Source organism: Streptomyces sp. Ag109_O5-10 (genome assembly GCF_900105755.1).
GTDB lineage: Bacteria > Actinomycetota > Actinomycetes > Streptomycetales > Streptomycetaceae > Streptomyces.
The window spans coordinates 506752-563831 of record NZ_FNTQ01000001.1 but is presented as its reverse complement, the minus strand read 5'-3'; the positions used below and the strand labels follow the sequence as shown (position 1 = coordinate 563831).

Below are 57080 nucleotides of genomic sequence, written 5' to 3'. Positions count from 1 at the left end.
GAACGCGGACGACGGGCCGCCCCGCGTGGGTCCCGGCCCGTCTCCCCGCCCGCGGTGCCCCGGCCGCCGCCTCCGGCACGTCGGCCGGGGAGCGGACGGATCCCCTCGCCGTCGAGCGGCACCGGCCCGGCCCGCGTCCCGGTGCGCCGGAACCCGGGCCCGGGACGATTCCCCGGCCGGCGACGGAACCTCTCCCGGACGGGGCCTCGCACCACGGGTTCACGGGCGCGGCCGCCCCCCGGCTGACTACACTGCCGTAGACGGTCTGCTGGCCGCGGACGAAGTGAGGGGTGAGGAACCTTCCATGGCCGACGGGAAGGACGAACGCCGGCCCGCCGGCGAACTGGAGGCGAGCGTCATGGCGGCTCTCTGGGCCGCGGGTGCGCCCCAGACCCCCGGACAGGTGCAGCGGAGCCTCGGCACCGACCTGGCCCGCACGACGGTGACCACGATCCTGACCCGGCTGCACGACAAGGGCGTGGTCGGGCGGCACCGCCAGGGCCGCGGCTACGCCTACGTCCCCGTCCAGGACGCGCAGGGCCTCACCGCGAAGCGGATGCACACCGAACTCGACCGGGACAGCGACCGGGAGACCGTGCTCGCCCGGTTCGTAGCCCAGCTCAGCCCCGACGACGAGCGCGTACTGCGGACCCTGCTCGAATCCGGCGAACAACCCGCGGCGTCATGATCGCGCTGCTGCTCCTGCCCCTGCTGGTGCCGTTCGCGCTGCCGGCCCTGTCCCGGCGGGCCCTCGACCGGCTGGCGCCGGGCACCGCGCTCTGGGTGATCACCGCCTCGGCCGTCGCCCTGGCGGGCTGTTCCCTGGTCGCGCTCGGCGCGTTCTTCCTCGCCGGGCTCCTCAGGCTGCCGTTCTTCGCCGCGCTGGGCGAGCTGGTCCGTCCCCTGCACACCGCCTCCGACCGGTTCGTGCTGCCGCTGGCGGCCCTCTCGGTCGGCGGCCTCGCCGTGGGCGCCTGGACCCTCGCGCGGTCGGTGCTCCGGCAGACCCGCGCCTTCCACGCCGCGCGCACGGAGGCGGGGCGCCGGCCTGCGGCGGGCGACCTGTGCGTGGTCGACTCGCCGTGCCCGGACGCGTACGCACTGCCCGGACGTCCGCACCGGATCGTCGTCACCACCGCAATGCTGCGCAGCCTCGACGGAGCCGAGCGGGAGGCCCTGTTCGCGCACGAGCGGGCGCACAACACGGGCGGCCACCACTTCTTCCTCGCCGCGGCGGAGCTCGCCGCGCACTGCCACCCGGCACTGCGGCGGGTCCGGGACGTCGTCCGGCTGGCCGTGGAGCGGGCCGCCGACGAGGCCGCGGCGCGCACGGTGGGGGACCGCCGGCTGACGGCCCGCGCGATCGCCCGGGCCGCGCTGGCGGGGCAGGGGGGCGCCGTCGAGCGGCCGGCGTTCGTGTCGGGCGCCGCGTCCGGGCCGGTGCCGCAGCGGGTCGAGGCGCTGCTGGCGCCGCGGGGGCGGCGGCGGGCCGGGGCGTGGGTCGTCGTGCTGCTGGTGGCCTGTGCCGGGTTGTCCTGTGCCGCCTCCGCGACCGGGATGGTCGACTTCCACCGCCGGGTGGAGGTCGCTCAGGGGGAAGCGGAGCGGTAGGGCGGCCGTTCGTCGGACGCGGTGCGTCGCGGCTGGTCGCGCGGCTCCCCGCGTCCCTGTCGGGGCGTTCCGGTCGGCGCGGCCCGAAAGGCCGCCGGTGGGAAAGGGTGGCTGGCGTCCCGGGAGTTTTACGTATAACCTCTTCCGCTAACCGCTCCACCGAAAGGCCCCCATGCGACGCGTCGCCCTGGTCACCCTTGTCGTCGGCGACTACGACGAGGCCATCCGCTTCTACACCGAGGCCCTCGGGTTCCGGCTCGTCGAGGACACGCCCCGCCCGGACGGTTCCCGCTGGGTCGTCGTGGCGCCCGGCGCGGAGGGGGACGGCACCGGACTGCTGCTCGCCCGCGCCAAGGACGAGGACCAGCGTGCCCGCGTCGGCGACCAGACGGGCGGCCGGGTCGGGTTCTTCCTGCACACCGAGGACTTCGCCCGCGACCACGCCCGGATGACCGCCGCCGGCGTGACCTTCCTGGAGGAGCCGCGGCACGAGGCGTACGGCAGCGTCGCCGTCTTCCAGGACCTCTACGGAAACCGCTGGGACCTGCTCCAGCCCGCCGCCTGACCGACCACTTCGAACCACCTGCCGAGGACAGCTCCACCATGACTGCTACGCGCGTAGACGCAGACGTGATCCGTCGCCTCCCCAAGGCCGTCCTGCACGACCACCTCGACGGCGGCCTGCGCCCCGCCACCCTGGTCGAGCTCGCGGCCGAGGTCGGTCACACCCTGCCCACCACCGACCCCGACGAGCTGGCCGCCTGGTACGTCGAGGCCGCCAACTCCGGCGACCTGGTGCGTTACATAGCCACCTTCGAGCACACCCTCGCCGTCGTGCAGTCCAAGGAGGGGCTGCGGCGGGTCGCCGAGGAGTACGTCCTCGACCTGGCCGCCGACGGGGTCGTCTACGGCGAGGTGCGCTACGCACCGGAGCTGAACGTGAAGGGCGGCCTCACGCTGCACGAGGTCGTGGAGAGCGTGCAGGAAGGGCTCGCCGCCGGCATGGCGAAGGCCGCCGCCGCGGGCACGCCCGTCCGTGTCGGCACCCTGCTCTGCGGGATGCGGATGTTCGACCGGGTCCGCGAGGCCGCCGAAGCGGCCGTCGCCTACCGGGACGCCGGCGTCGTCGGCTTCGACATCGCCGGTGCCGAGGCCGGCTTCCCGGCCGCCGACCACCTGGACGCCTTCCGGTACCTGCGCGAGGAGAGCGTGCCCTTCACGATCCACGCCGGCGAGGCGTTCGGCCTGCCCAGCATCCACCAGGCGGTCCAGGCGTGCGGTGCCCAGCGCATCGGGCACGGCGTGCGCATCACCGAGGACATCGTGGACGGCAAGCTCGGCCGCCTCGCCGGCTGGGTGCGCGACCGCCGTATCGCCCTGGAGATGTGCCCCACCTCCAACCTGCAGACCGGCTGTGCCACCTCGATCGCCGAGCACCCGATCACCGCGCTGAAGGAACTGGGCTTCCGGGTCACCCTCAACACCGACAACCGGCTGGTCTCGGGGACGACGATGACCCGGGAGATGTCCCTGCTGGTCGAGGAGGCGGGCTGGACCGTCGAGGACCTGCGCACGGTCACGGTGAACGCCCTGAAGAGCGCGTTCATCCCGTTCGACGAGCGCAGGGCCCTCATCGAGGACGTGGTCCTGCCGGGTTACGCCTCCGTGCTCTGAAGCAGCCCCCGCAGGTAGGCGGCCTGTCCGACGTGCTGAAGGTCGTCGGACAGGACGCTCACCAGCCGCACGCCCAGCGTGACCGGCGGATCGAAGCGGGTGTCCACGATCCGTTCCAGGTCCTTGGCCGGGAGCTCGCGCAGCACCCCCAGGGTCTGCTCGTGCACCGCGTCGTGGTAGCCGGTCAGCAGGTCGCCGGAGTCCACCCTGACCTTCGCGACCTCGGCGGGCGTATGCCCGTACCCGTGGTCACGGGGTGGCAGGCCGAGGCCGAAACGCTTCTCCCAGCCCTGGGTCAGCCACACCTGGTCGAGGTCGAAGGCGTCGGCGATGTGGTCGTCCTGGATCCGGGTGAGGTGCCAGACCAGCCAGGTGATGGAGTTGGCGTCAGGGGCGGGGAGCCTGTTGAGCAGGTCGGGGTCGGCGCCGTCGAGGGCGGCATGGACTTCTTCCTGGATGCGGCCGAAGCCGTCGATGAGGATGTCCCTTGCATGCATACGACCACGATCGCGCATCGCCGGTCGTCATGCGTCCGGAATCCAGCTTCCGTGGAAACCGAGCGGCACCCGGCCCGGCAGGTGGACCCGGGCCAGCGGCTCCCCGGTGAAGTCCTGCGCGGCGAGGATCAGCAGGTCGGCGGCGCCGCGGTCCGGGTTGTGGACGTAGGCGATCGCGTACCCGTCGTCCTCGCGGCGCCCGTGCTCGCCCGGCACGAACACCGCCTCGCCCGCCGCCGCGCCCCTCGGCAGCCGGTGCACCTCGGCGGTGCCGCGCGCGAGGTCGTGCTTGAGGAGGGCGTTGGAGAAGGCGCGGTCCGGCGGATTGCCGTCGCCGGCCAGATAGGCGACGGACATCTCGGCGGCGGCCGCCGAGTAGCCGTAACGGTGCCGGCGGGACACCAGCTCCTCGTTGACGCGCGGGAATTCCTGCGGGCGGTCGTCGAGGGTGCGCCTGCGGACCCGCCCGCGGCGCAGGTCGACCGTCCAGCGCTCCAGCCTGGCGGTGCCCACCGCGTGCGGGCCGTCGGTGGTGGCGCCCGCGACGTCGAAGGGGGCCGGATAGGTCGTCAGGTCGATCACCACGGGCCCGCCCTCGTCGTACGCGTTGAGCGTGTGCGAGTAGAAGACCGGGTCGACGCCGAACCAGCGGACGGCGCCCCCGGACCGGGGCATCACGCCCACCCGGGCCGGGTGTTCCCGGTTCCAGACGTACGGCACCAGTGCGCCCGCCTCGGCCGCCGCCGCGTCGAAGGTGACCGGGATGTCGAAGACGACCACGTAGTTCTCGGTGAGCGCGAAGTCGTGCATCATCGGCGCGTCCGCGACCGGGATCCGGGTGGTGCGGGCGACCCGGCCGGCCGGGCCCACGACCAGGTGCCGGACGTGGTCCCAGGTCGGGTAGTAGGCGATCGCGTGCAGCTCGTCCGCGTGCGCGTCGTACTTGGTGTGCGCGGTGAACGCGCCCTCCAGGGAGCCGCCGAAGTCGTAGCTGCCCACCGTGCCGAGTTCGCCGTCGAGTTCGTACGGCAGCGGGCCGCTCTCCTGGAGTGCGAGGATCCGCCCCCGGTAGGGAATGACATGGGTGTTGCAGGCGAAGTCGTCCGGCGGGACCGGACCGGGGTAGGTCTCGCCGAGCTCCGCGGTCACCTGGGAGGACCGCACCCAGCGGTTGCGGTACCACTCGGCGCGGCCGTCGCGCAGGCGTACCCCGTGCACCATGCCCGCGCCCAGCATCCAGTGGTGGGCGCGCGGATCCTCCAGGCCGAGCACGTTCGGGCCGTTGCGCAGGTAACGGCCGTTCAGGTCGCTCGGGATGCGGCCGGTGACCGGCAGGTCGAAGGCCGTGAGCTCCTCGGTGACCGGGGCGAACGCGCCCTCGAGAAAGGGATACCGCCGATCCGCCGGGTCCGGTGCCGCTGCCGCTGCCGCCGGACGGACCGTCGCTCCCGTCAGCGCGCCCGCCACCGCCAGGCCCGCCGCCCCGCGCAGCACCGTACGCCGTGTGTGTTCCGCCATCTCCGTACTCCCCGTCGCGTCGTCGTCGTGGACATCCACGAGTCTGCGGCGACGGGCTGGCCGGGTCAGGAGGGGCAGGGCCCGTCCAGGGGTGTTGCCAGCCCCCCTGTTTCGAGGAGGGTGATCAGCGCCCGGGCCGCCGGGCTGGTGGCCGACTCCGGCGGCAGCAGGGCGACCGTCTCGTACGCGGTCTCGTCGGTGTCCTTGAGCGCGAGCGCGGTCAGCGTGGGGCGCTTGTGGCGGAAGTGCCGGGGTACGACGGCGATGCCGAGGTTCTCGTCGACCAGGTCGAGGAGACTGTGCACGTCGTTCACCTCGAGGGCGACCGTACGCCGCACGCCCGCCTCGGCGAAGGCCACGTCGGTCGAGCGGCGCGGGCCCCAGTCCGGGTGGAAGTCGACGAACACCTCCCCGCCCAGGTCCTCCGGGGTCACGGCCGGGCCCGCCGTCGCCAGCCGGTGGCTGGGATGGCAGAGCACGGTCATCGGCTCGGCGGTCAGGGACACCGAACGCAGCTGATCGGTGTCGTCCTGGGTGCGGTAGGCGAAGGCCAGGTCGAGCCGGCCCGCCCCCACCTCCTCGGCGAGCGCGCCCGAACCGGCCTGTCGCAACCGGATCTCCACGTCCGGGTGGCGGCGCCGGAAAGCGGCGAGCAGCCCCGCCACGTGCACCCCGGCGATGCACTGCTCGGTGCCCAGCGCCAGCGTCCCGCGCAGCACGCCCTGCACCGCGGCCACCGCCTCGTGCGCGGAGCGCACCTGGGCGAGGATCCGCTCCGCCTCGCCGAGCAGCGCCCGGCCCGCCTCGGTCAGCGTCACGCGGCGGGTCGTGCGCACGAACAGCGGCGCCCGCAGCTCCCGCTCCAGGGCCCGGATGGAGGCCGACAGACCGGACTGGGACACCATGAGCCGCTCGGCGGCCCGGGTGAAGTGCTGGTCCTCGGCGACGGCGACGAAGTGCTGGAGGTGGCGCAGTTCCATGATTGAGCAGCCTAGCCGCACAATTCCATCGGATTCTCCTGTTGGACCACTGCCCGCGGCTCGGGAAAGAGTGGGATCGGTAGATCCTGTGCCAACCCCTCTGGAGTCGCGTTGTACACCGCACACCCCGACCGCTACGCCGACATGCCGTACCGCCGCAGCGGCCGCAGCGGCCTGAAGCTCCCCGCGCTGTCGCTCGGCCTGTGGCACAACTTCGGGCCCGACCGGCCCGTGACGACCCAGCGCGCCATCCTGCGCCGTGCCTTCGACCTCGGCGTCACCCACTTCGACCTCGCCAACAACTACGGCCCGCCGCCCGGCGCCGCCGAGTCCGCGTTCGGCGAGGCCCTCCGCGCGGACTTCGCGGCCTACCGCGACGAGCTGGTCATCTCCACCAAGGCCGGCTACCTGATGTGGCCCGGGCCGTACGGCGAGTGGGGTTCGCGGAAGTACGTGCTGTCCTCGCTCGACCAGTCCCTGACCCGGATGGGCCTGGACTACGTGGACATCTTCTACTCGCACCGCCCGGACCCGGAGACTCCCCTGGAGGAGACGATGGGCGCCCTGCACTCCGCGGTCCAGCAGGGCAAGGCGCTCTACGTCGGCATCTCCAACTACTCGGCGGAGCAGACCCGCGAGGCCGCCCGGATCCTCGGGGAGCTCGGCACGCCGCTCCTCATCCACCAGCCGCGCTACTCGATGCTCGACCGCCGCCCGGAGACGGAGGGCCTGCTGGACGCCCTCGACGAGCTGCAGGTCGGCTCGATCGTCTTCTCCCCGCTGGAGCAGGGCCTGCTCACCGGCCGCTACCTCGACGGCATCCCGGAGGGGTCGCGGGCCGCGAGCGGCAGCCCGTTCCTGAACTCGGACGCGGTCACCGCGGACCTGGTCGCCCAGCTGCGCGACCTCGACGAGGTGGCCAAGGGCCGCGGCCAGACCCTGGCCCAGCTGGCCCTGGCCTGGGTGCTGCGCGGCGGCCGGGTGACCTCCGCGCTGATCGGCGCGAGCAGCCCACAGCAGGTCGAGGACTGCGTCGGCGCCATCCGGAACCTCGACTTCGACGCGGAGGAGCTGGTGCGGATCGACGCGATCATCAACCGGTGAGCCGGCCGGTGGCCGCCGGATGAGCGACCCGAATCGTCATCCGGCGGCCGAGCCGATGCGTTGCCGGGCGGTCGACCCGAATCGTCGCCCGGCGACCGGCGCGACCAGCGCGCCCGGCAACCGGCGCGCCCGTCGGCCGGCGCGCCCGTCGGCCGTTCAGCCCGGGCGCCGGCTCACGCTCCGGCCGGAACCCGGTCCAGGAAGCCCAGGACCCGGAGGATCCGGCCGTCCTCACTGAGTGTGATCACGTCAAAACCGGCCACCGGAGCCGAGCCCTCCGCCTCGTTCACCAGCTCCCAGCCGAAGCGGGCCGTGTCGTGGTGGCCGTCGACGACCCCGAGCGGACGGAAGACGAAACCCGGGAACTGCTCGTGCACCGCCGCGATCACGGCCGTGATCTGCGCATGTCCGGAGACATCCGCGAGCGGGTCGGTGTAACCGCCCTCCGGCGCCCAGGCCGCCGCGACCGCCTTGCCCCGCGCCTCCGGCTCGGTGGCGTTCCAGGCCTCGAAGTAGCGGGCGGCGGCGGTCTGGTAACGGTCGGTGTTCACGGACATGGTGAATCAGCCTCCATCGAGGTCGTCAGCGCTGGTCAGGGACCGGATCGCGGTGTGCGGCGATCCGTTGGCACCACCATGCCCCGGTCCGTGCGGCGGGTCGATTACCCCTCGGGTAATGAAGGCCGGCCGCCGCAGCTCGCGCATTTCGGCCAATTCGCAGGGGGAATATGCCAAGAGACTGGCCGGAAAGGTGTGGTGACAGTGTTTCGAAAGTGAACATACTCGAATGTCAGGAGCACTTCACCGCACAGGAGCCGCACGGAAACCCGGCCGCGACGGCACACCGGCGAGCTACGGGGGAGTGATCGTGCACGACGAATTCCTGTGCCATGTCACGGCATACGGCACGTGCGGCGGGCAACGCATCGGCGTTCCGCTCGGCACCTACCGTGCGCCGACGCTGGCACTGGCGCTGTGGTGGTTACGGGACCGGGCCTCCTGGATCGCCGAACGCCTCGACCCCTTACCCGAGAATCCCAGATTCCCGCACGGATCACTGGTCCCGGTCGCCGAGACCGTCTCCGACGTACCCGGCCTGCTGCGCGCCTGGTGCGCCGACGCGGCCCGGCAGGAACTGGTCGCCGACGAGCTGGCCGGCGGACGGCTGGTGCGGATCGCGCTCCAGGACGACACCACGGAGTACGAACTGCTCGCCGAGTCCGTCGACGCCCTGCGGATGCAGCGCACCATCCCGGCCCTCGTCGTCCCCGTCGGCTGACCGGGACGGCCGCCGGCGCGGCCATGACCAGGCACAGAACAGGCCGGATCGGTAGAATTCTGCCCATGGCGGAGCGGCCGGTCGCCTCGACGGCGCCCGAACTCGTCCTGGAGACGGACACGGGATCCACGGTGATGAGCCCGGGCCGCGACTACCACGTCGGGCGGGACCCGTTGAGCGACATCGTCATCGACGATGCCCGGGTCTCGTGGCACCACGCGGTGCTGCGGCCCGACGACGGGCACTGGACGCTGGAGGACGAGCAGAGCACCAACGGCACCTACGCCGACGGCCGCCGCATCCGGGAGTGGGAGGTCGGACCGGGCACGGTGATCCGCTTCGGCAGCCCCGCCGACGGGCCGTCCGCCGTCCTGAGCGGCCGCCCGGCACCCGCCGCCGACCGCCCCTCCGTCGTCTCCATGCCCTCGAGGACCGGCACCTTCCGGCAGCCCTCCTCGGTGATGCGGCTCCCCGCCCGCACGGTCCGCATCGGACGCGCCGTCGACAACGACATCGTCGTCGACGACCTGATCGTCTCCCGCCACCACGCCGAACTGCGCAGCGACCCCGACGGCAGCCACGAGATCGTCGACCTCGACAGCCACAACGGCACCTACCTCAACGGCCGCGCCGTCACCCGCGCGCTGCTCGGCCCCCGGGACGTCGTCGGCATCGGCCACTCCGCGTTCTGCCTGGTCGACGGCGAGCTGCAGGAGTACGTCGACACCGGTGAGGTCTCCCTCGACGTCCAGGAACTCACCGTCGCCGTCGACCACGGCCGCAAGATCCTGCTGGACCACGTCTCCTTCCCGGTCGGCGAGAAGTGCCTGCTGGCGGTGGTCGGACCGAGCGGCGCCGGCAAGTCCACCCTGCTCAACGCCCTCACCGGCCAGCGCCCCGCCGAGCACGGCACCGTCCTCTACGACGGCCGCGACCTCTACCGCGACTACGCCGAACTGCGCCAGCGCATCGGACTGGTCCCCCAGGACGACATCCTGCACGTCCAGCTGACCGTGCGCAGCGCCCTCACCTACGCCGCCGAACTGCGCTTCCCCGAGGACACCGCGAAGGCCGAGCGCCGGCACCGGGTCGACGAGGTCATCCGGGAACTGGGCCTCGAACAGCGCGCCGAGCAGCCCGTGCACAGCCTCTCCGGCGGACAGCGCAAGCGGGTCAGCGTCGCCCTGGAACTGCTCACGAAACCGTCCCTGCTCTTCCTGGACGAGCCGACCTCCGGACTCGACCCCGGCATGGACCGCTCGGTGATGAACATGCTGCGCGGACTCGCCGACGACGGCCGCACCGTCATCGTCGTCACCCACAGCGTGCTCAGCCTCGACGTCTGCGACCGCCTGCTCGTGCTCGCACCGGGCGGCCGGACCGCCTACTTCGGGCCGCCCGGCGACGCCCTCGGCTTCTTCGGGTTCCAGGAGTGGCCGGAGGCGTTCGAGGCGTTCGAGCGGGACACCGGCCGGGACTGGGCGGGGGAGTACCGCGCCTCGTCGTACCACCGCAAGTACATCGTGAACTCCAGCGCGCAGCCGGTGCTGCCGCGCTCCGGGCCGGTGGCGGCGGCGCCACCGCCGCCCAGGCCGCGCAGCTGGGGCGCCCAGTTCTCGACGCTGGTACGCCGCTACACGGCCGCGCTCGCCGCCGACCGGACCTTCCTCGCCATCATGATCGGGCTGCCGTTCGTGATGGGCGCCATGGCCCGCGCCGTCGCCGGCAACAAGCTCACCTTCGACACCGCGACCAACGCCCTGCTCACCCTGTGCGTGGGCGGCGTGCTGACCGGCGCGGCCAACGCCGTGCGCGAACTGGTCAAGGAACGGGTCATCTACCAGCGCGAGAGAGCCGTCGGCCTGCCCAGATCGGCGTACGTGATGTCGAAGGTCGTCGTCCTCGGTGCCATCACCGTGCTCCAGGCGATCGTGCTCACCCAGGTCGGCCTGGCCGGCGTCGACCTCAACGCGCCCGGCGGCCAGGGGGTGCTGATGCCGCCCCTGCTGGAGATCACCCTCGCCGTGGCCGTGCTCTCCTTCACCGCGATGATGCTCGGCCTGCTGATCTCCGCGCTGGTCCGCAAGGAGGAGGTGACGATGCCGCTCCTTGTGCTGCTCACCGTCGTCCAGGTCGTCTTCTGCGGGACCCTGCTGAAGCTGAACGGCGTGCCGGGTCTCGAACAGCTCGCCTGGCTGGTGCCCTCGCGGTGGGCGCTCGGTGCCATGGCCGGCACCGTCGACCTGCACCGGATCGTGCCCGGCACCCTCACCGCCGACCCCCTCTTCCGGCACTCGGCGGGCGTCTGGCTGCGGAACATGGTCATGCTGATGGTGCTGGCGGCCGTCTTCGGCTGTGCGCTGTCCCGGCTGCTGCGCCGCCACGAACCGGCCGTGATGCGGAAGTAGGCGACCGATGACGACGACGCCAGGATTCCGGGCCACCCATGTCGTCCCCGGCGACGGCATGCCCGCCTGGGAGGCCCCCGACCCGGCCCGGCCCACCGTGCCCCTCGACCCGCTGCTGCCGGTGCAGCTCGTGGAACGGCACGGCGACTGGGCGCGCATCGGCTGCGCCAACGGCTGGTCCGCCTGGGTCGACGGCCGCTACCTCGTCGCCGTGCCCCAGGACCCGCCGGTCACCGGCGGCCCGCCCACCGAGGCGACCGACCCGCGCCCCCTGCTGGCCCGTGCCGCCGAGGCGCTCACCGGCTACCGGGCCGCCGTCGAGGAACTGGCCGTCGGCGGCCTCGACGGGGAGTCCTTCCGGAGCCGCACCCACGGACTGCGCATCGGCGTGGTGGTCGACGGGGAGTCGATGTGGCTGTACGACCCCGCCGAGGGACGCTGGCTGTACGGCGACGGGCGGCGGCTGTCCACGTACGTCACCGACCGCGCCGACCCGGGGCGTACCGGTCCCGACCGCGCCGACCCGGGGCGTGCCGGTCCCGACCGCGCTCCGACCCGGGTGGTCGCCCCCGACGGTGACCGCTGACGGCGGGCCGAGCTCAGGGCGCCACCTCGCCGCGCCGGTGCACCGGACGGGCCAGCAGCGCGCCCAGGAACCCGGCGAGCAGACCCCACAGCGTCCCCAGACCCACCGCCGGCCAGAGCACGGGCTCCAGCAGCAGTTCACCGGAGAGGTTGCCGCCCAGGTCGCCGATGCCGAGCAGGGAGAGGCCGTAGTGGGCGGAGATCCGGCCGGTCAGGCACAGCGTGAGCATGGTCAGCGCGAGGGCGACCGCCAGGTGCAGGGCATGCTGCCAGGCGCGGACCCGGGCCGGGGAGCGGACCGCCATCAGGAACGCGGCGGCCAGCAGCAGCACCGCGGCCACCCAGGCCAGCCACCACCAGCGGCCGTCGTGGGCGGTGACCGTACGCAGGTTCAGCGTCGAGACGTCCGGCGTGCGCAGCACCTCGGCCAGCACCTTGGGCACCGGCAGCCCGAACGGCCCGTCGACCCTGCCCTTCCAGGTGGCGCCCAGCCCCAGCGTGAGGGCCGGCCAGGCCAGGTTGGGCAGCCCGAGCAGGACCACCGCGAGCGTCTCCCTGGCATGCCCACGGGTCACCATCGTGGCCAGGGCGATCACCAGGGCCAGCACGACGTACGCCAGCAGGAGCACGACCATGGCGTACGCCGCCGGGCGCACCGAGGCCTGGAAGCGCAGCAAGCGTCCCGGCAGCGGTGCCCCGCGCGAGACCAGCAGCGCCAGCAGCAGGACGCCAGCCAGCCAGAGCAGCCCGAACCCGGCCGTCTGCGGCACATCGGTCGTGAAACCCGCCTCCGGCGCGGCGCCGAGCGCGCCGGTGAGATCACTGAGGGTGCCGCTGCCCACGTCCACCGCGAAGGTGTGCCGGGCCCCGGCCGCGAGCCCGATCAGCGCGAGCAGCCACAACGCCGCGATCCGCGTCGCCCACCCGGCCAGTTCCGCGATCCCGGCCACCGCCCGGTGCCGCAGCGGCCGCAGGAAGCCCCCGGCGGCGACCAGCGCCCCGACCAGCGTCACCGACAGCGGAACGACCGTGAGCCCGGCGTTCGTACGGGCCAGTGCGCCCGCGTTCCCCGACAGCTCGACGGCGCCGCCGACCGCCGTCACCACGGTCGCGAGAACCACCGGCACGAACGCGCCCTTCGGCAGATCCGTCGCGCCCGCCGCCCACAGCCCCAGCGCGGCAACCACGAGCATCGCGACCGACGCGGCCAGCACCACGGCCAGGGCCGGCGCCCAGCCGTGCCGGGGCACGGGCCGGCCGGGCGGCGCGGCCACCGGCCGCTCGGAGGCGATGGGAGGGCGCACGCTGCCACGCTAGGCGACGCCCTCACCCGCCGCCCGCCGGGTGGTCCGTCCGCGTCGGCTTGCGGACGACGCCGGCCCGGCGCACATTGGCCTGGACATGCCCCGAATGAGGCATTTTTCATGAATCCCGTTTACCGCACCGGGGAGATGAGCGCGTGAGTGTCGAACCGCCGTCGTCCGGCCGTCCCACCGGACCCCCCTCAGGCCCCCTGTCCGGTCCCTCCGGGCCACCTCCCGGCCCCCCTTCGCAGCCGCCCGGCGGCGGCGACGGGCAGGGCGGTGAGCCGCATCGTCCGTGGTGGAGGTCGGCGCCCCGGATCGCGACGCTCACCACCGCCGTGGTGATCGCCGCGGCCCTGGCCGTGGTCCTCACCCGTTCGGGCGACAGCTCCGGCCGGCGTGGCGAGGTCTTCCTGCAGGCCGCCAACAGCTCCGGCGAGGACCCGTTCACCGAGTCGACCGCCAAGAAGGGCACTGCCGCGCAGGTGTCCGCCGCCCCGGTCGCGGCGGGCGCGTCGGTGAACGAGGTGCGCGGGGTGAGCGGCGGAGCGCCCGGCCTCTACAGCGGCACGAAGAACAGCACCAGCTGCGACGTCGAACAGCAGATCAGGTACTTCCAGGCCTCGCCCTCCCGCAACAGGGCGTTCGCCTCGCAGGCCGGCGTACAGCCCGCCGGCGTCCCCGCCTACCTGCGCTCCCTCACCCCCGTACAGCTGCGCGCGGACACCCGGGTCACCGCCCACGGTTACCGCGACGGCAGGACGAGCACCTACCAGTCCGTCCTCCAGACGGGCACCGCCGTCCTGGTCGACGGGCACGGCGTGCCCCGGCTGCGGTGCGCCTGCGGCAACCCGCTCGCCCCGCCGGTCGCGCAGCGCTCCACCCCGAGGACCGTCGGCACCGCCTGGGCCGCCTACCGGCCCGCGAACGTGGTCGTCGTCGTACCCGCGGCGCAGGTCGTCAAGGTGTTCGTCGTCTTCGACCACGAGCACCACGACTGGTTCGGCCGCCACCGCGGCGACCACACCGGGCACGACGACCGTCCGGCCAGGCCCCCGGCCGACCCGGACCCCATGAACCCGCCGCCCCACCACGACTGCCCGCCCGCGTCCGGCCGACCCGGGTCGGCCGGCACCACCCCGTGCCCACCGACCGCGTCCGGCCCGTCGACGCCGACGAGTCCGGGGAACGGCTCCGGGTCCCCGTCGGCGAACCGGTCGTCCCCGAACTCCCCGTCCTCGCAGCCGCCGGCGTCCAAGCCGCCCTCGTCCTCATCGCCGTCCTCGAAACCGTCGTCCTCGTCACCGCCGTCGTCGACCCCACCGCGGAGCGAGTCACCGAAGACGGAGTCCCCGAAGACGGAGTCCCCGAAGACGGAGTCCCCCCGTACCGAGTCCCCCCGTACCGAATCCCCGAAGAACGAGTCGCCGGCGTCGCAGCCGCCGAAGTCACAGGGACCGGCCTCCGAGCCGCCGTCCTCCGCGCAGCCGCTCGCCCCGCAGTCCGGGCAGTCCGCGGCGTCGCCGGCCTCGCACGGCCCCGGAGCCTCGGTGTCGTCTGCCGCCCCGGCGTCCTCGGCCCGGCAGGTACCGCCCGGCCCGGCCGCCTCCGGTTCGCAGGGACTGTGACCAGCGCGACGTGAGATGTGCGCGGTCGGCGAACACCTGCGGGGACTGTCGGCGCGCACTCGGGGTACGAGCATGGGTGCACAGCGACGGGCCGGGCCGGCCTCCTGGAGAGACACGCATGATCGAAAACCTGGGCGGGGCAGTGATACCGACTGGCTTCGACGTACCCGTGGAGCCGCTGCGACGCGCGGCGCACTACACCGGTGAGCCCGGCTGCATCGCCGAGGCGCGGGACTTCGCGGCCGGCTTCCTGGAGCAGCTCAGGACCGAGTGGTGCGCCTCGATCGACCCCCGGGCCGACGGTGAGCTGCTGCTCGTGGTCAGTGAGCTGGTGACCAACGCGGACCGGCACAGCAACGGCCCGTACATCCTGGAACTGGAGGGTACGGACAGCGCGGTCCTGGTCTCCGTGTACGACAGCAGCGCCGCCCTGCCCCGGCGCTTCCCCAGGGACCCCGAGCGGGTCGGCCGGCACGGACTGGAGATCGTCCACGCCCTGGCCACGGAGGTGGTCGCCGAACGGGTGCCGGTCGGCAAGCGGGTACGCGCGCTGGTGCGCTTTCCCAGATGACCCTGTGACCCTTGTAACCCTGTGAACCTGTGAACCTGGTGACCGTCATCACGGGCGCCGCCCCGCGCGCCGGTGCGGGGCAGCGCCCGTGGATCCCGCCGTCAGGCGCAGCCGAGCTCGCCCAGCATCCCCTGACGCAGCCGCATGATGATCCGCTTGATCAGGCGGGAGACGTGCATCTGGGAGCACCCGAGCCGCTCACCGATCTCGGCCTGGGTGGCCTCCTCCACGAACCGCAGATGGATGATCTCGCGGTCCCGTTCGCTCAGCTCGGCCATGAGCGGAGCCAGCGACTGGAAGTCCTCCACCAGGCTCAGGCCTTCCTCCTCGACCCCGATGAAGTCGGCCAGCACCGCCTCGCCGCCCTCCGGGCCGTCCCCGGTCAGCGCGGCGTCAAGGGAGGAGGAGTTGTATCCGTTGGCGGCCAGCTGGCCCTCGACCACCTCGCCCTCGGACAGGTTCATGAGGGTGGCCAGCTCGGCGACCGTCGGCTCCCGGTCCAGGCGGCTGGAGAGTTCCTCGCGCGCCTTGGCCAGCTCCACGCGCAGCTCCTGGAGCCGGCGCGGCACGTGCACCGCCCAGGTGGTGTCGCGGAAGAACCGCTTGATCTCGCCCACGATGTACGGCAGCGCGAAGGAGGTGAACTCGACCTCGCGCGACAGCTCGAACCGGTCGATGGCCTTGATCAGGCCGATCATCCCGGTCTGGACGATGTCCTCCATGTCGTCGCCGCGGTTGCGGAACCGTCCGGCCGCGAACCGGACCAGCGACATGTTCATCTCGATGAGCGTGTTGCGGGCGTACTGGTACTCCTGCGTGCCCTCCTCCAGCTCGGTGAGCCGCTGGAAGAACTGGCGGGACAGCTCGCGTGCGTCGCGCGGGGCCACGGTCCGCGGGTCCTCGATTCCTGGCAGTGCCCCCTGCGTCGTCCACGCCTCGACGGGGTGAGCGGCTTTCACTGCTTCCGACCGGATCCCGGCGGTGTTCATGTCCTCTCCCAGGTCACTCACGTTGCGGCGGCGCCTCTTCGGCCGGTGTCGTCCCGGCACTGTCCAGGCGGTTACCAGCCCCGGATACCCGGAACCGGACACCCCATGCGTGCCTTGCGGCTCGGGTACCCGGTGTGACGCGACGCATGCGTCCCGTTTCCCCTCCTGGCGGAAAACCGCCGGTGGCGGGCTGTGGACGAGGTGGCTACGGCCCGACGCGGACGGCTGTGACCAGCTCGTGCCAGTACCGTTTGGTGACCACACCGCCGTACCGGGAGTCGATCAGCTCGCCGATGCCCGCGAGCAGCCCGTCCCGGGCGGCCTCCGGGAGCGCCCGGTGGTTCGAGTAGGTGAGCAGCACGTCCAGGTACTGGCCGGTGGTGTAGGTGATCTCCTGGGCGTGGCCCTGCACGGCGACGTCGGTGACATACGGGGACCCGGTGAACTCGCTCGTGTCGGTCGCGAGGTCCGCCTCGCGGGTCTGGCGCAGGCCGGGCGGGGTGGCCGGATCCCATCGCTCGTAGCACTCCTGGACCTCGGCGAAGAAGTCCTCGGTGCCGCCCGCCACGTGATGGGTGGAGACGATCCCGAGGCGGCCGCCGGGACGCAGTGCCCGGGCCGCCCTCGGCAGCCGCACCGCCGGGTCGAGCCAGTGGAAGGCGGTCGCGCAGACCACCGCGTCGAACGGCTCCGGGGGCGGCTCCCACTCTTCGAAGGCCGACACCACCACCTCCACCCGGGGGAAGGGCGCGAGCTGCCGGCGGGCGACGGCGGCCATGCTCGGGCCGATCTCCACGGCGGTGATCGAACAGCCGGACCGCGCCAGGTCGGCGGTGAGCTTGCCGGTGCCCGGGGCGATCTCCAGCACCCGGACGTCCGGCCCGGCCCCCGTGACCCGGACCAGCTCCTCGACCAGCGCGGCCGGGTAGCGGGGCCGGGCCCGTTCGTACCGCTCGGCGTCCTGGTCGAAGATGCTCCGCAGCCCCGGGTCCTTCACCTTGAATTCCAGTGCGTCCACAGTGAGCAGGATGCCGGTGCCCCTTGCCCCGGCGCCAGCGCCTCCGCCCTGTGCCGCAACGGGCGCCGGGGCCCGCGCAGTTCTCCCCCGGCCTTCGGCCTGGGGGTACCCCCGTGCCCCTGGAGGGGCGTTCGGCGATGAGTTTCTCGGTGAGCGGGGGTCGGTACACATGACCGCGTTTCCCCGCTCCCAGGAGGTGCTCATGACCACCGACGGATTCACCACGTGTCTCTGGTTCGACGGCCAGGCCGAGGAGGCCGCCCACTACTACGTGTCGATCTTCAAGAACTCCAGCATCGGCAAGGTCGGCCGGTACAACGAGGCGGGGCCGGGGGAGACGGGGTCGGTGCTGGCCGTCGACTTCACGGCCAACGGGCAGAAGTTCGTCGCCATCAACGGCGGCCCGCAGTTCAAGTTCAGCGAGGCGATCTCCTTCCAGATCTACTGCGACGGCCAGGAGGAGGTCGACCACTACTGGGCCAAGCTCACCGAGAACGGTGGCGAGCCCGGCCCCTGCGGGTGGCTCAAGGACAGGTACGGGGTGTCCTGGCAGGTCATCCCGGACGGGCTGATCGAGATGATCGGCGACGCCGACCCGGAGAAGGCCGCGCGCACCACCCGGGCCATGTACGCCATGGGCAAGCTGGACATCGCCGCGCTGAAGAAGGCGTACGCGGGGGAGTGAGCCGTACGGGGGGCGGTGTCCGTGGACACCGCCCCCGCGTGGACCCGCCGCCGGGTCAGACCCGGTCGGCCACGATCAGCAGGTACTGGAAGCTGCCGTTCTTGTACGCGGTGAGGAAGGCGTCCTCGATCCCCGTCACCAGGTGGTCGGCCTGCTTGCGCAGTTCCCAGTACGGGATCGTCGCCGCGGTGAGGTCCTCCACATGGACCGGCACCAGGCGGTTGGCGGCCATCGCCCGGAAGTACTCAGACCGCGGGTGGATGTCGCAGATGTAGTGGGCGTTGATCAGGGACACCTCGCGGGATGCCTGGCCGTAGGCGTTGTTGTAGCAGCCGGTGATCGTCACGTAGCGTCCGCCGCGGCGCAGCAGCCGGGCGTGCTCGGCGAACAGCAGCTCCAGCTCCACGTACATCGTGGACTCGTTGTTCCACGAGGCCGCGTAGGCGCCCGTCTCGAAGCCGGTGTCCAGCATGTTCCGGTGGTGGTAGCGGACCTTGTCGCCGACCTCCCGCTTGCGGGCCATCTCGTTGGCGAAGTCGGCCTGTTTGGCGGAGATGGTCACGCCGTCGGAGTGGCAGCCGTAGCGCAGGTTCGCCACGATGCTGCCGCCGCCGCGGCCGCAGCCCGCGTCGAAGACCCGGTCGGCCGGTGTGAGGGCGCCGAGGTGCGAGGCGAGCAGCTCGGCCTGGGCGTGCTCCAGGCGGTGCAGCTCGGCGGTGACGCGTTCCCTGCGCAGGGCGGGGCCGGTCTCGTCGAGCACCGACCAGTCGGCCTCACCGATGCCGTAGTGATGGTGGTAGAGGTCGTCGATCTTTCCGAGTTCGAGGTTGACCGGGTTCTCCTCGGCGTTCCAGTACTCCGCGACGCTGTTCTGGTACCTGGACTGGGTCGGCACCGGGGCTGACGTGGTGGTCTTCCGAGCGACAGGGGCGGTGGTCAACAGGTTCTCCTCGAAGTGTTGCTGACGGTGCTTCGGTGGTTCGGTTCTTCGGACTGGCTCGGTGGCTACCAGTAGTCGGGCAGGTGGTAGCGGCTGGTGTTGGTGGCGTGCCACTCGTGGTTGCCGGAGACCCAGGCCGCGAGCCCCTCGGCGTAGCGGGCGACCAGCGGCGAAGTGGCGGACAGGGCGGCCGACTCCTCCTCGAAGGCGTTCATGACCCGGTTGTGGATGTCGACGGACTTCAGATAGGCACTCTTCAGGCCCTGCCGGTCGTTGGCGGCCACCACCTGGGGCAGGTTCAGGTGGTCCGGGTCGCTCGCCAGCTCCTTCGTGAAGGAGTACAGATCGTTGACGATGGTCGTGGCGTTGCAGGCCAGTGCCGTGATCCGCTGGATCTCCGGGCGGGCGTAGAGCTGCTCGGGCAGTTCGTAGCCGTCCACCGCGTCGACGATCGACAGACAGGGCCGGAAGTTGTTGAACTGCCGCATCACCAGGTACTCCCAGACCCGCGGTACGTACCCGGTCTCCATCCACGCGGCCTCGGCGAGGTAGCCGAGGTGCAGCCGGGCGACGTCGTGGACGAACCGGTCGGTCTGGCTGGGCGTGGCGAAGGCCGCGAAGTCCGTGAGGGCGAAGTGGTACGACCGCAGGGGCCCGGTGGCCCGGACGCCCTCGCGCCACTCCTCCTCCAGCTCCGGGATGCCGTGGAAGGGGTCGAGTGCCGACTGGGCGATGATCAGCGGGCCGCCGAGGCCCCGCCGGGATCCGCCCCGCCCCTCGTCCTCCTCGCAGTAGCAGGAGTCCACGATGTTCTCGGCGAGCAGGAGTTTGCCGGCCGCGGTGAGCCGGTCCAGGTCGAGGCCGCCCGGGTGCTGCAGGGCGACGGCCCGGCCGAACTGGAAGTCGGAGAAGTCCCCCTTCCAGGCCGCGGGGAACAGGTCGAGCTCGCGGGCCCAGGTCTCGAGCCGGCGGTCGAGCTCGGCCGCCTTCTCCGGGTCGGCGGGTACGGCCGGCCGGTGGAGCAGTCCGGGGACCGCCCCGGTGCGCCTGGCCGGGCGCAGCCGCTCCGCGATGTTCGGCGGCCCCGGCAGGGCGTAGCCGGTGGTGGGTGTGCTCATGGATGTGCTCCAGGCCGTCAGTCGGCGGTGCGGCCGAGCTGGACGTTCTCCAGGATCCCGGCCGCGTCGGGGACCAGGACGGCGAGCGAGTAGTAGGCGGTGACCAGGTAGTTGATGACGGCCTGCTCGTTGACGCCCATGAAGCGGACGTTCAGGCCGGGCTGGAACTCCTCGGGGATACCGGTCTGATAGAGGCCGACGACCCCCTGGTCGGCCTCGCCGGTGCGCAGCGCGATGATGCTGCTGGTGTGATCGTCGCTGATCGGGATCTTGCTGCACGGGTAGATCGGGACCCCGCGCCAGGCCGGGATCTCGTGCCCGTCGACGTCGGTGGACGGGGGTACGAGGCCGCGCCGGTTGCACTGCCGGAAGAAGGCCGCGATCGCCTTGGGGTGCGCGAGGATCACCTTGGTCTTGCGGCGCATGGAGATCAGCTCGTCCATGTCGTCCGGGGTCGGCGGACCGGTGAACGAGCTGATCCGCTGCCCGTAGTCGATGTTGTGCAGGAGCCCGAACTCCCGGTTGTTGACCAGCTCCCACTCCTGGCGCTCGCGGATCTCCTCGACCGTGAGCCGCAGCTGCTGCTGGGTCTGGTCCATCGGGTGGTTGTAGAGGTCGGCGACCCGGGAGTGCACCCGCAGCACGGTCTGGGTGAGCGACAACTCGTACTCGCGCGGTGCGAGTTCGTAGTCCACGAAGCCGCCCTGCAGGGTCGGCTCGCCGGTGTGGCCGGCCTGCACCGGCACCTCGGCCTCGCCCTTGCGGTTCATCGGCAGCCGCTGCCGGTCGACGTAGGCCTGCAGATGGGCGCCGAGCGACGGCACCCGGTCCATGATCTCCTCGGCCACCGCCCAGGGCAGCGCGAGGACCACGCCCGCCGTCTCGGCCCGTACCGAGGTGAGCCAGAGCGGATCGGTCTGGCCGACCGCCTCGTCGCCCATCTGGTCGCCGTCGGTGACGACCCCGACGACCTCCTCCTCGCCGTACTTGCCGGCCGCGTACCGGATGAACCGGCCGTGCACCACCAGGTAGGTCTCGCTGACCGGCTGCCCCGCCTCGAACAGCACCTGCCCGGCGCGTACCTCGCGGGGCTGGAACCGGTCCGCGAGCTGGGTCAGCGCGTCCGGGTCGTCGTAACCGCGCAGGATCGGCAGCTCGGTGAGGGTCCCCGGGATGACCCGGATGTCGTCCCCGCCGTTGTGCTCGAAGCTCACCCGGCCCCGCCCGGTGCGCAGCTGGAGGCGCCGGTTGACCCGGTAGGTGCCGCCCTTGACGTCCACCCACGGCAGTGTCTTCAGCAGCCACCGGGAGGTGATGGCCTGCATCTGCGGTTCGGACTTGGTGGTCGTGGCGAGCTGGCGTGCCGCCCGGGTGCTCAGGCTGGTGAGCTGCCCGTCGGTGGTCGGATCCGGCTCGGGCTCGTCGACGGCGGAGCCGATGACGCTGTCCGGTGTGGACACATTCCCTCCAGCAGAGAGGTGAACAACGGTGACCCGGAGGGTCGGTGGTGTGCGAGGTGGTGGTGCGCACGGACAAGCCAAACAGTCCTGGTGATCTACGGGTACGGCGCGAAAGGGGCGGTTGCATGCCTTAGGTGTGCAAACACGGTGTTCGGGGTGGAAAGGGTGGTGTTTCCCGGCCGTGCGCCGGTGGCCCGCTCCCGTGCCCGGGGCGCCCGGCGGTTGGGCTCAGGAAAGGTCGTTCACCAGCACCGCGGCCCCGTCGAAGCGCCCGGCCTTCAGGTCCCGCAGCGCCCGCGGCGCCTCCGACAGCGGATACGGGTGGGTGGTCGCGCGCACGCCGTGCCGCTCGGCCAGGGCGAGGAACTCCCGCCCGTCGGCACGGGTGTTGGAGGTGACGCTGCGCAGCTCCCGCTCGTAGAACAGCTCGCGCTCGTAGTCGAGCGACGGCACGTCGCTGAGGTGGATGCCCGCGACCGCCAGCACCCCGCCCCGGTCCAGGGCGCGCAGGGCGACCGGCACCAGGTCGCCGACCGGCGCGAACAGGATCGCGCTGTCCAGCGGCTCGGGCGGCGGTTCGTAGGCGTCCCGCGCCGAGGCCGCACCCAGCTCCACGGCCAGCCGCCGCGCCTCGGCACCCCGGGTGAGCACGTGCACCCGCGCTCCCTCGGCGAGCGCCACCTGCGCGCACAGGTGGGCGCTGCCCCCGAAGCCGTAGAGACCGATCCGGCCGCCCGCCGGGAGCGACGCCCGGCGCAGCGCGCGGTAGCCGATGATCCCGGCGCACAGCAGCGGCGCGAGCGCCACGTCGTCGAGGTGACCGGGCAGCCGGTAGGCGAAGGCGGCCGGCACGGTCGTGTACTCCGCGTAGCCTCCGTCGGCGTCCCAGCCGGTGTACTCCGAGCGCGGGCACAGGTTCTCGGCGCCCCGCAGGCAGTACGCGCACTCCCCGTCCGTGCGCCGCAGCCAGGCGACCCCCACCCGGTCGCCGACCGCGAAGTCCGCCACCGCGGTACCCGTGCCCGCGACCGTGCCGACCACCTCGTGCCCCGGAGTCACCCCGGCCCGGTGCACCGGCAGATCCCCCTCGGTGACATGAAGATCGGTGCGGCACACCCCGCAGGCCCGCACCCGCACCAGCAGCTCGTCCGCCTTCGGTACCGGCACCGGCCGCTCGGCCAGCCGCAGCGGATCCGCCTCGACCGGCCCGGGCCGCTGAACCGACCACGCCCGCATCACGTCCGCCATACCGCGCCCCGTCCGCCGAAGGCCGCCCTCCCTTCCCAGTGTCCACCGGAGTCCGGCGTTCGGCGCGCGGGCGGTCGGCCCGGTGGCTAGCGTGAGGAACCGGGAGAGCCCGCTCGATCGGAAGGGCCGCGGCGATGGCGGTACAACCTGAAGGAACCCCCTGCTGGGCCGACGCGATGTTCGGCGACCTGGAGGGGGCCAAGAGCTTCTACGGCGAGGTGCTCGGCTGGACGTTCGGCGAGTCGTCCCCCGAATACGGCAACTACACCCAGGCCTACGTGGACGGCAGGGCCGTCGCCGCCGTCGTACCGCCCATGCCCGGCCAGGAGGGGCAGTCGCAGTGGTGCCTGTACTTCGCCTCGCCGGACGCCGCGGCCGCCGCCGCGCGGATCCGGGAGAACGGCGGCGAGGTGCTGATGGAGCCCATGCGGGTCGGCGAGTTCGGCACGATGTGCCTGGCCCGTGAGCCCAGCGGCGCGGTGTTCGGGATCTGGCAGGGCGGCGTCCACGAGGGGTTCGAGGCTACGGCCGTGCCCGGCGCCTACTGCTGGGCGGAGGTCTTCACCCGTGAGCCCGAGAAGGCCGACCCCTTCCTCGCGGCCGTGTTCCCGTACACGGTCAAGCAGATCGAGGACAGCAACGTCGACTTCCGCACCTTCAGCCTCCGCGAGCGGCCCGTCCTCGGCCGGATGCGGATGACCGACGACTTCCCGCCCGAGGTGCCCTCGTACGTGAACGTGTACTTCGCCGTCGCCGACTGCGACGAGGCCGTCACCAAGGCGGCCGAGCTCGGCGCCACCCTCCGGTTCGGGCCGATGACCAGCCCCTTCGGACGCATGGCGGCGCTCACCGACCCGCAGGGCGCGAACTTCTCGGTGATCGACGTCACGACCACCGAAGGCGAGATGCCGTCCAGCACGGAGGTCTGACCAGGGCGGATCCCGGGCCCCGGCCGGGCGCCCCGGCCGGCGTGGCATGATCGGGGCCATGCGTGAACGAGTGGTGGCCGCGTGCGACGGGGCTTCTAAGGGAAACCCCGGACCGGCCGGCTGGGCCTGGGTGGTGTCCGACGACGCGGCGACTCCCGCCCGGTGGGAGGCCGGGCCGCTCGGCAGGGCCACCAACAACGTGGCCGAACTGACCGCCCTGGAACAGCTGCTGGCGGCCACCGACCCGGACGTGCCGCTGGAAGTGCGGATGGACTCGCAGTACGCGATGAAGGCCGTCACCACCTGGCTGCCCGGCTGGAAGCGCAACGGCTGGAAGACCTCCGGGGGCAAGCCGGTCGCCAACCAGGAGCTGGTCGTCCGCATCGACGAACTCCTCGACGGCCGCACGGTCGACTTCCGCTACGTCCCCGCCCACCAGGTCGACGGCGACCCGCTGAACGACTTCGCCGACCGCGCGGCCAGCCAGGCGGCCACGGTCCAGGAGGCCGCGGGCAGCGCCCTCGGCTCCCCGGCACCGCCGCCGTCCCAGGCACCCGCCGCCGCGGCCCCGCGCCGCAAGGCGGCCCCCCGCAAGAGCGCGGCGGGCGGCGGCTCCTCGTCCCGGACCATCAAGGCGAAGTTCCCGGGCCGCTGCCTGTGCGGCCGTCCCTACGCGGCCGGTGAGCCGATCGCCAAGAACGCACAGGGCTGGGGCCACCCGGAGTGCCGCACGGCCGCCGAGGCCTGACGCGGCGGGCCGGGTACAGGGGCCTGGTACAGCCACCTGATCAGGCCTCCAGGGTGTCGAACGTGTAGAACTTCGTGTGGTCGAGCAGGTCCGCCGGCCGCACGTCGTTCCACGGCTTCATCGTCTCGTCCAGGTCCACCACGTCCGGCGTGCCGCCGCCCGGCACGTAGGCCGCCTCCGGGTGCCGGCGCTGCCAGCGGGCCCACAGCTTGTCTATGAAGGCGTGGTGCAGCCAGAACACCGGGTCGTTGGGGGAGACCCCGGTGGCCATCTGCCCGCCGACCCAGACGTGGACCCTGTTGTGCAGGTTGACCCCGCGCCAGCCCTCCAGATGGTTCCGGAAGCCGTCCGAGGCGCTGTTCCAGGGAGCCATGTCGTACGTCGCCATGGACAGGACCGAGTCGACCTCGGCCCGGGTCGGCAGCTCGCGCACGCCCGTCCCGAGCGACCTGCGCAGATATGTACGGCCGTCCACGCGGACGTTGACCGGCCAGTTCCCGCCGCCGGCGGCGAACGGCCCGTCCGTCACGCGCCCGTCCGAGCTGCGTCCGGTACCGCCGAGGAAGTCCGGCGCCCACAGCGAGGCGCGGACGGTCCGGTCGGTGCTCCAGTCCCAGTAGGGAAGCGCGACGGAGGCGTCCACGGACTGCAGGGCCTGTTCGAAGTCGAGCAGGAATCTGCGGTGCCAGGGCAGGAACGACGGCGAACGGTGGCCGGTGCGCTCGGAGTCGTCGGTGTCGGACATGATGAAGGCGTTGTGCGTGCGCACGAAGTCGTCGTAACGCCCGCTGCGCTTCAGCTCGATGACGGCGGCGACGAACCGCCGCTTCTCGTCGGCGGTCAGGGCGGCCTGGTTCTTGCGAACGGTCATGTGCGGGGAAACTCCTTGTACGGGCGATCAGTTGGCGGGGAACGGCAGCAGCGCGGCGCCCTGCAGCTCGTCGACCGCGGCGCGGGCGGCGGCGCGCGGGCCGGCGACCGGGGCGTAGTGGCTGACCACGCTGATCCAGCTGCCGTCGGCGTTGCGCATCACGTGCAGTTCGACCCCGTCCACGAACACCGCGTAACCGGCGCCGTGTCCGTGGTGGTGACCGCCGCCCATGCCGGCCATGCCGGCCGTGCCCGCCATGCCGGCCGGCCGGCCCTGTATTCGGCGGCCCTTGTAAACCTCGTCGAAGGGTTCGAGCGCTCCCTCGTGCGAGTGGCCGGCGGCCGAGGCGCCGGGCGCGAGGAGGGTCGGGGTGGCGGCCGCCGCGGTGAGGGCGGCCGCCGCGGTGAGGGCGCGGCGGCGGGTGAGTCCGGGCATACGGATACTCCTGTGACGGGTGCGGGTGATGACTCCGTATGCCTATCCGCCCACTACGGAGCGGGAGAAATCGCCCGGATCGGGTTGGCTGCGATCAGGACAATTAGTCACATGTCATACAAGATTGAACAAAGATGATCTTGCTGTGGTGGCGGCGTCACCGGACCCGGAACGGGTAATTCCTTGCGCGGGCGCGCTGCTTGCCGGTGATCTTTCGCCGTGGTCCGCCGTCCGGGTGGCGTGGCTCACGGCGTCGATCTGGCGCGATTCGAAAACCCGGCCGGGTGCTTTCCCGCTGCTACCCTCCGATGCCAGTTGGCCACGTTCGGTGAAATCCAGGGGTGTGTGAGTGAAGGTCGTCTGCGTCGGAGGCGGGCCCGCCGGCCTGTATCTCGCGATCCTGCTCAAGCGGCAGAACCCGTCCCACGACATCGCCGTCCACGAACGCAACCCCGAGGGCTCCACCTACGGGTGGGGCGTCACCTACTGGCGCGCACTGCTCGACCGGCTGCACACCTGCGACCCCGAGTCGGCCCGCGCCGTCGAGGCGAGCTCGGTGCGCTGGACCCAGGGCGTCGCCCACGTCCGCGGCCAGGTGGCCCGGCAGCCCGGCGACGCCGGCCACGGCATCGGCCGCCACCGCCTCCTGGAGATCCTCGCCGCACGCGCCCGGGAACTCGGCGTCAGACTGGAGTTCGAGGACGAGATCACCCCCGGGAACCTCCCCGAGGCCGACCTGGTCGTCGCCGCGGACGGCATCCACAGCGCCCTGCGCACGCAGCACGCCGGCCACTTCGGCACCGAGGCCACCGAGGGCCGCAACCACTACGTGTGGCTGGGCACCACCCGGGTCTTCGACTCCTTCACCTTCGCCTTCGCCGAGACCGAGCACGGCTGGGTCTGGTGCTACGGCTATCCGTACGACGACGGGCACAGCACCTGCGTCATCGAGTGCGCCCCCGGCACCCTCGCCGGCCTCGGCCTCGACGCGATGGACGAGGCGGGCCAACTGACCCTGCTGGAGAAGCTGTTCGCCGGCGTCCTCGACGGCCACCCGCTGGTCGGCGGCTCCTCCGCGGCCTGGCCGGCCTTCCGCACCCTCACCAACCGCACCTGGCACCACGGCAACCTGGTCCTGCTCGGCGACGCCGCCCACACCACCCACTACTCCATCGGCGCCGGCACCACCCTCGCCCTGGAGGACGCGATGTGCCTGGCCGCCGCCCTGCGCGAGCACGCCGCCCTGCCCGAGGCCTTCGCCGCCTACGAACGGCGGCGCAGGGCCGAACTGGTCTCGGCCCAGAGCGCCGCCCGCCTCAGCGCCCAGTGGTACGAGAACCTGCCCCGCTACATCGGCCTGCCTCCGCACCGCATGTTCGCCCTGCTCGGCCAGCGGCACTCGCCCCTGCTGCCGTACGTCCCGCCGCAGCTCTACTACGGCCTCGACAAGGCCGCCGGACGGCTGGAGGTACTGCGCAGGTTCAAGCGGTGGCTCGGACCGCGCGCGGCGCGCGCCCTGCACGCCCGGTCCTAGGCGCCCTGCGGCGGCGGAACGGTTTGAGTGAATACCGATTCACTCGATAGGGTGAATCGGTATTCACCTCCTTTTCCGTGCCGCCCGCAGGAGCGCCGATGGACCAGCCCGCCCCGACAGCCGCTCACCCGGGATCGCCGGCCGCCCCGCCCCCGCTGCGGCAGCGGATGACCATCCCGGTGCTGGCCTTCGGCGGGATCCTCATGGCCGTCATGCAGACGGTCGTCGTCCCCCTCCTGCCGGATCTGCCCCGGCTCACCCACTCCTCGGCCGGCACCGTCTCCTGGACGGTCACCGCGACCCTGCTCGCCGGTGCCGTCCTCACCCCGGTCCTCGGCCGGGCCGGTGACATGTACGGCAAGCGCCGGGTGCTCACCGGGGCGCTCGCGCTGATGACCGTGGGCTCCGTGATGTGCGCCCTGTCGTCGGACATCTCCGTGCTCATCGTCGCCCGTGCCCTGCAGGGCGCCGCCGCCTCCGTCGTGCCGCTGTCGATCAGCATCCTGCGCGACGAACTCCCGCCCGAGCGCCGGGGATCGGCGGTGGCGCTGATGAGCTCCACCGTCGGTATCGGCGCCGCCCTGGGCCTGCCGCTGGCCGCGCTGGTCGTGCAGTACTACGACTGGCACACCATGTTCTGGCTGACCAGCCTCCTCGGCGCGGTGGGCGTCGCGGGCGTCTGGTGGGCGGTGCGGGAGTCGCCGGTGCGCGAGAGCGGCCGGTTCGACGTCCTCGGGGCGCTCGGGCTGGCCGCCGGGCTGACCTGCCTGCTGCTCGGCGTCTCGCAGGGCGGCGAGTGGGGCTGGGGCAGCCCGCGCGTCCTCGGGCTCTTCGGCGCCGCCGTCCTCGTGCTGGCCCTGTGGTGGTGGCAGCAGTTGCGGACCGGGCAGCCCCTGGTCGACCTGCACCTCGTGACCCGGCCGCGGGTCGGCCTCTCGCACGTCGCCGCCCTGCTCACCGGGTTCGCCTTCTACGCCAACTCCCTCGTCACCGCCCAGCTGGTGCAGGCGCCGAAGGCCACCGGATACGGTCTCGGCCTCTCGATCGTGGCCACCGGTCTGTGCCTGCTGCCCGGCGGCGTGACCATGCTGCTGTTCTCGCCGCTCTCCGCCCGGATCTCCGCCGCCCGCGGCCCGCGCATCACCCTGGCCCTCGGCGCCGCGGTCATCGCCTGCGGATACGTGCTCCGCATCGCCGACAGCCGCGACCTCTGGATGATCATCCTGGGCGCCACCGTCGTCGCCACCGGCACCACCCTCGCCTACTCCGCGCTGCCCACCCTGATCCTGCGCTCCGTCCCGGCGAACCAGACCGCCTCCGCCAACGGCGTCAACGTCCTCATGCGCACCATCGGCCAGGCCACCTCCAGCGCCGCCGTGGCCGCCGTCCTCACCCACCACACCAGCCTCGTCGGCGGCGCCCCGGTCGCCACGCTCCACGGCTACCTGCTGGCCTTCGCGATGGCCGGCGTCGTCGCCCTGGTGGCCGGCTGCGCCGCCCTGTCCATCCCCGGCGACAAGGCGCCCGACGACACACCGCGGGCCCGGAGCCGGACCGAGAGTGCCAGGGACGACGCGCTGGAGGGAGCATGAGTGCCGTGAACACCCGCCCCGGCACCCCCGCCGCGCCCGCACCAGCCCCGGCTCCCGCCCGCCGGGACGCCGAGGCCACCAAGGCCGTCATCCTCCGGGCCGCCCGGTACCTCCTGGCCCGGCGCGCGCACGCCGACATCACCCTCAAGGACGTCGCCGAACGCGCCGGGGTCAGCGCGCCGCTGATCCTCAAGTACTTCGGCAACAAGGACAGCCTGTTCGCCCGCGTCATGTCCTTCGACACCGACGCGGCCGCCCTGCTGGACGCACCCCTGGACGACCTCGGCCGGCACATGGTGCGGCACGTCCTGGAGAGCCAGCGCGACCGCGGCGCCGACCCGCTGCTGCGCATCGTCTTCGCACCCCTGCACGGCGACCACGGAGAGGTGCTGCGCGCCAACTTCCGCGCCCACGTGGTCGACGCCCTCGCCGCCCGGCTCACCGGACCCGACCCGGACCTGCGCGCCGAACTCGCCGTCGCCCAGCTCATCGGCCTGGGCGTGATGTACGGTATCGCCCGCGGCCCCCGGCTGCGCGACGGCGCGGCCACCGACGTCGGCGACATCGCCAACCGCTACGGTCCGGCCGTCCAGGCCCAGTTGACGCCGTAGCCGCCACCACTCACTGCTGCAGGCGCCGCGATGTGCCGTCGCTCGACTGCGGCGCCGTCGCGGCCGGTCGCGCAGGTCCCCGCGCCCCTTCGGGGCGCTGCCCCCTCAACAGCGCCTCGGCCGACCCGCGGAACGCGGCCGTCAGCCGGTGGCCGTCGCCGGCGCGGGTCGCCAGGACCACGTGGCTCGGCTCGACGCCGTCCAGCGGGACGGTGGTCAGGTCGGGGCGGATGGCCGCGCCGGGCACCAGGGGCACGATCGCCACGGCCTGCCCGGCGGCGACGTGCTCGAACTTGTCCGCCACCGCGCCGATCAGCGGCCCGTCGGGCGCCGGACTGCCGTCCGGGCGGGGATCGACGCGCCAGAACGCGTTCCAGAGCGGATCCTGGCCGCGGGGCAGCGGCTCGCCGGCGATGTCGTCGAGCGTCACCGACTCCTTCCCGGCCAGCCGGTGGTCCAGCGGGACGACCAGGACCCGCGGCTCGTCGTAGAGCACCGTCACCCGCAAGCCCTCCGTGGCCAGTGGCAGCCGGGTCACGACCGCGTCCACGCGCCCCGTCAGCAGGGCCTCGCGCGTCTCGCCCCAGTCGAGGTGCAGGGTCCGCACGTCGGCGTCCGGACAACGGCGGCGCAGGTCGCGTACGGCGGCGGTGACGAAGATCCCGTCGATGTACCCGACGGTGATCCGGCTCGGTTCGGCGGCGGCCCGGGTGGCGGCGGCCGCCTCGCCCGCGGCCCGCAGCAGCGCCTCGGCCCGCGGCAGGAACACCTCGCCGGCCTCGGTGAGGCGGGCCCCCTGCGGGGTGCGGTCGAAGAGCCGCGCCCCCAGCACCTGCTCCAGCCGCTGGATCTGCCTGCTCAGCGCCGGCTGCGTGATGTGCAGGACAGCCGCCGCTCGCCCGAAGTGCCGCTGCCCGGCGACGACGGTGAAGTACCGGACGAGCCGCAGATCGAGGTCGGGGACGGAAGCGGGATCGGCCATACCTCCCAGGATACGACCGGTGACCTGCGCTCATGCCGGAAACGCATGGCGTCTTGCGAAAGAGGCTTTGGACGCCGGCAGCCCGCCGCCCGAACGATGGAAGCCCGACCCCCTCCCTCGAAGGAGCACCCACCATGCGGGTATTCGTCACCGGCGGCAGCGGCTTCATCGGCTCCGCCGTCATCCCCGAACTCCTCGGCGCGGGCCACCGGGTGCTCGCCCTCGCCCGCTCGGCGAAGTCGGCCGAGGCCCTGCGGGCGGCGGGCGCCGAAGTGCACCGCGGCAGCCTCGACGACCCCGGGGACCTGGCCCGCGCGGCAGCCGGTACCGACGGCGTGATCCACCTGGCCTTCAACCACGACGCCCTCCCGGACCTCACCCGCGCGGCCGAGGCCGACCTGCGGGTGATCGAGGCGGTCGGCACCGCGCTGGAGGGCTCGGACCGGCCCTTCGTGGTGACCTCGGGCACCATGATGCTGGCCTCGGTCGACGGGGTGGCGACGGAGGAGGACACTCCGGTACCGGGCACCTACCGCGCCGATCCCGACCTCGCGGCGCTCGCCCTCGCCGGGCGCGGCGTGCGCAGCGCGGTGGTGCGGCTGGCCCCGTCGGTGCACGGCCGCGGCGACCAGGGCTTCGTGCCCCGGCTGATCGGCGTGGCCCGGGAGAAGGGCGTCGCCGCGTACGTCGGCGACGGCACCAACCGCTGGCCGGCCGTCCACCGCCTGGACGCGGCCCGCCTGTTCCGCCTGGCCCTGGAGTCGGCTCCGGCCGGCACCGGTCTGCACGGCGCGGCCGACGAGGGCGTCCCCTTCAAGGACATCGCGGCGGCGATCGGCGGTGGCCTCGGCGTCCCGGTGCGGAGCGTCCCGGCGGACGAGGCCCAGGCCCACTTCGGCTGGCTGGGCCTGGCGGCGGCCGTCGACAACGCGACGTCGAGCGAGCGGACCAGGAATCTCCTCGGCTGGAAGCCGGAACAGCCGGGCCTGATCCAGGACTTGGCGGAGGGGCACTACTTCGGCGCCCCGTAGGGGCGCGGGGGACCGCGCGACCGGCCCCACGGCCCCGCAGACATCAACGGCGCACGAGCACCCCGTCCAGGAAGCCGTTACTGAAAACCCGGTGCGGATCGAGGCGGTCGAGCGTGTCGACCGCCGCGTCCCACACCGCACCCCCGAAGGACTCAGGGACCCTCGTCCCGAGCACCACCTCGTCACTCCACACACCCGACTCCGTATAACCCCACCCCTTCGACCACTCGACCCGCGTCCCCTCGAACCTCTCGAAGAGGAACCCCTCCAACTCCCGCAGGAACGCCTCCGCATGAGGCGTCCCCGGCAGGGTCAGCACATCCAGCCACACGGCGGTGTCGGCTCCCTCCCGGGGCCGTACCGCCGACAGCGACGGCACCTGTGCCCCCGCCACCCCGGCGTCGGACGCCTCGTCCAGCCCCGTCACCCGGATCTCCACCGACCCGTTGACCGGGAACCGCCCCGACGCGGCGTACGCGGTGAGCCGTTCCCGGTAGAACGAGGTGAACTCGTGCACCACCCGCTGCACCTCGGCCCGCCGCGTCAGCACCGCGTACCCGTTCGCGCCCACCCGCAGCGTGGTCGGCCTGACGTACAGCAGCGTGTTCTTCGACGCTCCCCAGATGTCCGAGGACAGCGTCGCCACCAGCCCCAGCGCCGCCACGTCCAGTTGCGCGTTCCCGAGCACCGGCGCCAGATACCAGGCGGCGCCGGACACCATCCGCCCCACCAGGTCGGCGACCACGGTCGGCACGTTGTCGGAGAAGGGGTAGTTGTACGGCGAGGTCACGTGCCGTGCGCCGGGCGGCCGGACCGGGGCGACGCTCCACTCCTTCAGCCACGGGTACTCGGTGAAGGCGAACCAGATGGCCTCCACCCGCCCGGACCGCCGGAGGAAGCCGTCCAGGGTCCGGCCGCCGGAACCGGGCGCCGCGAACAGTTCGGCGGCCGGGACGTCGGTGCGGCTGACGCACCGCAGACTGCTGTTCGCGCCCACCCGCAGCACGACCTCGGTGACCAGCGCACGGCCCAGGTGCGTCAGCAGCGCCGCGCAGTCCGCCTCGTCGCGCCGGAACGTCCGCAGGACGTACGCTCCGGCGTTCCCGTCCCACACCACCGCCGTCAGCGACAGCACCAGGTTGCTCAGCGAGCCGTAGGTGTGCCCGGGCACCGGTTCCTCGCCGTCGGCCGGTACCGCGGTGCCGTGCGCGTCGATCGCGAGCGCGCCGCCGAGCGTCAGGTCGCCCGGCGCGGGCGCGGCGGTGAGCCCGAGGCCATGGCCTTCGAGGAAGGTGAGCAGCGCCTCCAAGGTGACCCCGGTGCCCGCCCGGACCGCGGTACCGGAGTCCAGGGAGAGGCCGGTGAGACGGCTCGCGGTGTCCACGAGCAGAACCCGGTCGCCGGCACCGGTCCTCTCCGTGATCGTCAGGGGCGACCAGCCGTGCGAGGAGCCACGCGCGCGCACCCGCCACCCGTTGCGCCAGGCCCAGTCGACGACGGCGAGCACCTGACCGGCGTCGGCCGGGGCACAGGCCCACAGCCCGTCGGCGGTGATCTCACCGACCCAGTTGCGGTACGCGGAACGGTAGGGCACCACCTCCGCCGGGAAGCCGGGCAGCTCGGCGGCGGCCACCGCCGGGTCGGCGGCGAGCACTACCGGAACGGCGGCGAGCGCGGCGGCGGACCGCAGGAAGCCCCGACGGCTCCAGCCGTCCGTGGACGGCGAGTTGTTCGGTGAATGGTCAACCATGTGGTCACGCTAGGCGCCGGTTGACACACCTCCGTTTTCCGTCCACCACAATCACCCGTGTGAGTGAAGGATTCCCAGGTGGGCGGGAGCGGCGTGCCGGCCCGTGACACCGTTGTCGGCGGCGGATGACACACTGGCGCCATGGACGAACGCGTAATCGGCAGGTCGGGGCAGCGGGCATCGGTCGTCGGCCTCGGCACATGGCAGCTCGGCGCCGACTGGGGCGAGGTGGACGACAAGGAGGCCCTCGCCGTTCTGGAGACGGCGGCCGAGTCGGGGGTGACCTTCTTCGACACCGCCGACGTGTACGGCGACGGGCGCAGCGAGCAGACCATCGCCGCCTTCCTGCGCGGCAGGCCGGACCTGGACGTGCTGGTGGCGACCAAGATGGGTCGCCGGGCCGAGCAGGTCCCGGAGAACTACGTCCTGGACAACTTCCGCGCGTGGAACGACCGGTCGCGCCGCAACCTCGGCGTGGACCGCCTGGACCTGGTGCAGCTGCACTGCCCGCCGACCCCGGTCTACTCCTCGGACGCCGTGTACGACGCCCTCGACACCCTGGTCGAGGAGGAGCGCATCGCCGCCTACGGCGTCAGCGTCGAGACCAGCGCGGAGGCCCTCACCGCGATCGCCCGCCCGGGCGTGGCCAGCGTGCAGATCATCCTCAACCCGTTCCGCATGAAGCCGCTGTACGAGGTGCTCCCGGCCGCCCGGGAGGCCGGCGTCGGCATCATCGCGCGCGTGCCGCTCGCCTCCGGGCTGCTGTCCGGCAAGTACACCAAGGACACCGTCTTCGCGGCCGACGACCACCGCACGTACAACCGGCACGGCGAGGCCTTCGACCAGGGCGAGACCTTCTCCGGCGTGGACTACGCGACGGGCGTCGAGGCCGCCGCCGAGTTCGCCGCCCTCGCCCCCGAGGGATACACCCCGGCCCAGCTCGCCCTGCGCTGGATCATCGACCAGCCCGGCGTGACCACGGTGATCCCGGGCGCCCGCAACCCGGAGCAGGCCCGCGCCAACGCGGCCGCCGCCGGGCTCCCGGAGCTGTCCGGGGAGACGGTCGCCGCGATCCGCGCGCTGTACGACCGCCGGATCAAGGAACAGGTGGAGAGCCGCTGGTAGTACCGGTACGGGCCGGGAGCGGCGCCCCGCCCGCCCCGGCCCGTACCGTTTGCGGGACCGGCCCGACGGTTACCCGTAACCCATGACTGACCAGGAGCGGCGCACCGGGCGCGACGAGACGGAGGAGGAGCGCGCCGACCGGATGTGGGGCGAGCTCATCCAGGAGGTGCGCGTCGCCCAGACCGGAGTGCAGATCCTCTTCGGGTTCCTGCTCACCGTGGTCTTCCAGCAGAAGTACGCCCAGCTCTCCGACGTGGACAAGACGATCTACATCGTGACCGTCGTTCTGGGCGCGTCCGCAACGGGCGCCCTCATCGGCCCGGTGTCGCTGCACCGGCTCGTCGCCGGCCGCAGGGTGAAGGCGCAGGCGGTGCGGATGGCGTCCCGGCTCACCTCGGTCGGCCTCTTCCTGCTGCTGGCCACCATGACCGCCTCCCTGGTGCTGATCCTCCGGGTGGCCACCGGCGGCAGCCCTGTGACCTGGGCGGTGGCGGCCGTCGTCGTCTGGTACATGGTGTGCTGGTACGGACTGCCGCTGTGGGCCCGGCACCGCCACCCGACGCGCTGAGCCGGGCCCGTGCGCCGCGCACGCCCGTTAGCCGGTGGCGAGGATCTCCGCTAGGAGCGCCCGTTCAGCCGGTGGCGAGGATCTCCGCGAGGAGGTCGTCCACCGGGACCTCCTCGCGGCCGGGCGGCACGGCCATGTAGGTGTCGCCGAGGAAGGAGGCCAGCGCGGGCGCCCAGGCGAACACCACCGCGTGGTGGCGGCTGCCGCCGGGCAGCGGGTCGCCGAGGAAATCCATACGCATTTCCCTCCAGCGCCCCTGCCGTACGGGACGCAGCCGGACGTCCCCCACCCCGACCGGCTCTCGCAGCCCGTCGTTCAGCATCTCCCGGTCCAGCCGCCACCGGGCGAGTACGCGGCCGTCCAGGGTGAACAGCGCGGTGACGGCGAACGGGTCACCGGGGTCGTACGACAGATGGGCGAGGACGGGACAGCGGCCCGTCCCGTCCGTCCGGAGCTGTACGACCAGAGTCCTGTGCACGATGGGGTTCACGCGAGTGGCCTCCGAGAACGATCGGCTTGGTGCCCTCTAGTACCCCTCTCACGGGAAAAACGCTCAATCCGCAGCGGAATTGACCTCCGTCCTACGGAGCCCGCGTGCCCTCCGGGTCCGGCGTGCCCTTGGTGCCGCGCAGTGCCGCCAGGCAGGAGCCGATGGCCTGCTGGAGGTCCTCCAGGCGCTGGATCATGTCGTCCTCGTAGAAGTCCTGGGCGTCGTCGAAGGTCAGCTCCTCGAACGCCTTGGTCGCCTTCTGGAGGCTGTTGTAGAACTTGGTGCGCTTCTCCTGGACCCGTAGCTCCGGGTCGGCCTCCACCGCCTCCACGACGAGGTTCTTCATGCTGTCGTAGGCCTCGGTCGCCCACGCGCCGGTGTCCTCGTCCTCGTCGAGTTCGTCCAGGAGCGAGAGATGGCGCTCGGCCTCCTGGCGCAGGTCCCGCGGCGCGTCGACGGTCTGCCCGGCCGGGGTCCTGATCTGGCCGGACTCGGCGATCTGCCGGACGTAGCCGATCCGGTCGGCCGAGCGGCTCTCGGTGGCGACGGCCTTCTTCAGGTCGGCGGTGCGGACCACGTCCCTGGCGAGCACGGTCTGCAGGTCCGGGTCCCTCCTTGATGCGGTCGAGGAGGGCCGAGCGGGCGGCGCGGGCGGTGGACGGGTCGGCGAGGATCGCGGCGCGCAGCGCGGTGGGGTTCTCGGCGACCTCCAGGGCCTTGGTGGGACGGATGCCCTCGGCCGCGGCCACCTCCGCGATCGCCGTGCCGCGCCCGGAGGTGGCACTGTTGCGGGAGACGTAGTAGTCCGGCCAGACGTCCGAATCGGGGAGTTGCACCTCCTGACCCGGGGCGAGGGCCTCGAAGTGCGGGACCAGACCGTCGTCGGCGGCCTTGTCCCAGGCCTTGTAGTAGCGCATGACGCGCTCCGCGGAGCAGCCGGCCAGCTCGGCGAACTCCTTAGCCGACACCTTCGGCGTCCCGTCCGCGCCCTGTCCTCCCGGCCGCACGCTGCGGGCCACCATCAGCCCGAACGCCCAGCTTCCGGCCCGCACGTACGCGCCGAACTCGCGGGCGTCCCGCGCCACCAGGTCGGAGAGGGGAGCCGGGGACGCGCCGGACGTCTCGGACGGGTCGATCGCCAGGGTCACGGAGGACACTCCTGAAAGCTGCCGGACTGCACGGATACCGGCAGGCAGCCTATATCGACCCGTTGGCCGTGTTTTGCCGGACCGTCGAAGATCAGCCGAAGGCGTCGCGCAGCGCCGGCAGCAGCGTCCCGCGGGACCACTCCAGGAACTCCGGCTGCGACTCGCCGCCGATCTGCACCAGGGCTACCTCCCCGAACCCGGCCTCCGCGTACGGCCGTACGGCCTCGACGAAGTCGTCCGGGTCGTCCCCGCACGGGATGGACGCGGCCACGTCGTCCTGGGTGACGAACTGCGTCGCGGACTCGAAGGAGTCGGGGTGCGGCAGTTCGGAGTTGACCTTCCAGCCGTTGCCGAACCAGCGGAACTGGGCGTGCGCGCGCTTCACCGCCGTGTCCCGGTCGGGGTCCCAGCACACCGGCAGCTGGCCGACCCGGGGTTTGCCCGACCCGCCGTGCCGGTCGAAGGCGTCGAGGAGGGAGGCCTTCGGCTCGGTGGCGATGACCAGGTCGGCGAGATGCCCGGCGACCGTGCAGGACTGTTCCCCGGAGACCGCGATGCCGATCGGCGGCGGCTCGTCCGGCAGGTCCCACAGGCGGGCGGACTCCACGTCGAAGTGGGTGCCCCGGTGGTTGACATGGCCGCCCGCAACAGCGCCCTGATGATCTCCACCGCCTCTTCCAGCATCTCGTGCCGTACGTCCACCGAGGGCCAGCCGCCGCCCACCACGTGCTCGTTGAGGTTCTCGCCCGAGCCGAGGCCGAGCCGGAACCGGCCCCCGGACAGCAGCTGCACGGTCGCCGCCTTCTGCGCCACGACCGCCGGGTGGTAGCGGAACGTCGGACAGGTCACGTACGTCATCAGCGGGATCCGCTCGGTGGCCTGGGCGGCGGCACCGAGCACGCTCCACACGTACGGCGAGTGGCCTTGCGAACGCAACCACGGAAAGTAGTGGTCCGAGGCCACCGAGAAGTCGAAGCCCGCCTCCTCGGCCCCCACCAGATGGTCCACGAGATCACGTGGACCGGCCTGCTCGGTCATCATCGTGTATCCGATTTGCACCATGGTCGCCGAGTCCCCGGCAGGGCGGCCGGAAAACGGATCAGCTCGCGGAGATGCGGAACGTCGCCAGGAAGGTCTTCAGGGCGAGCTGGTCCGCGGCGTCGTCCCAGGCGGCGGCCGGTGCCGTGACGCGCAGCGAGAAGCTGCGGCCACCGCCGAGCAGGAAGCCGCGGCCGAAGGTGTGCACCCGGCCGGTACCCGTGCCGGACAGCCATTCCATGTCCGCTGCCCTGTGGCCCTGGTAGGTGGTCGCCTCGATCTCGCCGACCCGGTGGTAGCCGGCCAGCTTCTCCAGTCCCGGTTCCACGTCGTCCCGCCAGATCGCGACCGGGTCCGGGCCGGCCTGGGTGCTGTAGGTGACCGCCAGGGTGCGCGGATCGTCGCCGCCCGGACCGAAGGTGACGCGGTAGGCGACGTCGTCCCGGGCGGTGTCGAGACGCTTCCAGCCCTGCGGGAGCGCCACGGAGAAGCCCTCCGGGGCGGTGTAGCGGCGGAACCCGGCCGGCAGGGCACCCGCCGTGACCGAGGCCGAGGCGGTGGCCGACGGGGACGCCGACGCGGACGCGGACGGGGTGGCGGAGGTGGACGCCGTCCGCGAAGGCGAGGGGCCGGGGGCGTTGCCGTCCGTGCGCGCGGCCGGGCCGCCGGCCGTCGCGGAGGTGCTCGGGGCCGAGCCCGCCGAGGAGGCGCCGGGCAGGCCCTGGGTCGCGGCCAGCACCGCGACCGACACGGTGAGCACGGCCAGCGCGGTCCCGCCGATCATGGTGGTCCTGCTCCACCCGGAGGACCGGGCCGCCACATAGGCGCCGCGCAGCCGGGAGACGGGCGCGGACTGCGCGACCGTGCCGGGGTCCTCTTCCAGGACACGTGTCAGTGCCTGACGCACCACTGCCCGGCCGAGCCGCTCCCGGGAGTTCTTCCGCAGCAGCCCCTGCACCACCTGGGTCAGCGGGCCGGCCCGCAGCGGGGTGCGCAACGGCAGCCGGTCCACGCCCTTGAGGGTGGCCTCCGTCTTGCCCCGGTCCCGGAACGGCGGCCGCCCCTCGACCATCGTGTAGAGGATCGCGCCGAGCGCCCACAGATCGGCGGCGGGGCCGATGCGCTCGTCGCGGGCCTGCTCCGGCGAGGCGTACGACGGCGCGGTGACCCGGGGCGACAGCGTCACGCCCGCCAGGCCGAACCCGGTGACGACGACCGGGCCCCGGTCGCGGACGAAGATCTGCCCGGGGCTGAGCTCGCCGTGCGTGTAGCCGTCGGCGTGCGCGGCCTCCAGCACGTCGAGCACTTCCAGACCGATGCGCGCGGCCCGCACGTAGGTGAACGTGGACTGCTGGGCGAGCAGTTCGCTGAGCGGCGTGCCGTCGATCACCTCCGTCACCGTCCACAGCGCGCCCGCCTCCTCGAAGGCGTCGATCACCATGGCCACCCGGCCCGGCCGCAGCGCGCTCATCACCTCGGAGGAACGCAGGATGCGGGCGGTGGCCCGGCGCACGGTGTCCTCGGTGGGCACCTCGGGAAGCGCGATCTCGGTCACCAGACGCGGCCGCTCGGCCTGCACGTCCTCCGCGTACCAGCTGACGCGGTTCGGCTCGCGGTCGGCGACTTCGAGGAGCCGGTACCTTCCGGCGACCAACTCTTGTGCGGAGACATGCGCCTTGACCATCGTCATCCCTCGCTGAAACCCCTGTCTCGTCCTTGACCAGAGGTACGCGGGACGGACCCGGGTTTGTTCAAAGAATCTGCAACTCGGGACCCGTTCTTGCCTTCTATTCAAGTGGCCGCACCCATCGGGCACTTGAGGAAGACAGCGAATGACCGGGCTTCGACCTGCGGGTAACCGACGGTAAAAGCCCGGCTGCGATCCGCTGGTCAGTCCAGCCCGAAGCGCTCCGTCCACCCCGCGATCTCCTGGTGCGTCACATTGCCCCCGCACACCACGAGCCCGATCCGCGCGCCGCCACCGACCCGGTCGAGCACCTGCCGGGCCGCGGGCAGCAGACAGCCGGCGGCCGGCTCGGTCCAGACCTTGGCGTGCTCCGCGAACTCCAGGCTGCCCCGCACCGCCTCCCGGTCCGGCACCACCAGCACCTCCTCCACCAGCGCCACCGCGTGGTCGTACGTCAGCCGGGACACGGACGGCGCGCTGAGCGTCGTCACGATCGACGACACCGCGACCGGCAGCGGACCGCCCGCCGCGAGCGCCTCGGACATCGCCTGGGCGCCCGCCGTCTCCACGCCCCACACGCGCACCGCGGGCCGACGGGCCCGCAGGGCCGCCGCGACGCCCGCGATCAGGCCCCCGCCGCCGACGCTGACGATCACGTCCGTGAGGTCGCCGTCCGCGTCCTCGGCGAGTTCCAGACCCACCGTGCCCTGCCCGGCGATCACCACCGGGTCGTCGAAGGGGTGGACCAGGGTGAGCCCCTCGTCCCGCAGCCGCGGCACCAGCTCGAACGCCGAGTCCATGCCGTCGGTGAGCCGCACCGACGCCCCGGCGGCCTCGGCCAGCCGGATCGACCGCGCGGGTGCCGTCCGCGGCATCACCACGGTCGCCTTCACGTCGAGGGCCGCGGCCATCACCGCGAGGGCGATGCCGTGGTTGCCGCCGCTGACCGCCACCACGCCGGCCGCCCGCTCGGCCTCGCTCAGCGAGAGCAGCTTCGCCGCGGCACCGCGCGCCTTGAAGGAGCCGGTGCGCTGGAGGAGTTCGAGCTTGGCGGTGACCGGGACGCCGAGCAGCTCCGACAGGCCGGGACTGGGCACGGTGGGGGTGCGTACGACGTGTCCTTCGACGACCCGGGCCGCGGCTTCGAGGTCCGCGATGCCGATGATGCCGTTCAAGGCGGTTCACCCTTCCGGCGCGGGGCGACGGTCCGCACCGTTCGCACCCTCACCCGGCCGGACCGTCCTGGTCAACCCGGACCGTCCCGGTCAACCCGGACCGTCCCGGTCAACCCGGACCGTCCTGGTCAGCCCGGACCGGCCGCCGCGGCCGGGCCGTACTGACCAGGGCAGCCGGGCGTCAGTGCTGCTGCACCTTCTGCGGGGTCGCCTCGCTCGGCCGGACCACGACATGGCCCTCGCCCTGGAGCATCAGCTGGACCGCCTCACCGGAACCGCCGCGCAGCATCGAACCGATGGACTGCGAGCGGTGCAGCGAGGTCTGCAGGTGCGCGGTCCAGCCCACCACCGCGTCCGTGTCGACGTACACCGGGGCCTGCGGCGAGACCGGGAGCACCAGCGGGTTGCCGTCGCAGACCAGGCCGAGCCTGCCGTGCCCGGAGAACACGCTGTTGAACAGGCCGCCGCCGGCGATGCCGGACCCCTTCACCGTCCTGATCTCGTACGAGAGCGTGGCGTCGAAGCACAGCACGTTACGGCCGTTCACGGTGAACTGGTCGCCCGGCTCGATCTCCACGATGAAACAGTTCTGCGCCTCGTGCGCGAACCAGGCCTCGCCCTGGCCCTGGACGGACATCAGCGGCAGCCCCTCGCCGGTGACCGCGCGCTTGAGCATTCCGCCCACGCCCTGGCCCTTGCGCTCGAACTTCAGGCCGCCGCGGTGCGCGATCATCGCGCCCTGGCGGGCGTACATCTCGCCGTTGACCGCGTAGCGCAGGCACTTCGCGTTCTCGACCGTCATGCCCGGCTCGGTCGCCGGTGCCACCATGTGCTGACTGGAAAAAAGATCACCCTTCATGCCGGGCATGGTGTCCCGGACGGACCCGTTCCGCCAAGATCACGGACGGTACCGGTTCAGGCACCGAACAGCTGGGTCCAGTAGGTGCCGGCCCGGCCGCCTCCGGCGAAGCCGATGCCTATGTGGGTGAAGTCCGGTTTGAGGATGTTGGCCCGGTGCCCCGGGCTGTTCATCCAGCCCTCCACCACCTCGGCCGCGGAGCGCTGGCCGCAGGCGATGTTCTCCCCGATGGTGCGCCGCCGCGAGCCCGCGGCGGCGGCCCGGTCCCAGGGCTGGGTGCCCTCCGGGGAGGTGTGCGAGTAGAAGTCGCGGGTCGCCATGTCCGTGCTGTACGCCTGCGCGGCCGCCGCGAGCTGCGGATCCGCCGCGAGCGGCCGCAGCCCGGCCCGGGTGCGCTCCCGGTTGGTGAGGTCGGCGACCTCGGCGCGGGTGCGGGTCAGTTCGGCCTGGGTGAGGGGTCTGGCCCACAGCGCGGTCCAGTAGGTGTCCCCGTCCCGCGGGCCGCGGGCGTGGGCGAGGCCCGCATGGGTGAACGCCGGGTCGAGCAGGGTGCGTCGGGCGTCCTCGGTCCGCAGGCAGTAGTCGACGAACTCGGCCGGGGTGCGGGGGCCGGAGACGAGGTGTTCGCCGACGGTGACGTAGGCGAATCCGGTGGCGCTGATCCGCTGGTGGACGGAGACCCCGTCGCTGCTCTCGCCGGCCGGCCGTCCCGCGGCGGCCATCGCCGTGGCGTGGGCGAGAGCGGCGGAGGTGAGCCGGGCGTCGGGGGCCACCGGCGGGCGGCCGGCCCGGGCGCGGGCGGAGTTGACCAGGCCCAGCAGGCCGTCCGGATCGGGGAGCGCGGCCGTGGAGGGGCGGGCCGGCGAGGCCGCCGTGCGCTGGGCCGGAATGGCGGCGCGGGAGCCGGGGGAGGGCTGCCGGTCCTCGACCACGTCGACCCCGAAGTCCCGGGCGAGCCCGGCCAGTCCGTCCGCGTACCCCTGGCCGATCGCGCGCAGCTTCCAGCCGGTGCCCCGGCGGTATATCTCGGAGAGCAGCAGCAGGGTCTCGGTCTGCGGGCGCGGCGGTGCGAAGCGGGCCACCGTGCGGCCGAGGCGGTCCATCACGTGCAGGGTGGCGGCGGGCAGCCGGCCGAGCGGGGTGCCGGGCTCGGCGGCGGTGACCGTGAGGGTGACGCGCTGCGCGCCGGCCCGCAGCAGGCCCGGCTCGACGGTCAGCGTGTCACCGCGCAGCCGGACGCCGGGCGCGTCCGGCTGGTTGTAGAAGACGAAGTCGGCGTCGCCGCCGACCTTGCCGCTCTCGTCGGTGATCAGTGCCGACACGTCGAAGGGGCCGGGCACCCGCAGCGTCAGCGCGCCGCCCGGAAGGGGCAGATTGCTCCCGGGGACCAGCTCGCTCATCGCGCCGCCTCTACGCGGTCGGGGGCCGAACGTCGCGCCCGGTGGAGGAGTCGCCGGTTGAACGTCCGGCCCGGGCGCGAGGTTCCCTCCGGGAGCCGTGGCGCTACTGCTCCCGCGGCACGGCCGGTGCCACGTCCTCGTGCTCCAGCGGCACGGCCGCGCTCCGCGGGGACCTCTGCTTGCCGCAGAACACCGGCTCCAGGGTGGCCGCCAGTGTGTTGAGCACGTCGGAGCTGTTGGAGGCGTTGGCGAGCGCGGTGACGCTGCGCCTGCCGTCCTTGCTGGTGAAGGCGTACGTGTAGTAGCCCTGCACGGCGCCCGTGTGGCCGTACACCGAGACCCCGCAGGACAGGTCCCGGCGGCGCAGCCCGAGGCCGTAGGAGGTGTTGGAGTTGACGCGGGTGAAGCGCTCCATCTCCGCGAGGCGGGCGGCCGACGTCAGCTTGCCGCGCATCAGCGCCGAGTAGAACGTGTCGAGGTCGCGTGCGCTGGAGACGATGGCGCCCGCGCTCTGCGCCCAGGAGACCGTCTGGTCCGTGGCGTCGACGGGCGCGGCGCCCGCCCGGTCCGCGGTGAGGTAGCCGTTGGCGTGCTGTCCCGGGATCTTCGTGTCGGGGTGGACGTAGAAGGTGTCGTTCAGCTTCAGGGGCTTGAAGATGCGGTTCTGGTACTCCGTGCGCACGCTGTGCCCGGTGAGTTTCTCGATCAGCATGCCGGCGACCACGAAGTTGGTGTTGGAGTACGAGTAGGCGGCGCCGGGCGCGTTGGTGCGCGCCTTCTTCAGGGACAGGTCCACCAGCTGGCGGTAGGTGAAGACCTTGTTGCGCACGGCCTCGAAGCCGGACACGCTGTCGGCGAACATGTCGTTGGTGTAGTCGTACAGGCCGCTGCGGTGGCTCAGCAGGTGCCGCACGGTGATCCGGTCGTCCGGCAGCAGCCCCGGCAGGTAGCGGTTGACCGGCGCGTCCAGGGCGAGCCTGCCCTCGTCCACCAGCTGCAGCAGGACCACCGTCGAGAACGTCTTGGTGACGCTGCCCACCCGGAAGCGGTCGGAGGTGGTCAGGCCTCGCCGGCTCCCGCGGTCGGCGACGCCCTGAGCGGACCGGTAGACCTGGGTTCCGTCGTCGATGCGGGCCATCGCGCCCGGCGCGCCCTTGGCCACCACCGAGCGCAGCACCGCGGCCAGCCCCGCGGTGTCGGGCGCCGGAAGGGTGGCGGCCGTCCGGGCCTTCGCCGCCGTCTTCAGGGGCGCCGCCTGGGCGGGGACCGCGAGCAGCGACAGCGTCACCGCCCCCAGCACCGCACTTCTGCACACCATTGCCGAGACCATTCGGACCTGTTCCTCTCTGAGCTGTCTTCGATGCGAGATGAGTCACAGCCAGCTCGGGGAACCCTCTCGCATCCCGTCACATCTCCACAGCCGACGCACAGTTGGTCACTCGCTGATCACCGCGCGGTGCGGATTCGCCAAATATTGCCACGAAAAGCAAGAAAAGCGACGAATTGCGCTTTACATGGACATGACTCGTCCGGAAGGGTTGCGGCCCGGGGCCCGACCAGCCCCCTCGGCGCCCAACGGCGCCCTGCCGCAAGGCGGTTGACGACCACGGCCGCCTTCGAACGAAGGACCCTGATCAGTGCGTAGCGCGCACATACGCAGCATGGCGGTCGCCGTCGCCGTGACGACGGCCGCCACGGGGCTGGCCGGCACGGCCTTCGCCGGTCCCGCGACGGGGGAACGGCAGCCGGCCGCGGCGGCCTCCGCCACGACGGCGGCGCAGGTGGTGATGGCGGCCCGGACCGCGGCTTTCGCCCACGCGGCGGCGACCGGTGTCGGCGCGGGCGACGAGCTCCAGCCGCAGGACGTGATGATCGACCCCGAAGGGGCGCGCCATGTCCGCTTCGTCCGCACCCACCGGGGGATGCCGGTGCTCGGCGGCGACCTCGTCGTCCATCTTTCCCGTCGGTTGGCCTACACCGGCGTCACCCGGGCGGCCGACCACACGGTCCGGCCCGCCGCCACCGAGGCGAAGCTGACCGCCCGCCAGGCAGAGGAGAAGGCCGCCGCGGCCGCCGACGGCGACGCCGGCACCGCCCGGCTCGTGGTGGACGCCCGCGACGGCGGCGCCGCCCTCGCCTTCCAGGTCTCCGTCGACGGAGCGAGCGGCTCCAGCACGGTCGTCGTCGACGCCCTCACCGGCAGGGTGCGCAGCAACACGCCGGACAGCGACGAGTTCCTCTCGCCCCGCCTGCTGGACACCCTCCGCCGTCACGGCGAGACCCTCGACCCGGCCACCGGCACCGGACTGCAAGCACAGGCACTTGCCGGCGCGTCCGCCTCCGCCGCCGCCCGCTACCCGGCGACCGCCCACGGCTCCGGCCGGTCCCTCTTCGTCGGCAAGGTCCCGCTCACCACCACGCAGACCGCCCGCAAGAACTTCCTGCTCAAGGACCCCACCCGCTACGGCACCGAGACCCGGGACGCCAAGGGCAGGGAGACCGAGAGCTTCGGTCAGGGCACCAAGTTCACCAGCACCACCGACAGCTGGGGCAACGGCACCACCAGCAACCGGGGCAGCGCCGCCGCCGACGCCCAGTACGGCATCACCGAGACCCTGGACTTCTACCGGAAGACCTTCGGCCGCAAGGGCATAGCGAACAACTCCAGGCCCGCCCGCGCCATGGTCCACTGGGGCACGAAGGTCGGCAACGCCTTCTGGGACTCCACCTGCGGCTGCATGCTGTACGGCGACGGGGACGGCGACGAGATCAACAAGCCGCTGGTCGTCCTCGACGTCACCGGCCACGAGCTGACCCACGGCGTGGTGGACGCCACCGCCAAGCTCGAACCGACCCGCGTCGACAACGACGGCAACCAGTTCGGCGAGCCGGGCGCGCTGAACGAGTCGCTGGCCGACATCTTCGGCTCCGGCGTGGAGTTCTTCGCCGACAACCCGAAGAACCCGCCGAACTACCTGCTGGGCGAGAAGCTGGGCCTGCGCCAGAAGTTCCTGCGCCGCCTCGACCACCCCTCGCTCGACCGCCTCGAAGGCACCGTCGACTACTGGTCGCCCGAAGTGGCGAACGCCGAGGTGCACGCCGGCTCCGGCGTCTCCTCGCACGCCTTCTACCTGCTCGCCGAGGGCAGCGGCCGCAAGAAGATCGGCGCCACCACCTACGACTCGCCGACCTACGACGGGTCCACGGTCACCGGCATCGGCCGCGCCAAGGCCACGGCGATCTTCTACCGAGCCCTGACCCGGTACATGGTCTCCTCGACCGACTTCCACGACGCGCGCATCGCGACGCTGAAGGCGGCCGGTGACCTCTACGGCGCGAGCAGCGTCGAGTACCGCACCGTCGACCAGGCCTGGGCCGCGGTCGACGTCACCGAGGCCGACACGCCGGGCGCCCGTCACTGACGAGCGCGACACGCCGTCGGGTCCGGGTGCCCTGCCGGGGGGCTGGGCACCCGGACCCGCGTCCGCCGGGACCCGCGGCTACCTGGTGGGAGCGAACACGCGCTGCGCCGCGACCGCTGCGCCGCCGCGCGCCCACTCCTCGAACGGCAGCGGGCGCACCAGGAGATCGCAGTCCACCGCGGCGCCGAACGCGTGGTCCACGAACGCCTGCCGGATGTGGTCCGCGAACAGGTCGTAGGAGGCCACGCCCTCGCCGGAGATGATGATGCGTTCCGGTCCGATGAGGTTGGCGACACAGGCCAGGGCCAGGCCCACGGCGTGGCCGGCACGGGCGAAGACCGCGCGGACGGTGGGGTCCCCGGCGTGTGCGAGGCGCACCGCGTCGTCCATGGTCAGCTTCGGGTCCCCGGTGGCCTGCCGGGCCTGCTCGGCGATGGCGTGGGTGGAGGCGACCGCCTCGACGCAACCGGTGTTGCCGCAGGTGCAGATCCGTTCGACGCCGGTCACCGGCAGATGCCCGATCTCGCCCGCCACGCCGTGCGCGCCGGACACCACCCGGCCGCCGATGGAGAGTCCGGCGCCGATGCCCGCGCCGACCGTGACCAGCGCGAAGACCGACACGCCGACACCGGCGCCGTACCACTGCTCGGCCACGGTCAGGGCGCGCACGTCGTTCTCGATGACCGTCGGGGCTCCGGTGGCCTCCTCGACCAGCTGGGCCAGCGGTACCCGGCGCCAGTTGAGGAAGGGCGAGTACTGGACGGTCCCCAGCCGGCTGTCCACATCGCCGGAGATGGTGACTCCGATGCCGTGCAGGGCGTCCTCGCCCGTCAGGTCCGCCGCCACCCGCAGCCGGTCCACCAGCCGGGCGACGGCCAGTACGACGGTGCCCACGTCCCGTGAGTCCAGCGCGACCCGGTGGGAGGCCAGCGGCCGCGCGGTCAGGTCGGCCAGCACACCGATGAGTTCCTCCCCGGTGACCTTCACGCCGGCGAACAGCGCGCGGCCGGGCCGCACCTCGACCAGCGTCGCCGGACGGCCGTTGGTGCGTTCCGTGGTGGGCCGCCCGCCTTCGGTGATCCAGTCGTCGGCCATCAGCGACGCGGCCGCCTTGGTGACGGCGCCCGGTGTCAGTCCGGTCCGCCGCCCGAGCTCGGCGCGGCTCAGCGGACCGTGCTGGAGCAGGGTCTGGAAGACGAGTGCGGCCGCGGGGGGCTGGTCGGCGAGGGTCATGGCACGACATTACCTTTCCTTAGGAAAGTAATTCAAGGGCCAAACATCCGCTCTCTTGGCTGAAAACCCGCAGGTCGTAAGCGGGTTGCTGGCTGAAACCCGGGCGCAGTTGCCCTAAAGGTCGGAGTTCTCTGCCCCGCCGACTATGTTGACGTTGGAAGGAAACTACGCCTACATTCGCCGCACTCCTCGTCGGGGCGGACGGGACGGTCAGGCGCCGGTGAGGAGCGTGGCCCCCACCCACATGCCCGTTGGTCCCAGCGAACCCCTCGGTGAAGTCCCGGGACGACCGCACCGAGAGGCTCCCCGCACCACCACATCTCAGGCGGAAGCCCGCCTGCAGCCGCGCCCAGACGGAGTACATCCATGGCTCGTCCAGCTCTGCCCGCACGTCTGAGAACCATCACCTGCCTCTCCGCGCTCCTGGCGGCACTCGTCGTGCCCGCCTCGGCGCGGGCCGCGACCGCCGCGGACGCCTCGGGGGCCGCGGCGTCCGGCGCCACGGCCACGCCCGCCGTGGCCGCCAAGCCGTACATGGGCTACAGCACCTGGAGCGTCGAATCCACCAACTTCGGCGGCTACGGCGGTGACTGGCTCACCGAGTCGCACGTCCTCCAGCAGGCCCGCGTGCTGTCCTCGAAGCTGAAGTCCCACGGCTACGACCACGTCAACGTCGACGCCGGCTGGAACGACCCCAAGGGCGACGCCTACGCGCGGCCGACCCCGAACCTGACCAAGTTCCCGCACGGCATGAAGTACCTTGCGAACCAACTCCACAGCAGAGGCCTGAAGTTCGGCCTCTACCTGGCGGTCGGCCTCTACCAGCAGGCCTACAACGACGGCAAGACGCCCATCTACAACGCCCCGGGCTGCACCACCAAGGACATCGTCTACCCGGACCTGCGCAAGACCAGCGGCTGGGACGACGTCTCCTACCAGCTCGACTTCTCCAGCCCCTGCACCACCAAGTACATCCAGTCCGAGGCCGACCAGCTCGCCTCCTGGGGCGTGGACTTCCTCAAGATCGACGGAGTGGGTCCCGGCTCCAACCAGGGCGACGACGCGCACAACAACGTCCCCGACATCCAGGCCTGGCACACGGCGCTGAAGAACACCGGCCGCCCCATCGAGTTCGTGCTGTCCTGGTCGCTCAGCCACAACCAGGCCGACGTCTGGAAGGCCAACTCCAACGGCTGGCGCATCGACACGGACGTCGAGTGCTACTGCGACACGCTGGTCACGTGGAACAACTCCGTGAAGGCACGCTGGAACGACGTCGTGCCGTGGATCGACGACGCCGGGCCGGGCCACTGGAACAACCTCGACTCGCTCGACGTGGGCTCCGACGTCATGGACGGCATCAACCACACCGAGCGCCAGAGCTACATGACCCTGTGGGCCATCGAGGCCGCGCCGCTGTACATCGGTGACGACCTCACCAAGCTCGACAAGTACGGCCTGAAGCTGCTCACCAACGACGAGGTCATCGCCGTCGACCAGGCAGGCACCCCCGCCCGGCCGGTCAGCCAGCGGACCCCGCAGCAGACCTGGTACACCCGCAACGCGGACGGCAGCTACACCGTCGCCCTGTTCAACCTGGGCAAGGGCTACTCCGACGTGACCGCCGACTTCAGCGACCTCGGCATCAGCGGCAAGGCCAGGATCCGCGACCTGTGGAGCCACAGGAACCTCGGCTCGGTCAGCCGCAGGTTCACCGCCAACCTGGCCCCCCACGGCTCGCGCCTGCTGCGCGTCACGCCCGCCGCCACCGGCACCCGCCCCGGCGTCCCGCTGAACGTGCACGGCACCGCGTCCGCCGCCGACAGCGTCTCGCTCGCCTGGAGCAAGGTGAACACCGGTACGAAGGCCACCGGTTACGACGTCTACGCGAACGGCAGCAAGGCGGCCACCGTCACCGGTACCTCCGCCACCGTGAGCGGTCTCAAGGCCGGCACCGGCTACTCCTTCACCGTGGTCGCCCATGACGCCAAGGGCCGCAAGTCCCCGGCGAGCAAGGCGGTTCCCGTCACCACACCCGCGGCCGGCGGACCGGTCGCCTACGAGGCCGAGGCCTCCGCGAACACGCTCACCGGCAACGCCTCCGTCAACGACTGCTCCGCGTGCTCGGGCGGGAAGAAGGTCGGCAACCTCGGTGGCACCGGAACCGTGGCGGTCAACCACGTGACCGCGCCCCGGGACGGCACCTACCTGATGAAGCTGGACTACACCGACGGCTCCACCGGCCGCACGATGATCATCACCGCCGGTGGCACCTCCTTCCAGCAGTTCCTGCCCGGCGGCAACGACAACAACTGGGGCCGGCCGAACTCCGTCACCGTGCCCGTCCAGCTGAAGGCCGGCGACAACACGATCACCTTCGGCAACGCCTCGGACTACGCCTCCGACGTGGACCGGATCGTCCTCTGACGCTCCGTCCGATCCCGCCCCCTACCGACGTTCCACCTGCCTGACATCCGAGGAGAGTGCCGTGGTGGTCACATCACAGGGCAAGCCCGAGCGGCCGGCCGCACCGCCGTCAGCCGCGGTGACCACCACGGCCACCGTCTCCGGCCCGGCCCCGCACGTCCACAGGACCCGTACGCCCCGCAGGCCGGGCCGCTCCACACCGACCAGGTCCGCGGCGGCCCGCCGCCGCGACCTGCCGGTCGCCCTCCTGCTGATCATCCCATCCGTCGTCGGGTTCGCGATCTTCTACGCCTATCCGACCCTGCGCGGCATCTACCTGAGCTTCACCGACTTCCACGTCCTCACCCCGCCGAACTGGGTGGGACTGGCCAACTTCCACGAGATGTTCGGCGACGACGTCTTCTGGCACTCGCTGCTCGTCACCGTCTACTTCGTGATCCTGGCCGTCGTCTTCGGCACCCTGGCCTCCCTGGTGACGGCGGTGGTGCTGCACCGGGTGACCAAGTCGTCGACGCTGCGCGGCGTCATCCTGCTGCCGTTCCTGATCTCCAACGTCATCGCCGCCCTGGTCTGGCAGTGGATGCTCGACCCGTCCCTCGGTGTCATCAGCCTCGTCCTGCAGCACCTGACGGGACACTCCATCCTCTTCTTCGGCAGCAGCGGCTGGGCCATTCCGTCCCTCGCCGCGATCAGCATCTGGAAGTGGATGGGCTACTACTCCCTGCTGATCTTCGCCGGACTGCAGACCATCCCGGCCACCATCTACGAGGCCGGCCGCGTCGACGGCGCCAGTGAAGTGCAGATGTTCCGCCGGCTGACCGTGCCGCTGCTGCGGCCGATCCTGGTCATGGTCGTCGTCCTCACGGTGATCAACTCCTTCCAGGTGTTCGACATCGTGCAGGTCACCACCCAGGGCGGCCCGGCCAACGCCTCGAACGTCCTCCAGATGTACATCTACAGCAAGGCGTTCCGGCAGTTCGACTTCGGCTACGCCGCCACCCTCTCGCTGGCCCTGTTCGCCCTGCTCATCACGGTGACCTTCACCCAGCTGCGGCTCGCCCGCGCGAGCGAATCCGACCTGAGCTGAAGGAGCCCGTCATGGCAGTCACCCTCGCCCCCGGCCGGACGGCCACCGCACGGCCCCGGGCCCCGAAGGCCCCGCGCCGCCTCTCGCCCGGCCGGATCGTCGCCTGGACCTACCTGGGCATCGTCGTCCTCGTCACGCTCTTCCCGTTCTACTGGATCCTGCGCACCGCGCTGTCCAACAACTACAAGCTGGCGACGCACCCCTCCTCGCCGCTGCCGGTCGGCTTCACCTGGGGCGCCTTCGAACGCGTCCTCGGCATCGCCTCCACCGCCGAAGCACAGGCCCAGGGCGGCTCGGGCGCCGCCATCGACATCGCGCTCTACCTGCGCAACTCGCTGATCTACGCGTCCGTGCAGACGGTGCTGATCGTGCTCTTCTCCGCGGCCGGCGCCTACGCGTTCTCCCGGCTGCACTGGCGCGGCCGCAACCTGGTCTTCAACATCCTGATCACCGCGCTGATGGTGCCCAGCGTCTTCACGCTGCTGCCCAACTTCGTCTTCGTCAAAGACCTCGGACTGACCAACACCTTCGCCGGCCTGATCCTGCCCGGAGCGCTCTTCCAGGCGTTCACGCTGTTCTTCCTGCGGCAGTTCATGCTGGGCCTGAGCACCGAGATCGAGGAGGCCGCCATCCTCGACGGGGCGGGCCCGCTGCGGATCTTCTTCCGGATCATCCTGCCGATGTCGTCCGCTCCGATCGCGACCGTCTCGCTGCTGATGTTCGTCAACGCCTGGAACGACTACTTCTGGCCGCTGCTGATCACCAACAGCCAGGACGTGCAGCCGCTGACCCTCGCGCTCGGCGTCTTCAAGCAGTCCTCGCCGCAGGCCGCCCCCGACTGGGCGGGCCTGATGGCCGCCGCCCTGGTCGCGGCCCTGCCGATGCTGCTGCTGTTCGTCGCCTTCGGCAAGCGCATCGTCAACTCCATCGGCTTCTCCGGCCTCAAGTGACCGCCCGAACACCGCGATTGGACGACACCGTCATGCACTCCAGCGACCTGGTGCTGAGCTGGCCCGCGCCCGCGGCCGACTGGACCGAGGCCGCTCCCGTCGGCAACGGCAGGATCGGCGCGATGGTCTTCGGCGGCGCCGCCCGGTCCCGGATCCAGATCAACGACTCCACCGTCTGGTCCGGCACCCCGGGCGGACCGGCCGCCGCCCTCGCCGTGCTCCGCGCCCAGGGAGCCGGCCCGCAGCGGCTAGAAGAGGTCCGCGCCGCGCTCCGCGCCGGCGACCAGGACACGGCCGAGTCCCTGCTCATGACCTTCGAGGGCCCCTACACCCAGGAGTACCTCCCGTACGCGGACCTGTACCTGACCGTGGCGGGCGGCGAGCGGGCCGCGTACCACGGCAGGACGCTCGACCTGGACACCGCGGTGGCCGAGGACGGCTTCGGCCTCGACGGCACCGCCGTCCGGCGCAGGGTCTGGGCCGACGCCGTCACCGGCACCCTGTGCACGACGCTGGACGCGGCCGGCGGCACCGTGGACCTGTCCGTCGAGTTGTCCACCCCGCTGCGCGAGGTGCGGCGCACGGTCGCCGCCGACGGCATCACCCTCGGCATCGAGATACCGGTGGACGGCGCCCCCGCCCACGAACCCGAGGTCGTCGAGCCGCTGTCCTACGCGGACGGCCCCGTCGACGGCTACGACCCCTTCGGCGCCCTCGCCCTCACTTTGCACACCGACGGCACCACGACCCCGGACGACGCGGGCGGCCTGTTCGTCACCGGCGCCACCCACGTCCTGCTCACCCTCGCCAGCTCCACCGCCGCCGAACGGCACTGGCACGGGACCCCGGCCGCCGACCGCGCCGCCCACCTGGCCACGGCCGGGGCCGTCGCCGCGCGCGCCGCCGCCCAGGGCGCCGACCAGCTCCTCAAGGACCACGAGGCCGACGTACGCGCCCTGCTCGGCGCCACCGGCCTGCGCATCGGCCCACGCCGCTCCGGCACCTACGACGTCGCCCGCGACATCCTCGGCGGCGGCGACGAACTCCTCACCGCCACCGTGCTGTTCCAGCTCGGCCGGCACCTGCTGGCCACCGCCTCCCGCCCGCACACCGGCCCGCCGGCCAACCTCCAGGGCATCTGGAACGCCGACCTGCGCCCCGCCTGGTCGTCCAACTACACGATCAACATCAACACCCAGATGAACTACTGGGGCGCGGAGACCGTCGGCCTCAGTTCCTGCCACGAGCCGCTGTTCGACCTGCTCGACCGGATGGCCGCCCAAGGCGCACAGGTGGCCCGGCAGTTGTACGGAGCGCGCGGCTGGGTCGCGCACCACAACACCGACCCGTGGGGCTGGGCGCTGCCGGTCGGCATGGGACACGGCAACCCCTCCTGGGCGCTGTGGATGATGGGCGGCGCCTGGCTGTCCCAGCACCTGTGGGACCACTACGACTTCACCCGCGACCTCGGGTTCCTGCGCGAGCGGGCCTGGCCGCTGCTCAGCGGATGCGCCGAGTTCCTCCTCGACTGGCTCGTCGACGACGGCACCGGGCACCTGGACACCCTGCCGTCCACCTCCCCGGAGAACCTCTTCCTGGCCGACGGCGCCCCGAGGTCCCTGACCCGGTCCGCCACCATGGACCTCGCGCTGATCCGGGCCACCCTCGAACGGACCCTCGAGGCGGCCGGCCTGCTGGGCCTGGACACCCCGCTGACCAGTGAGATACGCGCCGCGCTGCCCCGGCTGCGCCCGCTGCAGGTCTCGGCCGGGGGCCGGCTCCAGGAGTGGGCCGAGGACCACACCGAGGCCGACCCGCACCACCGTCACCTCTCGCACCTGATCGCCGTCCACCCGCTCGGCCTGGTCGACCCGGACACGGCCCCCGAACTCGCCGCCGCGGCACGCGCGTCGATGGACCGCCGCGGCCCCGGCGCCATGGGCTGGTCGTGGTCGTGGAAGATCGTCCTGCGGGCCTGGCTGCGCGACGCCGCGACCGCCCGCTCGCTGTTCCTCGAAGCCGCCCGCCCGCTCGACGGCGACTGCGCGGTGGACGCCCCCGTGGACGGCTCCCGGTGGGGCGGCCTGCTGCCCAACCTCTTCTCCACCCACCCGCCGTTCCAGATCGACGGCAACTACGGACTCATGGCCGCCATCGCCGAGATGGTGCTGCAGAGCCACACCGGCACCCTCCACCTGCTGCCCGCCCTGCCCGCGCAGTGGGCCGACGGCGAGGCCCGCGACCTGCGCTGCCGCGGCGGCCTCGCCGTCGACTTCGCCTGGACCGACGGCGCGCTGACCGGCGCCACCGTGCGCCGGGTCACCGGTGACGCCGCCGAGATCGTGCGGATCCGGCACCGGGACGACGAGACCGCACTGCGGCTCCCGACCGGGCACCAGATCGAACTGGACGCCACCCTCCGCCCCCGAGGGGAGCCGGTGCCGTGCTGACCGAACAGGACGTCCCCGAGCTCTTCGCCTACCGCAGCGCCTACCGCGAACCGGAGGACTTCGACACCTTCTGGAAGGGCACCCTCGCCGAGACCCGCGCCGAGCGGGAGCCCGTCCTGGAACTCACCGAGGTCCCCGCCGGCCTGGAGACGGTCGACGTCTTCGACGCCGAACTGCCCGGCTTCGGCGGCCATCCGGTCCGCGCCTGGCTGCGGATGCCCCGCCACCGCCGCGGACCGCTGCCCGCGGTCGTCCAGTTCCACGGCTACGGCAGCGGGCGCGGCACCCCCCTCGACGACCTGCTGTGGGCGTCCGCCGGCTACGCCCACCTGCTGGTCGACGCCCGCGGCCAGGGCGGCGCCTGGGCCGGCGGGGGAGCGACCCCCGACCCGGTCGGCAGCGGCCCCGCCCACCCCGGCTTCCTCACCCGCGGCATCGAGGACAAGGACACCTACGTCTACCGCCGGGTGTTCACCGACGCCGTCCGCGCCGTCGACGCCCTGCGCGCCCGCACCGACCTCGTCGACGCGGACCGGGTCGCCGTCGTCGGCCCCAGCCAGGGCGGCGGCATCGCCCTCGCGGTGGCCGGACTCGTACCCGGACTGGCCGCCGCCCACTTCCAGGCGCCGTTCCTCTGCGACATCCGGCAGGCCACCCGGCTCACCTCCGCCGAGCCCTATGCCGAGATCATCGGCTACCTGGCCGCCCGCCGGGACCGGGTGGAGCAGACCTTCGAAACCCTCGGCTACTTCGACGGCCTCGCCTTCGCCCGCCGCGCGAGCGCCCCGGCCTGGTTCTCCGCCGGGCTGCGCGACGAGGTGTGCCCGCCGGTCACCGCGATCGCCGCCTACCACGCCTACGCCGGCCCCAAGGAGCTGCGGCTGTGGGAGTTCAACGGCCACGACGCCGGCGGACCCGACGACCTGGCCGTCGCCCTCGGCGCGTTCGGCGCGCTCCTCAAGACGTCGTCCCACCCCGCGGTGCTGTCGTCCCCAGCACCCACCGCGTCCTCCCGAAAGAAGGAACGATGAGAAGAAACACGAGAGTTCGCAGGACGGTCGCGCTGGGCGCCACGCTCACCCTGGCCGCCGTGCTCTCCGCCTGCTCGAACGGCTCGTCCTCCGCCGGCGGCTCCAAGACCGTCAACTGGTGGACCTGGGACGACAAGCAGGCCGCCGCGTACAAGGTGTGTGCCACGGACTTCGAGAAGGCCAACCCCGGCACCAAGGTGAAGATCACCCAGTACAACGTCAACGACTACTTCACCAAGCTGACCGCCGGGTTCGTGGCCGGCAACGCGCCCGACGCCTTCCAGAACAGCGTCCAGTTCTTCCAGGCGTACGCCTCCCAGCACCAGCTCCTCGCGATGGACGACTACATCGCCAAGGACAAGTTCGACCTGTCCCGGTTCTCCGTCGGCGTGGACGCCTGGAAGTACACCGACGGCAAGCAGTACGCCCTGCCGCTGGACTGGGCGGCGTCCGGCGTCTACTTCAACGAGGACGCCGTCAAGAAGGCCGGGTACACCGACCAGGACGTCAAGTCGCTGAACTGGAACCCGGACGACGGCGGCACACTGGGCAAGATGATCGCCCACCTGACGATCGACACCAAGGGACGCCGCGGTGACCAGAAGGGCTTCGACAAGTCCCACATCAGGACCTACGGCTACGGGGAGGTCGCGTCGAAGGACTTCATCGGCCAGTTCACCTGGAACCCGCTGGTCAGCACCACGGGGTGGCGGCTCGGTGACAAGACCACCTGGCCGACGGTGTTCAACTACGCCGACCCGCGGTTCGTGAAGACCATGGACTGGATCCGCTCCCTGACCGACCAGGGCTACGCGCCGAAGATCGGGCAGTTCAACGACAGCGTCAGCGACGTCGACCTGCTCTCCTCCGGCAAGGTCGCCATGGAGACCGGCGGTTCGTGGGAGGCCTCGACCTTCGTGAAGATCCCCGGCGTCAAGGTCGGGATCGCCCCCACGCCCTACGGCCCCGACGGCAAGACCAGGTCCGTGCTGAGCAACTCCAACGGGAACAACATCTGGGCCGGCACCAAGAACCCCGACCTGGCCTGGAAGTGGGTCTCGTACATGGGCAGCGAGGCCTGCCAGTCGAAGGCCTCCCTGACCGGTACCTTCTTCCCGTCGATCCCGGCGTCCATGGACGCCTCGGCCAAGGCGCTGGCCAAGACGGGCGTGGACCTGTCCGTCTTCACTGACATGATCAAGGACAAGGTCCTCTACCCGTCCCCGGTCTACGGCAACGGTGCCGCCCTCCAGGACGCGTTCCAGCCGCTGTTCCAGGCCTACTTCGCCGGCCAGAAGAACGACTCCGTCTTCACGGACATGCAGAACCAGAGCAAGGCTCTGCTCGCCAAGAAGTGACCCTGCCCCCGCCCAACCCCCGTCCGGCCGCCGGACGGGCCCGCCTGGACCGGGCCCGTCCGGCGGCCGGGTGACCCGAAAGGACTCTGCATGTCGGACAGCACGGCGCGGATCCACATCCTGCGCGCGGCGGGCACCGCCCTCGTCGTGGAGCTCACGGAACCGGTGCCCAGGGTCCTGCACTGGGGGGCCGACCTCGGCGACCTGTCGCAGGACGCCCTGGCCGCGCTCGTGCTGACCGGTGAACCCGCCGTGCTCAACAACTCCATCGACATCCCCCGCCGGTTCACCGTCTGGCCCACCGAGGCCGACGGCTGGTCCGGCACCCCGGCCCACGAGGGCCATCTCGCCGGCGCCTTCGCCGCGCCCCGGCTGACCCTGGCCGGCAGCTCGTACCACCCCGGGGCGGCGGGCGGGGAGCTGTCCCTGCACCTCACCGACCCCGGCGCCGGACTCGACGCCACTGTCACCTACCGGCTGGAGCCCTCGGGCGTGCTCGGGGTGCGCACCACGCTCGCCCGCCGCCCGGACGC

At 72.3% G+C, this 57080-nt stretch carries 48 protein-coding genes and 3 pseudogenes (1 of these 51 running past the window's edge); 27 read left to right on the top strand and 24 right to left on the bottom strand.

Annotated elements, in window-relative coordinates:
• Positions 1 to 304: 304 nt before the first annotated feature.
• The 4 genes from BLW82_RS02765 to BLW82_RS02750 all read left to right on the top strand — a co-directional run bounded on the left by BLW82_RS02765 (position 305) and on the right by BLW82_RS02750 (position 3285).
• On the top strand, positions 305 to 688 hold the full coding sequence (locus BLW82_RS02765) for a BlaI/MecI/CopY family transcriptional regulator (RefSeq protein ID WP_093497289.1): 384 nt from the start codon (positions 305 to 307) through the stop codon (positions 686 to 688).
• Positions 685 to 1611 (top strand): M48 family metalloprotease, encoded by a 927-nt coding sequence (locus BLW82_RS02760; RefSeq protein WP_093497288.1) that lies wholly within the window; start codon positions 685 to 687, stop codon positions 1609 to 1611. The genes BLW82_RS02765 and BLW82_RS02760 overlap by 4 nt, the downstream gene beginning before the upstream one ends.
• Before the next feature lie 172 nt (positions 1612 to 1783).
• Positions 1784 to 2176: a VOC family protein gene (locus BLW82_RS02755; RefSeq protein ID WP_093497287.1), complete on the top strand. Its 393-nt coding sequence runs from the start codon at positions 1784 to 1786 to the stop codon at positions 2174 to 2176.
• 38 nt (positions 2177 to 2214) lie between these two features.
• Positions 2215 to 3285 (top strand): adenosine deaminase, encoded by a 1071-nt coding sequence (locus BLW82_RS02750; RefSeq protein ID WP_093497286.1) that lies wholly within the window; start codon positions 2215 to 2217, stop codon positions 3283 to 3285.
• Here BLW82_RS02750 and BLW82_RS02745 read toward each other — a convergent pair.
• From BLW82_RS02745 to BLW82_RS02735, 3 genes are all read right to left on the bottom strand, one after another.
• Positions 3267 to 3782: a mycothiol transferase gene (locus BLW82_RS02745; RefSeq protein WP_093497285.1), complete on the bottom strand. Its 516-nt coding sequence runs from the start codon at positions 3780 to 3782 to the stop codon at positions 3267 to 3269. The genes BLW82_RS02750 and BLW82_RS02745 overlap by 19 nt on opposite strands.
• Before the next feature lie 27 nt (positions 3783 to 3809).
• Positions 3810 to 5300 carry a carotenoid oxygenase family protein gene (locus BLW82_RS02740; protein WP_093497284.1) on the bottom strand — a complete coding sequence of 497 codons (1491 nt, stop codon included), beginning with the start codon at positions 5298 to 5300 and terminating at the stop codon, positions 3810 to 3812.
• Positions 5301 to 5365: 65 nt separating this feature from the next.
• On the bottom strand, positions 5366 to 6280 hold the full coding sequence (locus BLW82_RS02735; RefSeq protein ID WP_093497283.1) for a LysR family transcriptional regulator: 915 nt from the start codon (positions 6278 to 6280) through the stop codon (positions 5366 to 5368).
• 111 nt (positions 6281 to 6391) lie between these two features.
• Between BLW82_RS02735 and mgrA the strand changes: the two genes are divergently transcribed.
• A complete protein-coding gene (mgrA, locus tag BLW82_RS02730; protein ID WP_093497282.1) occupies positions 6392 to 7384 on the top strand; it encodes an L-glyceraldehyde 3-phosphate reductase in 993 nt (330 codons plus the stop codon).
• Positions 7385 to 7557: 173 nt separating this feature from the next.
• Here mgrA and BLW82_RS02725 read toward each other — a convergent pair whose 3' ends face one another.
• Positions 7558 to 7941 (bottom strand): nuclear transport factor 2 family protein, encoded by a 384-nt coding sequence (locus BLW82_RS02725; RefSeq protein WP_093497281.1) that lies wholly within the window; start codon positions 7939 to 7941, stop codon positions 7558 to 7560.
• A gap of 310 nt (positions 7942 to 8251) precedes the next feature.
• On the opposite strand from BLW82_RS02725, the gene BLW82_RS02720 reads away from it, so the two are divergent.
• From BLW82_RS02720 to BLW82_RS02710, 3 genes are all read left to right on the top strand, one after another.
• Positions 8252 to 8662, top strand: a complete 411-nt coding sequence (locus tag BLW82_RS02720) for a hypothetical protein (RefSeq protein ID WP_093507813.1) — start codon at positions 8252 to 8254, stop codon at positions 8660 to 8662.
• Positions 8663 to 8727: 65 nt separating this feature from the next.
• Positions 8728 to 11070, top strand: coding sequence for an FHA domain-containing protein (locus tag BLW82_RS02715; protein WP_093497280.1), 2343 nt, complete (start codon positions 8728 to 8730; stop codon positions 11068 to 11070).
• Between the two features lie 7 nt (positions 11071 to 11077).
• A complete protein-coding gene (locus tag BLW82_RS02710) occupies positions 11078 to 11656 on the top strand; it encodes an SH3 domain-containing protein (protein ID WP_093497279.1) in 579 nt (192 codons plus the stop codon).
• Positions 11657 to 11669: 13 nt separating this feature from the next.
• Here BLW82_RS02710 and BLW82_RS02705 read toward each other — a convergent pair whose 3' ends face one another.
• Entirely contained in the window at positions 11670 to 12959 is a 1290-nt protein-coding gene (locus BLW82_RS02705; RefSeq protein WP_256215608.1) for a streptophobe family protein, read from the bottom strand.
• Between the two features lie 155 nt (positions 12960 to 13114).
• On the opposite strand from BLW82_RS02705, the pseudogene BLW82_RS02700 reads away from it, so the two are divergent.
• Positions 13115 to 14383: pseudogene (locus tag BLW82_RS02700) on the top strand (DUF6777 domain-containing protein); the annotation flags it as partial.
• Between the two features lie 322 nt (positions 14384 to 14705).
• Entirely contained in the window at positions 14706 to 15158 is a 453-nt protein-coding gene (locus BLW82_RS02695) for an ATP-binding protein (protein ID WP_093497278.1), read from the top strand.
• A 101-nt stretch (positions 15159 to 15259) separates the two neighbouring features.
• On the opposite strand, the gene BLW82_RS02690 is transcribed toward BLW82_RS02695, so the two are convergent.
• Positions 15260 to 16147, bottom strand: coding sequence for an RNA polymerase sigma factor SigF (locus BLW82_RS02690; protein WP_093497277.1), 888 nt, complete (start codon positions 16145 to 16147; stop codon positions 15260 to 15262).
• Between the two features lie 205 nt (positions 16148 to 16352).
• Complete coding sequence (locus BLW82_RS02685) at positions 16353 to 17165, bottom strand: class I SAM-dependent methyltransferase (protein ID WP_256215607.1); 813 nt, start codon at positions 17163 to 17165, stop codon at positions 16353 to 16355.
• Between the two features lie 202 nt (positions 17166 to 17367).
• Between BLW82_RS02685 and BLW82_RS02680 the strand changes: the two genes are divergently transcribed.
• Positions 17368 to 17850 carry a VOC family protein gene (locus tag BLW82_RS02680; RefSeq protein WP_093507811.1) on the top strand — a complete coding sequence of 161 codons (483 nt, stop codon included), beginning with the start codon at positions 17368 to 17370 and terminating at the stop codon, positions 17848 to 17850.
• Positions 17851 to 17905: 55 nt separating this feature from the next.
• Here BLW82_RS02680 and BLW82_RS02675 read toward each other — a convergent pair whose 3' ends face one another.
• The 4 genes from BLW82_RS02675 to BLW82_RS02660 form a co-directional block, all read right to left on the bottom strand.
• Positions 17906 to 18790: a geranyl diphosphate 2-C-methyltransferase gene (locus BLW82_RS02675; protein WP_093497275.1), complete on the bottom strand. Its 885-nt coding sequence runs from the start codon at positions 18788 to 18790 to the stop codon at positions 17906 to 17908.
• Between the two features lie 65 nt (positions 18791 to 18855).
• Complete coding sequence (locus tag BLW82_RS02670; RefSeq protein WP_093497274.1) at positions 18856 to 19908, bottom strand: family 2 encapsulin nanocompartment cargo protein terpene cyclase; 1053 nt, start codon at positions 19906 to 19908, stop codon at positions 18856 to 18858.
• Positions 19909 to 19925: 17 nt separating this feature from the next.
• Positions 19926 to 21368, bottom strand: a complete 1443-nt coding sequence (locus tag BLW82_RS02665; protein ID WP_093497273.1) for a family 2B encapsulin nanocompartment shell protein — start codon at positions 21366 to 21368, stop codon at positions 19926 to 19928.
• 228 nt (positions 21369 to 21596) lie between these two features.
• Positions 21597 to 22604: a zinc-binding alcohol dehydrogenase family protein gene (locus BLW82_RS02660; protein ID WP_218162403.1), complete on the bottom strand. Its 1008-nt coding sequence runs from the start codon at positions 22602 to 22604 to the stop codon at positions 21597 to 21599.
• A 146-nt stretch (positions 22605 to 22750) separates the two neighbouring features.
• On the opposite strand from BLW82_RS02660, the gene BLW82_RS02655 reads away from it, so the two are divergent.
• Together BLW82_RS02655 and BLW82_RS02650 are read left to right on the top strand one after the other, a co-directional pair.
• Positions 22751 to 23545: a VOC family protein gene (locus tag BLW82_RS02655; RefSeq protein WP_093497271.1), complete on the top strand. Its 795-nt coding sequence runs from the start codon at positions 22751 to 22753 to the stop codon at positions 23543 to 23545.
• Positions 23546 to 23591: 46 nt separating this feature from the next.
• On the top strand, positions 23592 to 24293 hold the full coding sequence (locus BLW82_RS02650) for a ribonuclease H family protein (RefSeq protein ID WP_093497270.1): 702 nt from the start codon (positions 23592 to 23594) through the stop codon (positions 24291 to 24293).
• Positions 24294 to 24333: 40 nt separating this feature from the next.
• Here BLW82_RS02650 and BLW82_RS02645 read toward each other — a convergent pair whose 3' ends face one another.
• Complete coding sequence (locus BLW82_RS02645; RefSeq protein ID WP_093497269.1) at positions 24334 to 25164, bottom strand: tyrosinase MelC2; 831 nt, start codon at positions 25162 to 25164, stop codon at positions 24334 to 24336.
• A gap of 27 nt (positions 25165 to 25191) precedes the next feature.
• Positions 25192 to 25599, bottom strand: coding sequence for an apotyrosinase chaperone MelC1 (locus BLW82_RS02640; RefSeq protein ID WP_093497268.1), 408 nt, complete (start codon positions 25597 to 25599; stop codon positions 25192 to 25194).
• Positions 25600 to 25948: 349 nt separating this feature from the next.
• On the opposite strand from BLW82_RS02640, the gene BLW82_RS02635 reads away from it, so the two are divergent.
• The 3 genes from BLW82_RS02635 (at position 25949) to BLW82_RS02625 (ending at position 29336) form a co-directional block, all read left to right on the top strand.
• Positions 25949 to 27133, top strand: a complete 1185-nt coding sequence (locus BLW82_RS02635) for an FAD-dependent monooxygenase (protein ID WP_093497267.1) — start codon at positions 25949 to 25951, stop codon at positions 27131 to 27133.
• A gap of 98 nt (positions 27134 to 27231) precedes the next feature.
• Positions 27232 to 28725, top strand: a complete 1494-nt coding sequence (locus BLW82_RS02630) for an MFS transporter (protein ID WP_093497266.1) — start codon at positions 27232 to 27234, stop codon at positions 28723 to 28725.
• The gene (locus tag BLW82_RS02625; protein ID WP_093497265.1) at positions 28722 to 29336 is read left to right on the top strand and encodes a TetR/AcrR family transcriptional regulator; all 615 of its coding nucleotides are present in this window, start codon (positions 28722 to 28724) and stop codon (positions 29334 to 29336) included. Before BLW82_RS02630 ends, BLW82_RS02625 begins: the two co-directional genes overlap by 4 nt.
• 10 nt (positions 29337 to 29346) lie before the next feature.
• On the opposite strand, the gene BLW82_RS02620 is transcribed toward BLW82_RS02625, so the two are convergent.
• A complete protein-coding gene (locus BLW82_RS02620) occupies positions 29347 to 30318 on the bottom strand; it encodes a LysR family transcriptional regulator (RefSeq protein WP_093497264.1) in 972 nt (323 codons plus the stop codon).
• A gap of 134 nt (positions 30319 to 30452) precedes the next feature.
• Between BLW82_RS02620 and BLW82_RS02615 the strand changes: the two genes are divergently transcribed.
• Positions 30453 to 31349 carry an SDR family oxidoreductase gene (locus tag BLW82_RS02615; RefSeq protein ID WP_093497263.1) on the top strand — a complete coding sequence of 299 codons (897 nt, stop codon included), beginning with the start codon at positions 30453 to 30455 and terminating at the stop codon, positions 31347 to 31349.
• A gap of 43 nt (positions 31350 to 31392) precedes the next feature.
• On the opposite strand, the gene BLW82_RS02610 is transcribed toward BLW82_RS02615, so the two are convergent.
• The gene (locus BLW82_RS02610) at positions 31393 to 33099 is read right to left on the bottom strand and encodes a cholesterol oxidase substrate-binding domain-containing protein (RefSeq protein WP_093497262.1); all 1707 of its coding nucleotides are present in this window, start codon (positions 33097 to 33099) and stop codon (positions 31393 to 31395) included.
• Between the two features lie 141 nt (positions 33100 to 33240).
• Here BLW82_RS02610 and BLW82_RS02605 point away from each other — a divergent pair, with 141 nt between their 5' ends.
• Both BLW82_RS02605 and BLW82_RS02600 read left to right on the top strand, forming a co-directional pair.
• Positions 33241 to 34224 (top strand): aldo/keto reductase, encoded by a 984-nt coding sequence (locus BLW82_RS02605; protein ID WP_093497261.1) that lies wholly within the window; start codon positions 33241 to 33243, stop codon positions 34222 to 34224.
• Positions 34225 to 34306: 82 nt separating this feature from the next.
• On the top strand, positions 34307 to 34792 hold the full coding sequence (locus BLW82_RS02600) for a DUF6328 family protein (protein WP_093497260.1): 486 nt from the start codon (positions 34307 to 34309) through the stop codon (positions 34790 to 34792).
• Between the two features lie 64 nt (positions 34793 to 34856).
• On the opposite strand, the gene BLW82_RS02595 is transcribed toward BLW82_RS02600, so the two are convergent.
• The 8 genes and pseudogenes from BLW82_RS02595 to BLW82_RS02560 form a co-directional block, all read right to left on the bottom strand.
• Positions 34857 to 35282: an SsgA family sporulation/cell division regulator gene (locus BLW82_RS02595; protein WP_093497259.1), complete on the bottom strand. Its 426-nt coding sequence runs from the start codon at positions 35280 to 35282 to the stop codon at positions 34857 to 34859.
• A 91-nt stretch (positions 35283 to 35373) separates the two neighbouring features.
• Positions 35374 to 36430, bottom strand: a pseudogene (locus BLW82_RS02590) (hypothetical protein).
• A 91-nt stretch (positions 36431 to 36521) separates the two neighbouring features.
• Positions 36522 to 37492: pseudogene (locus tag BLW82_RS02585) on the bottom strand (LLM class F420-dependent oxidoreductase).
• A gap of 37 nt (positions 37493 to 37529) precedes the next feature.
• Positions 37530 to 39158, bottom strand: a complete 1629-nt coding sequence (locus tag BLW82_RS02580) for a serine/threonine protein kinase (protein WP_093497258.1) — start codon at positions 39156 to 39158, stop codon at positions 37530 to 37532.
• Between the two features lie 200 nt (positions 39159 to 39358).
• Positions 39359 to 40321, bottom strand: a complete 963-nt coding sequence (locus BLW82_RS02575) for a threonine/serine dehydratase family protein (RefSeq protein ID WP_093507810.1) — start codon at positions 40319 to 40321, stop codon at positions 39359 to 39361.
• Between the two features lie 190 nt (positions 40322 to 40511).
• Positions 40512 to 41189, bottom strand: a complete 678-nt coding sequence (locus BLW82_RS02570; protein WP_093497257.1) for an AIM24 family protein — start codon at positions 41187 to 41189, stop codon at positions 40512 to 40514.
• A gap of 56 nt (positions 41190 to 41245) precedes the next feature.
• Complete coding sequence (locus BLW82_RS02565; RefSeq protein ID WP_093497256.1) at positions 41246 to 42589, bottom strand: CAP domain-containing protein; 1344 nt, start codon at positions 42587 to 42589, stop codon at positions 41246 to 41248.
• A 103-nt stretch (positions 42590 to 42692) separates the two neighbouring features.
• Complete coding sequence (locus tag BLW82_RS02560; RefSeq protein WP_093497255.1) at positions 42693 to 43919, bottom strand: serine hydrolase domain-containing protein; 1227 nt, start codon at positions 43917 to 43919, stop codon at positions 42693 to 42695.
• A 331-nt stretch (positions 43920 to 44250) separates the two neighbouring features.
• Between BLW82_RS02560 and BLW82_RS02555 the strand changes: the two genes are divergently transcribed.
• Positions 44251 to 46011 carry a M4 family metallopeptidase gene (locus BLW82_RS02555; RefSeq protein WP_093497254.1) on the top strand — a complete coding sequence of 587 codons (1761 nt, stop codon included), beginning with the start codon at positions 44251 to 44253 and terminating at the stop codon, positions 46009 to 46011.
• Between the two features lie 78 nt (positions 46012 to 46089).
• Here BLW82_RS02555 and BLW82_RS02550 read toward each other — a convergent pair whose 3' ends face one another.
• A complete protein-coding gene (locus tag BLW82_RS02550) occupies positions 46090 to 47244 on the bottom strand; it encodes an ROK family transcriptional regulator (RefSeq protein ID WP_093497253.1) in 1155 nt (384 codons plus the stop codon).
• Positions 47245 to 47610: 366 nt separating this feature from the next.
• Here BLW82_RS02550 and BLW82_RS02545 point away from each other — a divergent pair, with 366 nt between their 5' ends.
• The 7 genes from BLW82_RS02545 to BLW82_RS02515 all read left to right on the top strand — a co-directional run.
• Positions 47611 to 49671 carry a fibronectin type III domain-containing protein gene (locus BLW82_RS02545; protein WP_256215605.1) on the top strand — a complete coding sequence of 687 codons (2061 nt, stop codon included), beginning with the start codon at positions 47611 to 47613 and terminating at the stop codon, positions 49669 to 49671.
• A 61-nt stretch (positions 49672 to 49732) separates the two neighbouring features.
• A complete protein-coding gene (locus tag BLW82_RS02540; protein WP_093497252.1) occupies positions 49733 to 50758 on the top strand; it encodes a carbohydrate ABC transporter permease in 1026 nt (341 codons plus the stop codon).
• 11 nt (positions 50759 to 50769) lie between these two features.
• Complete coding sequence (locus BLW82_RS02535; protein WP_093497251.1) at positions 50770 to 51708, top strand: carbohydrate ABC transporter permease; 939 nt, start codon at positions 50770 to 50772, stop codon at positions 51706 to 51708.
• 32 nt (positions 51709 to 51740) lie between these two features.
• Positions 51741 to 54158: a glycosyl hydrolase family 95 catalytic domain-containing protein gene (locus tag BLW82_RS02530; RefSeq protein ID WP_093507808.1), complete on the top strand. Its 2418-nt coding sequence runs from the start codon at positions 51741 to 51743 to the stop codon at positions 54156 to 54158.
• A complete protein-coding gene (locus BLW82_RS02525) occupies positions 54152 to 55189 on the top strand; it encodes an acetylxylan esterase (RefSeq protein WP_093497250.1) in 1038 nt (345 codons plus the stop codon). The genes BLW82_RS02530 and BLW82_RS02525 overlap by 7 nt, the downstream gene beginning before the upstream one ends.
• Positions 55186 to 56547: an ABC transporter substrate-binding protein gene (locus tag BLW82_RS02520; RefSeq protein ID WP_093497249.1), complete on the top strand. Its 1362-nt coding sequence runs from the start codon at positions 55186 to 55188 to the stop codon at positions 56545 to 56547. The genes BLW82_RS02525 and BLW82_RS02520 overlap by 4 nt, the downstream gene beginning before the upstream one ends.
• Positions 56548 to 56637: 90 nt before the next feature.
• Positions 56638 to 57080, top strand: the 5' portion of a protein-coding gene (locus BLW82_RS02515; protein WP_093497248.1) for an alpha-galactosidase. Its footprint extends 1744 nt past the window's final position; 443 of the gene's 2187 nt are visible here — the first part of the coding sequence; it begins with the start codon at positions 56638 to 56640; the stop codon falls past the right edge of the window.

What these genes read in the sequence shown, in the direction of transcription:
- BLW82_RS02650 (WP_093497270.1), top strand. Translation starts at nt 23,592, where the DNA reads ATGATCGGGGCCATGCGTGAACGAGTGGTGGCCGCGTGCGACGGGGCT.
- BLW82_RS02620 (WP_093497264.1), bottom strand. Translation starts at nt 30,318, where the DNA reads ATGGCCGATCCCGCTTCCGTCCCCGACCTCGATCTGCGGCTCGTCCGG.
- BLW82_RS02535 (WP_093497251.1), top strand. Translation starts at nt 50,770, where the DNA reads ATGGCAGTCACCCTCGCCCCCGGCCGGACGGCCACCGCACGGCCCCGG.
- BLW82_RS02745 (WP_093497285.1), bottom strand. Translation starts at nt 3,782, where the DNA reads ATGCATGCAAGGGACATCCTCATCGACGGCTTCGGCCGCATCCAGGAA.
- BLW82_RS02560 (WP_093497255.1), bottom strand. Translation starts at nt 43,919, where the DNA reads ATGGTCTCGGCAATGGTGTGCAGAAGTGCGGTGCTGGGGGCGGTGACG.
- BLW82_RS02735 (WP_093497283.1), bottom strand. Translation starts at nt 6,280, where the DNA reads ATGGAACTGCGCCACCTCCAGCACTTCGTCGCCGTCGCCGAGGACCAG.
- BLW82_RS02630 (WP_093497266.1), top strand. Translation starts at nt 27,232, where the DNA reads ATGGACCAGCCCGCCCCGACAGCCGCTCACCCGGGATCGCCGGCCGCC.
- BLW82_RS02690 (WP_093497277.1), bottom strand. Translation starts at nt 16,147, where the DNA reads ATGAACACCGCCGGGATCCGGTCGGAAGCAGTGAAAGCCGCTCACCCC.
- BLW82_RS02625 (WP_093497265.1), top strand. Translation starts at nt 28,722, where the DNA reads ATGAGTGCCGTGAACACCCGCCCCGGCACCCCCGCCGCGCCCGCACCA.
- BLW82_RS02755 (WP_093497287.1), top strand. Translation starts at nt 1,784, where the DNA reads ATGCGACGCGTCGCCCTGGTCACCCTTGTCGTCGGCGACTACGACGAG.
- BLW82_RS02520 (WP_093497249.1), top strand. Translation starts at nt 55,186, where the DNA reads ATGAGAAGAAACACGAGAGTTCGCAGGACGGTCGCGCTGGGCGCCACG.
- BLW82_RS02580 (WP_093497258.1), bottom strand. Translation starts at nt 39,158, where the DNA reads ATGACGATGGTCAAGGCGCATGTCTCCGCACAAGAGTTGGTCGCCGGA.
- BLW82_RS02530 (WP_093507808.1), top strand. Translation starts at nt 51,741, where the DNA reads ATGCACTCCAGCGACCTGGTGCTGAGCTGGCCCGCGCCCGCGGCCGAC.
- BLW82_RS02660 (WP_218162403.1), bottom strand. Translation starts at nt 22,604, where the DNA reads ATGCGGGCGTGGTCGGTTCAGCGGCCCGGGCCGGTCGAGGCGGATCCG.
- BLW82_RS02715 (WP_093497280.1), top strand. Translation starts at nt 8,728, where the DNA reads ATGGCGGAGCGGCCGGTCGCCTCGACGGCGCCCGAACTCGTCCTGGAG.
- BLW82_RS02550 (WP_093497253.1), bottom strand. Translation starts at nt 47,244, where the DNA reads ATGACCCTCGCCGACCAGCCCCCCGCGGCCGCACTCGTCTTCCAGACC.
- BLW82_RS02555 (WP_093497254.1), top strand. Translation starts at nt 44,251, where the DNA reads ATGGCGGTCGCCGTCGCCGTGACGACGGCCGCCACGGGGCTGGCCGGC.
- BLW82_RS02750 (WP_093497286.1), top strand. Translation starts at nt 2,215, where the DNA reads ATGACTGCTACGCGCGTAGACGCAGACGTGATCCGTCGCCTCCCCAAG.
- BLW82_RS02645 (WP_093497269.1), bottom strand. Translation starts at nt 25,164, where the DNA reads ATGACCGTTCGCAAGAACCAGGCCGCCCTGACCGCCGACGAGAAGCGG.
- BLW82_RS02565 (WP_093497256.1), bottom strand. Translation starts at nt 42,589, where the DNA reads ATGAGCGAGCTGGTCCCCGGGAGCAATCTGCCCCTTCCGGGCGGCGCG.
- BLW82_RS02600 (WP_093497260.1), top strand. Translation starts at nt 34,307, where the DNA reads ATGACTGACCAGGAGCGGCGCACCGGGCGCGACGAGACGGAGGAGGAG.
- BLW82_RS02615 (WP_093497263.1), top strand. Translation starts at nt 30,453, where the DNA reads ATGCGGGTATTCGTCACCGGCGGCAGCGGCTTCATCGGCTCCGCCGTC.
- BLW82_RS02605 (WP_093497261.1), top strand. Translation starts at nt 33,241, where the DNA reads ATGGACGAACGCGTAATCGGCAGGTCGGGGCAGCGGGCATCGGTCGTC.
- BLW82_RS02680 (WP_093507811.1), top strand. Translation starts at nt 17,368, where the DNA reads ATGACCACCGACGGATTCACCACGTGTCTCTGGTTCGACGGCCAGGCC.
- BLW82_RS02655 (WP_093497271.1), top strand. Translation starts at nt 22,751, where the DNA reads ATGGCGGTACAACCTGAAGGAACCCCCTGCTGGGCCGACGCGATGTTC.
- BLW82_RS02695 (WP_093497278.1), top strand. Translation starts at nt 14,706, where the DNA reads ATGATCGAAAACCTGGGCGGGGCAGTGATACCGACTGGCTTCGACGTA.
- BLW82_RS02640 (WP_093497268.1), bottom strand. Translation starts at nt 25,599, where the DNA reads ATGCCCGGACTCACCCGCCGCCGCGCCCTCACCGCGGCGGCCGCCCTC.
- BLW82_RS02570 (WP_093497257.1), bottom strand. Translation starts at nt 41,189, where the DNA reads ATGAAGGGTGATCTTTTTTCCAGTCAGCACATGGTGGCACCGGCGACC.
- BLW82_RS02740 (WP_093497284.1), bottom strand. Translation starts at nt 5,300, where the DNA reads ATGGCGGAACACACACGGCGTACGGTGCTGCGCGGGGCGGCGGGCCTG.
- BLW82_RS02710 (WP_093497279.1), top strand. Translation starts at nt 11,078, where the DNA reads ATGACGACGACGCCAGGATTCCGGGCCACCCATGTCGTCCCCGGCGAC.
- BLW82_RS02760 (WP_093497288.1), top strand. Translation starts at nt 685, where the DNA reads ATGATCGCGCTGCTGCTCCTGCCCCTGCTGGTGCCGTTCGCGCTGCCG.
- BLW82_RS02725 (WP_093497281.1), bottom strand. Translation starts at nt 7,941, where the DNA reads ATGTCCGTGAACACCGACCGTTACCAGACCGCCGCCGCCCGCTACTTC.
- BLW82_RS02670 (WP_093497274.1), bottom strand. Translation starts at nt 19,908, where the DNA reads ATGAGCACACCCACCACCGGCTACGCCCTGCCGGGGCCGCCGAACATC.
- BLW82_RS02765 (WP_093497289.1), top strand. Translation starts at nt 305, where the DNA reads ATGGCCGACGGGAAGGACGAACGCCGGCCCGCCGGCGAACTGGAGGCG.
- BLW82_RS02545 (WP_256215605.1), top strand. Translation starts at nt 47,611, where the DNA reads ATGGCTCGTCCAGCTCTGCCCGCACGTCTGAGAACCATCACCTGCCTC.
- BLW82_RS02610 (WP_093497262.1), bottom strand. Translation starts at nt 33,099, where the DNA reads ATGGTTGACCATTCACCGAACAACTCGCCGTCCACGGACGGCTGGAGC.